The 41562-nt window shown below is 35.3% G+C and carries 41 protein-coding genes and 2 pseudogenes; 5 read left to right on the top strand and 38 right to left on the bottom strand.

The window, feature by feature from the left end:
- Positions 1-106: 106 nt before the first annotated feature.
- The 5 genes from Q1A47_RS08305 to Q1A47_RS08285 form a co-directional block, all read right to left on the bottom strand.
- Positions 107-259 carry a small acid-soluble spore protein P gene (locus Q1A47_RS08305; RefSeq protein WP_026682946.1) on the bottom strand — a complete coding sequence of 51 codons (153 nt, stop codon included), beginning with the start codon at positions 257-259 and terminating at the stop codon, positions 107-109.
- Between the two features lie 126 nt (positions 260-385).
- Positions 386-1318, bottom strand: a complete 933-nt coding sequence (locus tag Q1A47_RS08300; RefSeq protein ID WP_026682945.1) for a manganese-dependent inorganic pyrophosphatase — start codon at positions 1316-1318, stop codon at positions 386-388.
- A 69-nt stretch (positions 1319-1387) separates the two neighbouring features.
- Positions 1388-1825, bottom strand: a complete 438-nt coding sequence (locus tag Q1A47_RS08295) for a hypothetical protein (protein ID WP_166530361.1) — start codon at positions 1823-1825, stop codon at positions 1388-1390.
- Positions 1812-1961 carry a hypothetical protein gene (locus tag Q1A47_RS08290; RefSeq protein WP_166530360.1) on the bottom strand — a complete coding sequence of 50 codons (150 nt, stop codon included), beginning with the start codon at positions 1959-1961 and terminating at the stop codon, positions 1812-1814. The genes Q1A47_RS08295 and Q1A47_RS08290 overlap by 14 nt, the downstream gene beginning before the upstream one ends.
- Before the next feature lie 42 nt (positions 1962-2003).
- Positions 2004-2582, bottom strand: a complete 579-nt coding sequence (locus Q1A47_RS08285; RefSeq protein WP_121604776.1) for a hypothetical protein — start codon at positions 2580-2582, stop codon at positions 2004-2006.
- A 120-nt stretch (positions 2583-2702) separates the two neighbouring features.
- Between Q1A47_RS08285 and Q1A47_RS08280 the strand changes: the two genes are divergently transcribed.
- Complete coding sequence (locus Q1A47_RS08280) at positions 2703-3155, top strand: DinB family protein (RefSeq protein ID WP_246484707.1); 453 nt, start codon at positions 2703-2705, stop codon at positions 3153-3155.
- A complete protein-coding gene (locus Q1A47_RS08275) occupies positions 3156-4280 on the top strand; it encodes an FAD-binding oxidoreductase (protein WP_166530358.1) in 1125 nt (374 codons plus the stop codon).
- A gap of 700 nt (positions 4281-4980) precedes the next feature.
- Here the strand turns inward: Q1A47_RS08275 and Q1A47_RS08270 are convergent.
- On the bottom strand, positions 4981-5397 hold the full coding sequence (locus tag Q1A47_RS08270) for a universal stress protein (RefSeq protein ID WP_026682939.1): 417 nt from the start codon (positions 5395-5397) through the stop codon (positions 4981-4983).
- An 81-nt stretch (positions 5398-5478) separates the two neighbouring features.
- A complete protein-coding gene (locus tag Q1A47_RS08265) occupies positions 5479-6939 on the bottom strand; it encodes a SulP family inorganic anion transporter (RefSeq protein ID WP_121604772.1) in 1461 nt (486 codons plus the stop codon).
- Between the two features lie 279 nt (positions 6940-7218).
- On the opposite strand from Q1A47_RS08265, the gene Q1A47_RS08260 reads away from it, so the two are divergent.
- On the top strand, positions 7219-7368 hold the full coding sequence (locus Q1A47_RS08260) for a hypothetical protein (RefSeq protein WP_161629298.1): 150 nt from the start codon (positions 7219-7221) through the stop codon (positions 7366-7368).
- A gap of 126 nt (positions 7369-7494) precedes the next feature.
- Here Q1A47_RS08260 and Q1A47_RS08255 read toward each other — a convergent pair whose 3' ends face one another.
- From Q1A47_RS08255 to Q1A47_RS08195, 13 genes and pseudogenes are all read right to left on the bottom strand, one after another.
- Positions 7495-8160: a hypothetical protein gene (locus Q1A47_RS08255; protein ID WP_166530357.1), complete on the bottom strand. Its 666-nt coding sequence runs from the start codon at positions 8158-8160 to the stop codon at positions 7495-7497.
- 395 nt (positions 8161-8555) lie between these two features.
- On the bottom strand, positions 8556-9200 hold the full coding sequence (locus Q1A47_RS08250) for a YitT family protein (protein WP_034679802.1): 645 nt from the start codon (positions 9198-9200) through the stop codon (positions 8556-8558).
- A 54-nt stretch (positions 9201-9254) separates the two neighbouring features.
- Complete coding sequence (eutH, locus tag Q1A47_RS08245) at positions 9255-10355, bottom strand: ethanolamine utilization protein EutH (RefSeq protein ID WP_166530356.1); 1101 nt, start codon at positions 10353-10355, stop codon at positions 9255-9257.
- Positions 10356-10605: 250 nt separating this feature from the next.
- Positions 10606-10833, bottom strand: coding sequence for a GrpB family protein (locus tag Q1A47_RS08240; protein ID WP_246484706.1), 228 nt, complete (start codon positions 10831-10833; stop codon positions 10606-10608).
- 100 nt (positions 10834-10933) lie between these two features.
- Positions 10934-11353, bottom strand: coding sequence for a hypothetical protein (locus tag Q1A47_RS08235; protein ID WP_166530355.1), 420 nt, complete (start codon positions 11351-11353; stop codon positions 10934-10936).
- Positions 11354-11549: 196 nt separating this feature from the next.
- Positions 11550-13619, bottom strand: coding sequence for a penicillin-binding protein 2 (locus tag Q1A47_RS08230; RefSeq protein ID WP_166530354.1), 2070 nt, complete (start codon positions 13617-13619; stop codon positions 11550-11552).
- Between the two features lie 527 nt (positions 13620-14146).
- Positions 14147-14611 carry an NUDIX hydrolase gene (locus Q1A47_RS08225; RefSeq protein ID WP_080668773.1) on the bottom strand — a complete coding sequence of 155 codons (465 nt, stop codon included), beginning with the start codon at positions 14609-14611 and terminating at the stop codon, positions 14147-14149.
- A gap of 248 nt (positions 14612-14859) precedes the next feature.
- The gene (locus Q1A47_RS08220) at positions 14860-15453 is read right to left on the bottom strand and encodes a nucleotidyltransferase family protein (protein WP_166530353.1); all 594 of its coding nucleotides are present in this window, start codon (positions 15451-15453) and stop codon (positions 14860-14862) included.
- Positions 15454-15808: 355 nt separating this feature from the next.
- Positions 15809-16660: an AraC family transcriptional regulator gene (locus tag Q1A47_RS08215; RefSeq protein ID WP_026682932.1), complete on the bottom strand. Its 852-nt coding sequence runs from the start codon at positions 16658-16660 to the stop codon at positions 15809-15811.
- A gap of 207 nt (positions 16661-16867) precedes the next feature.
- Positions 16868-17623, bottom strand: coding sequence for a class I SAM-dependent methyltransferase (locus Q1A47_RS08210; protein ID WP_121604767.1), 756 nt, complete (start codon positions 17621-17623; stop codon positions 16868-16870).
- Between the two features lie 237 nt (positions 17624-17860).
- Positions 17861-18433 (bottom strand): GNAT family N-acetyltransferase, encoded by a 573-nt coding sequence (locus tag Q1A47_RS08205; RefSeq protein WP_228089078.1) that lies wholly within the window; start codon positions 18431-18433, stop codon positions 17861-17863.
- A 141-nt stretch (positions 18434-18574) separates the two neighbouring features.
- A pseudogene (locus tag Q1A47_RS08200) lies at positions 18575-19425 on the bottom strand (aminoglycoside 6-adenylyltransferase).
- A gap of 199 nt (positions 19426-19624) precedes the next feature.
- Positions 19625-20473, bottom strand: a complete 849-nt coding sequence (locus Q1A47_RS08195) for a LysR family transcriptional regulator (RefSeq protein WP_026682929.1) — start codon at positions 20471-20473, stop codon at positions 19625-19627.
- Between the two features lie 195 nt (positions 20474-20668).
- On the opposite strand from Q1A47_RS08195, the gene Q1A47_RS08190 reads away from it, so the two are divergent.
- Together Q1A47_RS08190 and Q1A47_RS08185 are read left to right on the top strand one after the other, a co-directional pair.
- Positions 20669-21775: an MFS transporter gene (locus Q1A47_RS08190; RefSeq protein WP_166530352.1), complete on the top strand. Its 1107-nt coding sequence runs from the start codon at positions 20669-20671 to the stop codon at positions 21773-21775.
- A 125-nt stretch (positions 21776-21900) separates the two neighbouring features.
- On the top strand, positions 21901-23325 hold the full coding sequence (locus Q1A47_RS08185; RefSeq protein ID WP_166530351.1) for an IS4 family transposase: 1425 nt from the start codon (positions 21901-21903) through the stop codon (positions 23323-23325).
- Positions 23326-23807: 482 nt separating this feature from the next.
- Here Q1A47_RS08185 and Q1A47_RS08180 read toward each other — a convergent pair.
- The 18 genes and pseudogenes from Q1A47_RS08180 to Q1A47_RS08095 all read right to left on the bottom strand — a co-directional run.
- A pseudogene (locus Q1A47_RS08180) lies at positions 23808-24372 on the bottom strand (transposase); the annotation flags it as partial.
- A gap of 196 nt (positions 24373-24568) precedes the next feature.
- Positions 24569-25009, bottom strand: a complete 441-nt coding sequence (locus Q1A47_RS08175) for a DUF4362 domain-containing protein (protein WP_051388430.1) — start codon at positions 25007-25009, stop codon at positions 24569-24571.
- 22 nt (positions 25010-25031) lie between these two features.
- Positions 25032-25649 carry a hypothetical protein gene (locus Q1A47_RS08170; RefSeq protein WP_051388429.1) on the bottom strand — a complete coding sequence of 206 codons (618 nt, stop codon included), beginning with the start codon at positions 25647-25649 and terminating at the stop codon, positions 25032-25034.
- A gap of 15 nt (positions 25650-25664) precedes the next feature.
- The gene (locus Q1A47_RS08165; RefSeq protein ID WP_051388428.1) at positions 25665-26171 is read right to left on the bottom strand and encodes a matrixin family metalloprotease; all 507 of its coding nucleotides are present in this window, start codon (positions 26169-26171) and stop codon (positions 25665-25667) included.
- 217 nt (positions 26172-26388) lie between these two features.
- Positions 26389-26604, bottom strand: a complete 216-nt coding sequence (locus Q1A47_RS08160) for a hypothetical protein (protein WP_166530350.1) — start codon at positions 26602-26604, stop codon at positions 26389-26391.
- A gap of 248 nt (positions 26605-26852) precedes the next feature.
- Complete coding sequence (locus Q1A47_RS08155; RefSeq protein ID WP_166530349.1) at positions 26853-27611, bottom strand: hypothetical protein; 759 nt, start codon at positions 27609-27611, stop codon at positions 26853-26855.
- 28 nt (positions 27612-27639) lie between these two features.
- Positions 27640-28272: a hypothetical protein gene (locus tag Q1A47_RS08150; RefSeq protein WP_121604763.1), complete on the bottom strand. Its 633-nt coding sequence runs from the start codon at positions 28270-28272 to the stop codon at positions 27640-27642.
- A 269-nt stretch (positions 28273-28541) separates the two neighbouring features.
- Positions 28542-28817, bottom strand: a complete 276-nt coding sequence (locus tag Q1A47_RS08145; protein WP_246484705.1) for a hypothetical protein — start codon at positions 28815-28817, stop codon at positions 28542-28544.
- Positions 28818-29302: 485 nt separating this feature from the next.
- Entirely contained in the window at positions 29303-30076 is a 774-nt protein-coding gene (locus tag Q1A47_RS08140) for an ABC transporter permease (RefSeq protein WP_026682516.1), read from the bottom strand.
- Positions 30054-31037, bottom strand: coding sequence for an ABC transporter ATP-binding protein (locus Q1A47_RS08135; protein ID WP_026682515.1), 984 nt, complete (start codon positions 31035-31037; stop codon positions 30054-30056). Before Q1A47_RS08135 ends, Q1A47_RS08140 begins: the two co-directional genes overlap by 23 nt.
- A gap of 135 nt (positions 31038-31172) precedes the next feature.
- Positions 31173-34178, bottom strand: a complete 3006-nt coding sequence (locus Q1A47_RS08130) for an efflux RND transporter permease subunit (RefSeq protein ID WP_121604761.1) — start codon at positions 34176-34178, stop codon at positions 31173-31175.
- Between the two features lie 52 nt (positions 34179-34230).
- Positions 34231-36156, bottom strand: coding sequence for an ABC transporter permease (locus Q1A47_RS08125; RefSeq protein WP_121604760.1), 1926 nt, complete (start codon positions 36154-36156; stop codon positions 34231-34233).
- A complete protein-coding gene (locus Q1A47_RS08120; RefSeq protein WP_026682512.1) occupies positions 36143-36907 on the bottom strand; it encodes an ABC transporter ATP-binding protein in 765 nt (254 codons plus the stop codon). Before Q1A47_RS08120 ends, Q1A47_RS08125 begins: the two co-directional genes overlap by 14 nt.
- Before the next feature lie 228 nt (positions 36908-37135).
- The gene (locus Q1A47_RS08115; protein ID WP_166530348.1) at positions 37136-37831 is read right to left on the bottom strand and encodes a 4'-phosphopantetheinyl transferase superfamily protein; all 696 of its coding nucleotides are present in this window, start codon (positions 37829-37831) and stop codon (positions 37136-37138) included.
- Positions 37824-38570 carry a thioesterase II family protein gene (locus Q1A47_RS08110; protein WP_026682510.1) on the bottom strand — a complete coding sequence of 249 codons (747 nt, stop codon included), beginning with the start codon at positions 38568-38570 and terminating at the stop codon, positions 37824-37826. Before Q1A47_RS08110 ends, Q1A47_RS08115 begins: the two co-directional genes overlap by 8 nt.
- 28 nt (positions 38571-38598) lie before the next feature.
- The gene (locus Q1A47_RS08105) at positions 38599-39612 is read right to left on the bottom strand and encodes a sensor histidine kinase (protein WP_026682509.1); all 1014 of its coding nucleotides are present in this window, start codon (positions 39610-39612) and stop codon (positions 38599-38601) included.
- A complete protein-coding gene (locus tag Q1A47_RS08100; RefSeq protein ID WP_034679502.1) occupies positions 39609-40295 on the bottom strand; it encodes a response regulator transcription factor in 687 nt (228 codons plus the stop codon). Before Q1A47_RS08100 ends, Q1A47_RS08105 begins: the two co-directional genes overlap by 4 nt.
- 334 nt (positions 40296-40629) lie before the next feature.
- Positions 40630-41562: non-ribosomal peptide synthetase (locus tag Q1A47_RS08095; RefSeq protein ID WP_299631563.1), on the bottom strand; the 933-nt coding region annotated here is incomplete at its 5' end.

Genomic DNA, 41562 nt, shown 5'->3' with positions numbered 1-41562 from the left:
ATACATCAAACATTTCAAAATAACTACTTGGCTTAACGCAGTCATTGCACTGATTTTATACTTTCTTAACTTACAAAAAGGTACCCAGTAAAAGGATACCTTCAAGCTAAAGTCCGTGATGGGGATTATGCTTTTGTCTAGAATGATTGGCGTTTTTAACTTTCTTTGAACCATCTAACGGTTCGCCATAGGGTTGTTTTGGACTTTGCGGCAAATTTGGATGTTCCTGTTGCTTTGGTCCTTTTGGTTTACCCGCCATGTCAGCTTCCTCCTTTCAACTTCCATTTAGTTTTTGAGGGAGCATATCCATTTATACATGGGCATGGTAATTCAAAAAGGACCCGGAAAAGCGCATACTGCTTTTCTGGGTCCTCTGTCATATAGATTATTTCGTAAAAGCGTCTGTAAGTGCTGTGACAATTTGTTTCTTACGTGATACAACACCTTTTAGAAGCGCACGACTATTATCGTCAAGTTTGACATCAAATGCTGCTTCTACTTTTTCTTTTCCACTTCCAAGTGCTAATACCTCGGAATCATTATTTAATATATCTGTTACTACAAACAAGAAAAGATCAAGGTCTTTCTCATTCACTATTTTTGCAATTTCCTGATCGATTTCATGCTGCAATTCGTATATTTTTGCAGTATCCACTGCATTTACCTGTGCGATTTCTACCTTTGCATCAGCCATGGAGAATTCTTTTGCATCCATGGTAAGCAACTCGTAAACAGATTTATCACTTAAATCAGCACCAGCCTGTAACATTTCCATTCCATACGTTTCTAGATTTACTCCAGCAATTTTTGCTAATTCATATGCAGCATCCACGTCTTCTTTTGTACAAGTTGGAGATTTTAATAGCAACGAGTCTGATACGATTGCAGATAGTAATAGACCAGCAATTTCTTTGGAAACAGGGATATTGTTTTCCTTGTACATTTTGTTCAGAATCGTAGCTGTACAACCTACCGGCTCAGCACGAAAATATAAGGGCTCACTTGTTTCGAAATTAGAAATACGATGATGATCAATTACTTCGGCAATACGGACATCTTTTATATTTTCTACACTTTGTTGAAATTCATTATGATCAACAAGAATAACCGATTTCACATCATCTTCCACTTTTTCAATTAGTTTCGGAGCTTCCACATTAAAGTAGTCCAACGCAAATTGTGTTTCTTTACTAACAGACCCTAATCTTGCTGGTTCTGCACGTATACCAAGTTTATTTTTCAAGTCAGCATAGGCTAAAGCTGAACAAATTGTATCTGTGTCTGGATTCTTATGTCCAAAAATTAACGTCTTATCCATGAATCATTCTCCTTCTATTAAGCTTCTACCATTATTAGCTTACCAAAATTAATTAAAATTGAATAGCGTTTATTCTTCCGTTTCCGTTACCCCCCATAATTTTTTTGATCTACTGTAATTATTCCAAACAATATCTAAATCATGAAAATATCGATGTAATTGACGAACCGTATTCATATTTTTTTCTTGTTCTAATTGATTCGTCAGTTTTTTGATCGCATCTAAATCTCTTATTAACGACTCATTAGCAATTTCGCCTAATTGGTTATTTATGGTTTCTCGAATCGTTTGGGCCTGTGTTACCTGTTCATCCCAATCAATATCATTAATAGCACCATATCCAGTCGTATCATTATAAAAATCATGTGCCTGAGCGATAAAATCCCCTATATCCGCTTTATTTTGTGATACTGATTCATTTTCTTGTTCAGCACTCTTTTTGGTTTGCTCTTTCTTTTCATTATTTTTCGCATCAACTATTTCTGTAGAACCACTAGCTCTTTTCATCTTGAAATACGGCTTTTAAATCAATATCAAATAGCGCAAAGAAAAATACCGTAGATCCAATAAATGATACGAATAGTACGATGAAAAATGTCCAGCCAAACCAACCCCATGTACGTTTTGAATTCGTTTTTTTCACTATAAAAACTCCTTCAAGAAAATTTTTCTCCTGTTTTTACTGTTATTGTGCGTTATACCATTCTAAAACCCTTTTCCTAATTTCAGCATTACGAACCTCTTTTGCAACTGTTTCTGTTACCTCAATTACTTTTACATATGGATTTATAGGACTATCTTTATCCTGGAGTTTAACAACGCAATACCCCTTGATGGGAGCTGGCCTCATTTCTAAAATTGCCTCATTATTAAATATGTGATAAATCTTCTCTTCATCTGCTGGCCGTAAGTTCCATTCCTCCTGCATATCAGTTTGTTCTCGTTCAGTAGTTTGACTATAGCCAGACTCATCGTCGGTCATTCGCTTCCCCTTTTCTCTAGTTTGTTTTCGATCATTATAGATATGATTATTAATAGAGACAAGCAAGCGAATCACTTCAGATACGCCAATTAGTAGTACCCCACCTAAAAACCACCGACCAGCAATCGTAAAAAAGGACTGCCACATAAACCTGTTTTCCTGCTCTCCCATTTCATATAGAGAACTTTCATTAAACGTGACATAATAAGCGAACATTGGTCCAATAAGCATTAATCCAATACCTAAAATTAAAATAGCAATTCCTAGAATATTTCGTTGCAACTTGTATCCCCCCCTGTTTATTAATTCTTTATTCGTATGGTAAACCCTTCAAATATTTTACTTTTTCCATGATTATTTTTATCATAATAAATAGAGGAATCAAGAATGGAGGAATCGGAAATGACAAATCAATTTTCATTAACACGTGGGAGTTTATTAACTTTTGTGAAACAGCTAGATAAGGAAATAATGGATATCCAACCGAAGGGATTTAATAATACGATACGTTGGCATATCGGGCATATCCTTGTAACTGCTGAGAGCCTATTATTTGGATATCCTAAACAGTCAACGAATATTCCTGTATCATATCAAGGGTTATTTGCTACGGGAACAAAACCATCTGAATGGTCAGAGAATGCTCCAAAATTAGCTACGCTTATCGTTGATTTAGAGAATCAAGCTCCACGAATTGAAGCACCTACAGATGAGTTCTTTGCTACAGACTTACCGTACACATTACCGTTTGGTAATTTCAAAACATATGGTGACGTTTTTGCAATGATTCTTTCTCATGAAGCAGAGCACTTGGGACAAATAAAAGCAATGAAGAAGATAGTTGAAAATAGATAGATGAGTAATCGAATAATTATTATCGGTGGGGGAATTTTAGGTGCTTCAACCGCATATTACCTCGCAAGAAATAAATACCATGTTACGATCATCGATCGCTTTGATGATGGTCAAGCAACTGATGCTGCAGCTGGTATCGTATGCCCATGGCTCTCCCAACGACGAAATAAAGCTTGGTATCAACTCGTAAAAGCAGGAGCACGAAGCTATCCTAACCTTATTCATTCCTTATATCAAGATGGCGAAGAGGATGTAGGATACGAACAGGTTGGAGCTATTCATTTGCATGATGATGATAAAAAGTTAATTGCTATGAAAGAACGCGCCGAAAAACGGAAGCTTGCTGCTCCAGAAATAGGAGAAATAAAGCTATTAGATCAGCAAGCCACAACAGAATTGTTCCCATTATTAAACGGTAACTATAAATCGGTCTACGTAAGTGGTGCCGCTCGAGTTGATGGAAGAAAACTACGAGATGCACTTTTGCGTGCAGCGGAAAAACACGGAGCAATATTGATAAAGGGAAACGCAGCGTTAACGTACAAAGACAATACAATTAATGGTGTACATGTAAACAGCCAAACAATCCCTGCAGATACCGTTATTGCTGCTACTGGAGCTTGGATGACGGAACTCTTAAGTCCGTTGGGTATTCATTTTCAAGTGGACGAGCAACGTGCACAAATTCTCCATGTTCAGCTACCGACAGGAGATGCATCTAATTGGCCCGTCGTAAAACCACCTAATAACCAATATATGTTGACTTTCCCTGATAATCGAATTGTATTAGGTGCAACCCATGAAGATAATGTAGGGTTTGATCACCGAGTAACAGCAGGTGGAATGCATGAAATCCTTACGAAGGCAATGGAAGTCGCTCCTGGATTAGAAGCAACTACTATTCTTGAAGCTCGCGTTGGTTTCCGACCAGTCACACCAGGATTTCTACCAGTTATTGGACCACTCCCTGGCTTTCATGGATTATTACTTGCGAATGGACTTGGATCAACTGGCTTAACGATGGGACCATTCATCGGTTTACAGCTATCCAAGCTTGTAATGAAAGAAGAAGTTGATATCCATCTATGTGATTATCCTGTAGAAAAAGCGATCACTAAAAACTAAACGTAAGTACCTCTATTCGAACATCCTAGCACTACTCACACATAGTCTGGGACATAACAAAACACTTAACGTTAAAGATAAACACAACCTAACAAACAAAGAAAGAAATTTTTTCAAAGCATGCTCCTATGCTAAATATTAGTGGAAAAAGCTTTTACAGTGCTAGGGGAAAAACGTACTAAATGGAGTTTATTATAATCTATAGAAAAGCTGAGCTGGCTCAAATAGCTCGGCTTTTTCTTGATTCTAAAGTACACTTCTCCAGGTTTACTCTTTTCCAGAACCCCTAAGTAATAATGGATTGCTGCAGGGGCAGATTTTCTGTAGCTTGACTGGAGAATAGCAAAATTACTTCGTTGGGCATCCTTAAATCCTCCTACATTCAGATGAAGATTTAAAATTAAAAATTCGGTAGTTTGTTAGCTATTTTTTTTATTTCTTTACTCACTCATCTTTATCCCCTGTCTCAACTGGTAGAGGAAACACAAAAAGACCAATTAGATATCATAATTCTGTATTTTATTCCTTTTATTACAATGAAAGGGTTATAGAGATAATAAAGTTGTTTAATTTTTATCTTAAATAGTTAGAGCCTTACTACAATTTGTGTGTAGTAAGGCTCTTTAATGAGAAAAATTACTTGACAGTTTAAGAAGATTGTAGAACTATTACAATCTGACAATACATCATGTTCTTCCTACTATTTTACAATCATTACAGGACAATTCACTCGTTTTGCCACCTTGTGACTCACGCTACCTAAGATAAACGTTTGTAAATTATTTAATCCACGGCTTCCGATGACAACACAATCAAATGCATTGTCATTGGCATAAGATACAATCGTTGGACCAGGTTCTCCATGTAAAATCGTTATGTCATATTCTATTTCTGCGGCTATTAATAAATTTTCAACAACCTTCAACTTTTCTTTACGTTTTTTCTCAATTTCTAATTTGTCTGTTGCATGTAATACATCTGCTTTTGCTGTTTGACCATCTATCACATAAACAACTTCTACTAAACTAGAAAATTTTTCTGCAAGTTCAATCGCTTGTTTTGCGGATCGAACAGAATGCTCAGAACCATCAGCAGCTAATAATATTTTTTGGAACAAACGGCTCACCTCTTAGAAATTCATTAAAATACAACCTTGTGCTTTCGATTAAAAACATGGATGCCTTTGGTAAAACAAATATTAATGTCCAGAAGCTTTGGAAAGGCCACTGATCTGCTGTTTAAGCCTCCGACTATCTTCATTTAAACCTGTATAGTGAACGGGAACTTGTTTTTGCTCAAACTTCATTTCGATCTTATCCAATGCTCCTATAGCAGAGTCATCCCATAGATGGGCTTCTGATAAATCAATTTCCACTTCACTCACACGTTCTGTGAAATCAAATTTATTCGGTAACTCACTGACTGATGCAAAGAACAGTTGACCCTCCATTCGGTAAATGCGCTTTTGCCCTTGATGAACAAGCTCACTAGTAACCTTTATCCTAGAAATTTTTGCAGCAAAGAAAATGGCACTTAATAACACACCAGCTAATACACCTTTTGACAAGTCATGCGTATACACCACAACACCTACTGTTGTTAGCATCACAGCTGCATCTGTTCTTGGCAGTTTATTTAAATTTTTAATCGATGACCAATCAAATGTACCAATCGACACCATAATCATAACACCTACAAGAGCTGCCATCGGTATTTGTACAACTAATCCACCTAATACAATAATGAGAAACATAAGGAATATACCTGCTACTAGTGTAGATAATCTTCCTCTGCCTCCTGATTTTACATTAATCACCGATTGGCCAATCATGGCACAACCAGCCATACCTCCAAAAAAGCCAGCTACTATATTTGCAATCCCCTGTCCACGACTTTCTCTATTTTTATTACTCTCCGTGTCTGTCATATCATCTACAATATTAGATGTTAATAGCGATTCTAATAACCCTACGATTGCAAGTGCTAAGGAATAAGGAAATATAATCGTTAACGTCTCCCATGTAAATGGAATAGACGGAATTAAAAACATGGGCAGCTGTTGTGTTAAAGCTCCCATATCACCTACGGTTCCTACGTGAATATCTCCTAAAATGACAATTGCTGTTACGACAATAATTGCTACAAGCGCTGAGGGTACTGCGGTTGTAATACGTGGGAGAATATATATAATTGCTAAGGTCAACCCAACTAAACCGTACATGATCCAACCTTCCCCTTTAAAATGAGGAAGCTGAGCAGTAAAAATTAAAATAGCTAACGCGTTAACAAATCCAACCATCACCGAACGTGGTACAAATTTCATCACTCTTGCTAGCTTAAAGATACCAAAGATTATTTGAATAATACCTGTAAGAATTGTTGCTGCTAATAAATATTGCAACCCGTGGTCCGCAACTAGATTAACCATAAGTAACGCCATTGCTCCAGTTGCCGCAGAAATCATTCCCGGACGACCTCCGACAAAAGCAATTACAACTGCGATGCAAAACGATGCATACAAGCCAATCATCGGATCCACACCAGCAATTATTGAGAAGGCAATCGCCTCAGGGATTAGCGCTAGAGCAACTACAATTCCAGCTAGAATATCACCCTTGACGTTACCAAACCATTCATGTTTCCATTGTGCAGTTTTCAAATGTTCAACCTCTTTCTATTGTTTAGATTATTTAAGCCCTCCAGAGACTTAGCCGTAGATAACCTATGCATCATACCATAAATAAAAAAAGAGGAAAAACCTAAGGAAAGCGTGTACATCACAAGTAAACTTCTATTTACTATTATTTTCTACCATTTTCATAACAAGTTATTAGAATGAGAGCTTTTTACTCAAAAATATTTTCCATTTACCTATGGATTATATTTACATACATTAGCCTGTTTGGTACGCTTAGTTTAGATATAAGGGGGAAGTACAATGAAGGGAAGAATGATTGTCTTTTTATTAATTATTATAACGTTAATTGCACTTGTCTTGTGCTGGTATTGGTTACAGGATGTTATTGTGGATTACGATTTAGAACGAGCCATGCAACTAAAATGGACTAGTGAGACCCTTTCTCTTTAGTCCACTTTTTTGTGACCTTATATTGACTTCTATTTACGCTTACAAAGATAATGCGTATTTTTCTAGCTGATAGCCGCTCTATAATCTTAGTAATCTCTGCTTCTTTTGAAGTCAGTCTGCTCCATTTCATAGATGCTGCTCCACCGTATGTATTGCTATTGCCGACAAAGCCGGATACAAACTTTCAGTAAACCTAGAGGACGCTGCGTGCTTACTAAAATAGGAAAGAACTGCTAAGGAAACTTGATTGGTTAATATATTTGGTATTAAGCATGTTTTACCTATACTAAGATAGTGACCTTGTCTATATGGAAGTAGAAATCCTATAACCATATCCCCTTGATTTATCCTAGTTTTTCGCTGACGCAATATAACTGAATTCACCTTTCCTTCGACTATATCGATAAATGTATAATTTTCACCAATAGAATAGTCACTTCCCACCACGTAAATTCCTGGTTTAAGATGGTTCCATTGATATAATAGCTTCTGAATGGCTATAGACTTATCTATCCATTTTTCCCTATTATACTGAAGAAATTGCTGATAAATAGTCTTGCTAGTATGTTTTTCATGAAAACAAAAAATAGTCCAGCATAACCACGAATCATAAAGTCTATTCATCCATTCATCAGAAACGTTCAGCTCCACCCTCATATTCTCCATGATGTTTGTAAGGACAGAGTGGAACTCTTCGATAGCATAGATCATTATCTCGTCGACCATACTGTGAATCTCTCCCATTATCGGATCATCCATCAGTATGTTTGGAGCAATATCACGTTTATCCATTTTATCTCCCCCATGCTAAGTTTCTTACATTCTAGCATGGTAAAATCAGACGTCTAGTTTTTAAAAGCGTATTTTATAACAGTGGACTTAGATGAGTATCGATTTTTTCTGTCAACAAAATTACAAATTGTACTCAAAATCATTAACAATATAAAACTTTGTTATATGCCTATACCAATGATGTCTTGGAAGACAACCTCTCATTACAATAATCTTACCATCCCTAAAAACGAACATTTTCTAGTCACTCCTATGCGTTAAATCCGGCTTGTTCTGATTTCGTGGAGAGTCTTGTAGTTCTCTAAAATTGACAAAAGACGCCCGATATTTAGCTTCACTTAGGATGATCTAATAACGAGCGTCATTCACAACTATGATTTCAAGCAGCTTGTCAGTTAAGCACGTGTCTTAGGGAGATGCTTGTTCTGATTATTATGTTCTAAACGAGTAATCTCCTCTCTTAGCCTTCCGTAGATATATTGGAATATTGGACTTTGAATAAATGTAAAGATAAAGGTAAATAAAAACACTGGGCCTCCTAATATCAGGCCAATTATGAGAACAAGGCACTCTGTTATGATTCGCACCTTTCCTACAGATGCGTCAAGCTTATCAGATATGGAAAGCATAAATCCATCACGAGGTCCAGAACCAACACCTGCCGCATTGTATACTCCTCCACCGATTCCCATAATAACGATACCTACTATAATAATAAGATAATCGATCCATGTATACGTTGCAACGGGTAAAAAGTCAAGATAGAGATAGATGTCTACAAATACACCTACCAGTACCCCATTTAGAAACGTTCCTAGTTTTATATAGCTTTTATCCAAAAACCAGGATATGATAATTAAGAGCGCAGAAATGATAATCGTCCATGACCCAATCGAAAGACCTACTTTTTCATATAATGCTACGTTTAAGACATCCCATGGATGAATTCCTAAATGCTGAACATTAATCGATATACTTATTCCTAAACTAAAAAGGGCTAACCCTACAAAAAACATACCCCAGCGAATGGCAACTATCATTTTATCCCTTCTCTCTTTCATCATATATATTTATCTCGCCAGGTGACGTAGGTTCTATTTATACGAATGGCGTCCAGTCCCATTTGATTTTTTTAATACAATCATTGCTAAAATAATTGCACTAAAACCAGCGATAAGTTTCCCTACAATCATAGGAAATACAATTTCCTTATTAATTCCTGCTACAAATCCTAAGTGACCACCCAAAACAAACGCACCACTTACGGCAAAGGCAACATTGATGACTTTCCCTCTGGCATCCATATGTTTTAACAGCGCTAACATCGGAATACTATGGGCAAGTGATGCTACTAGACCTGCTGTAGACGTATCACTAATACTAAGCTTCGAACCCAACTTATATAATGGTTTCTTAAATACCTTGGATATAAAATGGACCATGGGGAAAGCCCCTGCTAAAAATATTGCAATCTGGCCAACAATTTGAATCCCCTCTTCTAACGGTGTTAGATAAGGAATGACGATAAAACCAGTTAATGTCTTAATAATAATCGCGGTAAGCCCAATAATAGCTATAATTTCAACACATTTACCGAATATAGAGAAACCAATAATCATCTGTCCCGGTTTCTTCCACAGCCCCATGGAAATGAGAGCAGAAAAAAGCAATGTTGGTATAAGGTTAATAATAATTAGCTGTATGCTAAAGCCAGCAAGTATTCCGCCTACTAAACAGCCGATTGGAATTGTAATCAAACCTAACAGGATACCCTTTGCAAAATATGTATGATCTTCTTTTCTAATAATCCCCAATGCTACGGGAATTGTAAATACAATGGTTGGGCCCATCATCGTCCCTAAAAATACCCAAGCAAATAATCCTGCCTCCTTATTTTGCGCCATTTCCTGTGCTAGCGCATACCCCCCCATATCAATGGCTAATATAGTATTTGCAAACACTGCTGGATCAGCTCCGATAAAGCCATATATCGGAGCAATAATTGGTGTTAATATCCTAGCTAATACTGGAGCTAAGGAAATAATACCGACCATGGCTAGCATAAGCGATCCCATGGTCATAAATCCATCTGTAAAATGTTGACCAAATCCAAGCCTATTACCAAAACATTTATCAATGGCACCCAAACAAAGAAAACAGACAACAATGATTATAATGACATCATTAATTCCCATTATAGTTCTCCATTCTTTCTATATCTGTTCTAACAGGTGAACTTTCATATACTAATAGGAATAAACTACCGCAAACCCTTGTACCAAGTCAATGCTTTTTGTTCTATTTCCTTAACAATTGCGTCTTTATTTTGAATATACATAGCTATATCAATGGAGATCGTTTTGCCAGCCTCTCTTTTACATTCCCATACCGTTTTGCTTCATATGGAAGGATTTGTAATAAATCCTAAAAGCAAGACTGCCTATTTCATACATAGGAACATGCTCTGTACGCTGATCTCCGCCTTTTTGAAAATACCTTTCCTAAAATACCGTTTTCACCACATGATTTATATCCATGCTTACGCATTGCTTGATTAAATAAATCTAACTTCGTGATTGATTTTACTACAGGCATTATATCCATGATAGGTTTTTCGTTTCCCCATTTAACTGCCGTACTTCCGATATGATGAATAGCATTTAACTCCCACATTAAACATTTTCTTTAGTTTCTCAACTTCCTTGATAAACGTATTTCCCCACTGCTCCCCTTAAAATATTACAATTACTTCTCGCATGACGGTTTCCACAGTTTACTTTTTCGCTTTAAATTGCTCTACAATAAAATTTTTACTCGCTTCATCAATGCTATAGTAGATCACTTGACTCGAAGATTCTCCTGCTCGTTCACTAATAATAGCTCCATCTTTTACAAACCACAATTTAGAATCAATCAGACTTGTATGTTCCCTCGGACTTACAACACGAATGGACATATCAGGTTTACCAAGTTCATTAATATTAGCTGTTAGTTGTTTTTTTCCAAGATAAATCATCATTATATTATCGACGAAAGATTGATCTGCTATATTTGTAATTATCACCGTTTCATCATGATCCGTTAACCATATTTCTCTTGAGGTCTGACTATTTGTAAATAACGCAGTTATATACCCAGTTGCAAATAACATAATACTTAAGATCGCCATTACTAAAACGCTACGAAGCTTCACCTCTCATCCTCCATTCATCATAGTACCTATTCTATAACTGAAAGTGGCTGAGACAAAAGTATACGTTAAAGCTAAAAGCCGAACGACCTTTCGAAATGTACGTAGCATTCGAATTCGTTCGACTTTCTGGTTTAAAATAGCTGTTACTGTTTTACTAAAACGCCACTCAGCGATTACGTTTTTTCTTAAGAAAGCTCTATGGTTTATATGTTTCAAAATAAGCGTCTAATATTCCTTGACCAATCCTATGATTAATTGGATACCTCCCCTTTATTTTTCCTGTATGTGGAACAATGATCGCAAAAGCCATTTCCGGATCATCATATGGTGCGTAACCAACTAATGAAAGGTTCTCCGTATCAGCTAGCTTCTTTCCATCTATATAATATGCATTTTCAGCAGTTCCTGTCTTTCCTGCCGCATTATATTTACTATACTCGTCATTACCAAAATAATTTACACCTGTTCCGCCAGTTGCGTGAAAAACTCGATGGAACCCCTCCTGAATCCGAGTAATATACGATTGATCCATATCTACTCGATTTAAAATCTTTGTATCAATATTTCGATAAACGGAACCTAATTCCTTAGACGAGTTACTTGGATTTCTAATTTCCTTTACGAAATGCGGGCGAACACGATAGCCATCATTGGCAATTGTTGACACATATTGAGCCATTTGTAGCGCAGTATATGTATCATACTGACCAATGGCAAGGTTCATAAACAAGCCACCCATCGTTGAATTTTCACCCGTTAATCCTGTCGATTCATATGGATAATCAATGCCTGTACTCGCTCCTAGACCAAATTGCTGAAAATAATTTCTCATTTCTTCCCAAGCATCCGGATTAAACGTAATTTTGGCCTCATCTGGTAATGGATTCCGTTGTTCTCCCCCCATCTTTAAAGCGATATAAAACATATACACATTTGAAGACAGTCTTAATGCATCATAATCGTTCACAGCACCTAAATTCCTATAGGAACCCCTTCTTTTAGGATCGCCTTTAATCTTCAGTTTGCGATCATAAAATGATTGTCCCGGGGAAATAACTCCCGATTCATACCCAGCTAAAACCGTAGCTCCCTTAACTGCAGAACCTGGCAAGTGGGAATCGTACAATGCTCTATACGACTCATTTACATATTCATTTTTTTCCTTATCCCGACTCGCAGCACTAACAGCTAATAACTCACCTGTCTTCGGATTCATCACAACTGCAATTGCATCTGTTAAGTATGGATGCTGATAAGGATTCGCTTGAATAATATTTTTTAATTCATCCTTCACAACTTTATCAACCTTCTTCTGAAACTCCATATCTATGGTTAAGACGAGATCCTTCCCTGCCTCACCTTCAACAACCGTTTCAGAACCTACAATCGTACCGTCCTTTTTAGTTGTGTATTGAATCTGCTCTTTCCTACCTCGTAATACATTTTCATAGTATTCTTCCAAACCACTTATCCCAACACGATCATTCCGACTGTATCCTCTAGTTAGAAAATATTCCTCCTTTTCTGCTGGAATTCCTTTCTTTTGCGTTGTAATATTTCCGATTAAATTTTGAAATGTGTCACCAAATGGGTACTCCCTTTCCCAATCAGCTGTTGCATTAATGCCTGGAAGTTCGCTAAGATGTTCAGAAACCATTGCATATTCCTCTGACGTTACCCCCTCATTTTTAACAATTTGGGGCGTTAAAGCATATGCCTTATCCAACTCCCGCTTAATGGCTATGATCTTCTGCTCATTCTTCGTGAAATCACTTATTTTATCTTTCGGGATTCTCTCTAAAATAAGATTATATTCCTCTGTATCATCTAATTCCTTTTTCTCTTCTGTGCTTAGCAGCTTAACAGCTTCTTTTTTATTTTCTAAATACCAATATTCCTTTTTATTCCGCTCCGAAATTCCTTTGCTATCAAAAGAAATTAATTGCGCTAATTTCTTAGCAACCGTTAATCGATTCTTCGCTTGCACTCTCTTAGCGGGTGTATATGTAATAGCGTACAATGGTTTATTCGTGACTACTAATCGATGATTACTATCATAAACTTCCCCCCGCGGCACTGGTACCTTAGTTGTGTCTCTAATCGTTCGATCGATTTCTTCTTGAAATGACTCTCCTTTCAGAATTTGAACTACACCTAGCTGCAACACCAATGCAGAAAACATAATAAACATGACAAAAAATAAAATGTTTAATCGAAAAGGAAGTCTCTCCCTTTTCAACTTCCTTCGCTTGTTCTTTTTCCCCATCTAATCTTCCCCTTTGTTACAAGTGCTATGTAATCTAACACCTCTTATCCCCTCTAACAATAAGAATATTAAGACTTTTTAGCCAAAAAATATAACTACAGAACTTAAGACCACCATCCAATCCAACTTAATACTCAATTGATGCTTTTTACTTAATAAATAACAATATATTTGAGTTAATCATATCATTTACTTATCCTGCAATTCAACCAATTATTTCCTTTTATAGAAGCAATAATTAAACACTCTATACCTTGAGTAATTAAGGATTTATCAATGTCTATAGTATACTATGTATATGATCAGATTCTTTTTCCAGTATTACTTTAAAGTCCTCTGCCCCTTCCCCATGATAAGGTATTCCTTTTTATTATCTATCATAGCTGCAAACTTTTTAGAAGCTCTCTGTGAATTTACTGTTTGAATGCAACTATCGATCTATCATCACAGGTATAAGAGGGAGTTCTTGAACCTACTACATGCTATGGAAAATGAATTCTCTCAAAGGAAAATACCTAAGTAGAAGCTTACTTTTCATCGATGTCATTATTGAGATGCTCACCTATTAACTCTCTGTCATTTTTAATAGACAAATCATCGTGCTTATAATTTTGTATGTATTCGATTAAAAATGTTTTATCTTCAGGATAGGATAAAGCTAAATTTGTTAGTTCATCTGGTGATTTCCAATCTATACGATAAATTAATTTATCAGGATCATTAATGGTTTCCTCTCCACCAACCACCTTAACTGCAAAATAAATAATTTCCCCATATGGTCTTTCTTTTTTCCATATAGATTGTCTTATCTCTACGTTTAAGCCTGTTTCTTCTTTTATTTCCCTAACACAACATTCCTCAAAGGTTTCACCTGCTTCTAAACCGCCAGAAGGAACAGACCAACGTTTTGGTTCTTCTGGGGTTCCCTGTAATACCATTAGAACCTTTCTGTCATAAACACATACTCCCGCAGCACCAAGCCATTTTTTCATCTATAAGCACCTTTCTATTTTTATTTTAAAAATTCTTAATTTATTAGTTTTTTATCAGACTATAGCACATATATCTATTAATCTCACAAGAAATATATAAAGTGAAGCTTCAATTAGTGGGGGTATAAATTTTTGCTAATAATAACTTATATTCCCAAGACAAATTAGGCTCCTCCTTCACTATTCTTGTTCGACCACATGCTCTTAATGGAAACTGATAGGACAGATCTACCGATTGTATGAAAAAGTTATGTATGATAAATGTTAAGCTTGTTCCAAGTAGATTTCCACTTCTTTTTCCTTATTCTCTCCTCATAAATTGCTTCACGTTCTCTTGTTTCTGTGAAATAAGGCGTTGGCTTCAGCTGTAAATTGATGACATCGGCTATACCACAAGGTGCAGTAACAATTACCTTACCTTCTTTATCTAGCTTTACCCCAAGTGCAGTTGCTGTTTCTGGGAATTTAGATATCGCATCAACTGATGAAGTGTATGGTGGAATATTATTAACAATATGCATTCTTGCTTCATTTTTAACAGACCAGGGAACATTGGGCATTTTATTTTTTAATTTAGCTTCTAAAATTTTTTCCTCCTGTTCATCTATCGTTTCTATATCAAAATAGATTACATCCACATCTGGTATAGTAGTTCGTTTAGTAAAGCCGTGCAATGTATCCCAAATTTTCGCACGAATAAATCCGGCACATATCCACCAATCAGGCAGGTTCAATGTATTGGCAGCTTGCAAAATTTCCATCATCTCATCATCAGCTTGAATTAACTTTCTGACATCTTCTTTATTCTTTAACAAGAATATTCCCCCACCCAGAACATACATTCTTATTATAGCATAATAAAAGCTTTAGTGAATATTTGTTCCGTCTATTGACTTTTAGTGAAAAGGAAACAAATTAATTATTGGTAAAGCATCTAAGTCTAGACACTGACTATCTTCAATAAGTTGGTGTGAACCTAAAATGATGGGGGGTTTGTTTATTCCCACTAATTGTAAGTACCAGAAACGTATGACCTAAAGGCCTTTTGCCAGTTATATGTGGAATCTAAACTAATTATCGTTCGTTTCTTGATTGTTTTTTGACGACTTTTGTCTCAACCTCTTATAAATTAACATGAATTTTAATAAGAAATCCCAATTATTATTAATGAATGAATAACTACCTATTCATCTGTTTCTATTTCACTGGTATCCAAATTTCTGAATACAAATCTGGGCTCGAAGGATCCTCTTCTGAATAAACCTCTAACTCCGGTATACCAGCATGTTTATAACCACTCGAAGGAAACCATTCAGAGAAAATCTGTTTCCATACTTTTGGCATGGCATCGGGCATCGGGCCATGCACCTCAAAAACAGCCCATTTTGATTCAGGAATAGTCAAAGCCACTAGCCCATCAGGTACGTCCCCCTCATAGGTTGTACCTATCCAATAATCAATTACTTCCGAGCTTTTGTCGACACAAACCCCCAACACCCCTTCGATCAAACCATCGTTTAATCGGAATAATAAATCATCCGTTCCATCCCCATTTACTTTATCCCACATTTTTGGAATATCAATTTGATTCTGCTGATTGATACACGAAAATTCTCGTTTAATCCCTACAATCTGAAATGCTTCCCGTTCAACAATTTTGTATTGCATTGGTTCTGCTCCCTTCACACTAACCTGAATCACCAGGCGGTTATAAGATTTAAGCCTTCCTGCATATTTTCGCGCTTCACTCGGTGTTATACCATGCTGTCTGCGAAATGCTTTGGAAAAAGCTTCTGGAGTGTCGTAGCCATACTTGTAGGCAATATCAATAATTTTCGTATTTTCACGATTAAGCTCATGCGCAGCCAATGTTAAGCGTCTACGTCTGAGATATTCACCAACAGATATATCGGTCAATATCGAAAAGGTACGCTGAAAGTGAAATGCTGAAAAATTCGCCTGCTTTGCGATGCTATCTATCGATATTTCATCCAATAAATGCTCCTCCATATAATTGATGGCCTTCTGTAATGATTCGACCCACGTCATATCGCCCACTCCCTAATCAGATCTTAACAAGTATTTCACCATGTATCCTGTCACTTTGTGCTCTAGGCTGACAGTATGTTTGCTTACAATGCTAGGTTAATAATAAGTATTTCATAATATTTATACATATTACTTCATGTAGCACACAAAAAAAGGTGCTTATTGTATGGAGAAATAAGCACCCTGTAACAAATAACACAAGCTCGACTATTTCCTTAATTTAAAAACAATAAAGTCAGGACACCTAAAATCTTCTCCAAATGAAGGGTATTTTTTTAGCATGTCTTTTGATGGCTGTGGTTCGATAATGCTCTCCAAAACAAACCCTGTATGTATTAATGTATTTATATAGGTTGTTAACGTTCGATGGAAAAGCAGCATGTTTTCTTTATCACCTAAGGGCTGTTCATAGACTCCTTCATAAAAATACTTGTCCACATTCCAATGCAGCTTTTCTCCGTTTTCTGTTCTTTCCCAACCACTTTCTGGAGTAACAAAACATGGATGCAATATAGAAAAGATAAAGATACCTTTATCTGCTAACAGCCGATACATCGTTCGAAATGCTTTTTCATGATCCGCAAGATCTTGGATGACCATATTGGACACGATGAAGTCGAAACTTTTATCCTCTAGTTGATGTAAATCCTCACAATTTCCATGACTATAATGAACGTTCAATTCTTTTGGCGTTCTTTCCTTAGCGATTTCTATCATGGTCGGAGAATAATCCACCGCTGTTACAGCGGCACCACGCTTAGATAAAATTCTGCTCAAATATCCTTCTCCACATCCAGCATCAAGCACTTTTTTATTCTTCACATTCCCCATAAGTGAGAATAAAGCTGGGTTTAAAAAGATTTCTTTATGAAGATCACCTTGTTCCGTATGGTTTTCTGAATAATTTTCAGCGAAGTTATCCCATCTTTTGATTGCCTCTTCGGTCCCCATTGATTGGCTCATGTAAGCTCCCCTTTTTTTTAAGATTATCTATTGTTCACGTTTTGAAAATTCAACTACAAACTTATAACAACTTAGGGCGATTCGTGAAGTCGCTACGTTTCTGGGCGTTGGAGCTGAACGTGGCTCAACACGCATCTTTATCATATGGGCAAATTTTATAATTTCCTTTAATTTCCTAGACTATAGGAAAGGTGCAGTCAGTATATGATACATGAGCTGCACCTATTTTGAAATTAGCTATTTTGCGTTTTTATAATAAACGAGATTATCCGTCCACTCTCCAAATTCAAATATAAATCCTTTACGTGTACATTCGAACTCCATTCCTACACTCTCTGCTAAATTAATCGAGGGAATATTATCCACATTTATATGGGCCTCAATCCGATGGAAATGAAGATGACTAAAGGCGATATTCAATCCTTCTTTTACTGCCTCCTTGCCATAGCCATATCTCCAAAATTGATTATGCAAACGATAACCAATCATCCCCCATTGAAATTCCCCCCTCATTATTGTACTAAATTCCACTTTACCAATATGTTGACCATCCATTTTTCGAAAAATCCCAAATACATACGCCCTATCATCAGCTGCTAATTCCCGATGTTTTTTTACAACATTTTGAAATGCATCCTCCGTCCACTCGCTTATATCTAGGTGGTCATCATCATATTTGTACTGGGGAGGATAATTATTATTAAACCCTTCCAGCCACCGTTTATAATCCTGTTCATCTAACAATCTAATTATTAATCTTTCTGTTTCTGAAACAAAATCATGGTTTATGTTCTCCGACTTCAATACAATATCTCCTCTGCATCGTTTTTCTTCTAAATACAAATGCTTCCTTTTTAATACCATTTAGCTTATTGATCATAGTAATCATTCCTTTCTTTACACTTATGCAGTTATACCATTATTCAAATAATTTTCTTATTTATTCGTAATTTAATATATATCTTTTGCATCTGCTGGTAATTCTTTAATATGTTTTAGAAATTTGGTTATGTTGTTATCGTCCGTCTTTGGATAGATGAACCCAAAGTATGTAGCTACATCTAACGATAATGCCCTGAATAATTCACAAGCAGTAAACATGGAATGCCACATCTGTTGATAGTCCGAATTAGAATATGTATCTTCATACATCTTCCAATAGGTTGAAGGGAGATAGTACTTGAAATATTTTCCTAGTTTCCCTGTCGACACTCCAAAATCATGTTCCATACCAATCCACCAATTAATCATTTTATCCAAACAATCTCTTGTGGTATATTCAAACATTAATTTTGCATAAGGCAGTTCATCACGCCATATTCCTTTGGCAACATTTTGCAAGCACCACCAAAAATTATTTGTACAGCTTTCAAACTGGCCATGTGTAGGTTTCTTTACATGATAGTCGATATCAGATGGCGAGGGAATCGATGGCAGAATATTATCCTTATCCAACACTGGATGAGTAAGCTTATCATTCGTATAAGTATGATTCATCACATCAACTGTTTGAAGGCGTAGGTCACATCTGTAAATAGCATTAGATAGGCATAAGTATCGTCAAAATTCTTATCCTGACCAATCCCTTTGTCAAGTTTATCAGGTTCTTGAATCATTAATAGATTACCAAATTTGGAGATCCAATTGTCATCATTGATGAATGAAGATGTTTCTCTCACAACAAAAACGATATCGTAATCTTGGAAAATATCCTTTGGAACATTTGGATTCGTTCTCGAGCCATTCATATAAACAGCCCTAATACGCTCATCATTCTTAGCAATCCTTATAATCAAATTCATTATCTCCTGCTCGCTTCTCATTTCATTCATCCATCTCTAATCTTGAATATATCATTTTACTTATCTAACTTGTATTCAACCATTATATCTTATAATGTGCTGAATTTTTCACCTTTCTAATTAAAACTACTTATCTACTTGTATCCAAACACGTAAGAATCCTGCTACACTCCTAACGGAAACATATAAGAAATCAATGTCAACAAAAATATTGATAAAGTTGTGATCCAAGTTTAGCATTTCGGGTGGCCAATGAAATCGACCGCTCGTTTCCGAAATCTATAATCGGTAAAGCAAAAAGCTGATGACGATCAATATGCTCTGCACTTATTTCGGGAACAATCGTTATCCCCATTCCAGCTATTACAGCTCCGTAAATAAAATCACCAAAAGCCACCTCGCTAATAATAGTAGGTTTTTGCCCGATCAATTCCATGTGCTCCATAATACGACTCCTTGTATCACAAGGAGATTGATGAACAATAAGCTGCTCCTCGCATAACTCAGCAAGTTTGACCGCTTTTCTAGAACGATACGGATGATCTAATGGAAACACCGCATAATAAGGTTCCTTAAATAATTCGCAACTCCACAGGGATTCCCTTGTACTTACTGTATCCATAAAGATTGCATCAAGTCTCCCTTCCTCTAATGATTGTACAAGCTCATTTGAAGTATTTTGAATCATTAGCGTTGCTGGTTGGGCTAAAGACTGAAGCTTCTTAATCATTGGTGGCAAATAATAGGTTGCTAGACTAGGCAGGCTTCCTATCGCTATAGGTGAAGTTCGTGAAAACTGCCGTAAATCTTGACGGATCGCGTTTAGCTCAGTAATAACAGGTAAAATTCGAGAGCGAAAACGTTCTCCAGCTTCTGTAAGCTCAATACCCGTAGAGGTCCTGTAAAACAACGCAACATCTAGTTCATTTTCTAAATTTCGTATATGTTTGCTCAATGCCGGTTGAGATATATTATTTTCCTTAGCTGCTTTAGACAAGCTTTTTTGCTTTGCAGCTTCTATAAAGCTTTGCATCCACACTGTATTCATTTCTTTTACCCCACATCTGTTATAACTATTTGTTATACCCTTCTAAGATATTGATTATTCTATTGAGGCTATCGATATGATATTATTTCAAATGTCAATCGCTCCATCATTATAACATATCGATATAACAAAAAAATTATATCCCACTCTGATTAGCATTGACAAATTATACTGAGACATTTAAGGAGGGGTAAAATGAGAATGGTTTTTCTTCTCACTATAGGAATGTTTACGCTTGGATTTGATGCTTATGTAGTAGCTGGTTTGTTACCTGATATCGGAGCAACCTTTAAGACTAGCGACTCACAGACAGGACAGGCAGTCACTGTCTTTACCCTCTGCTTTGCACTTGCAGCTCCCGTTTTCGCAACATTATTAGCGGGCAAACCAGCTCGAAGAATATTAGTTATCGCACTAGTTATTTTCTCATTAGGTAATGCATTGAGTGCACTTACCTCGAATTTCCCCCTGCTACTATTGGCTCGGGCAATTGCAGGTATTGGAGCTGGTCTCTATTCACCGCTTGCAACAGCCGCAGCAGCCGCACTAGTTCCTCCTCAAAAACGTGGACGTGCCTTAGGTACGGTATTAGGTGGTATGAGTTTGGGCACAGTCATAGGGGTTCCTCTTGGATTAATTATGGCCACAGAGATAGGTTGGCACGGTACGTTGTGGTTAATTACTACACTCGGCATTATTGCTTTGATCGGGATTATACTCTGGTTCCCGGACATTCCTGCTTCACAACCAGCTTCATTGCGCCAACGTTTTGCAATGATGACTAATGGACGTGTCGCAGCAACAGTGGGCATAACGTTTGTTGCTGCCCTCGCTAGTTTAGGTCTTTACACGTATATTGCTCCAATCTTGCAAGATTTACAGGAAATTCATCAAGTTACACCATATTTATGGGCATGGGGAATTGGTGGTGTTATCGGAAACTTATCTATTGGGACGCTTATTGATCGAATAGGACGTCCAAGCTGGATTATAGGTGGAATACTTGCTCTATTAACATTAGCAATGTTTAGTTTACCATTGGTGCTTGGAATTCCTTTTCTAGCATTTCTCCCCTTCATGGTATGGGGAGCAATGGGTTGGGCTTCATTGGCCCCACAGCAGCATGTATTACTTCAGCTACAGCCAGAACACGGATCATCTGTAGTTGTTTTAAACAGCTCAGCTAATTACTTAGGTGGTTCCATGGGATCTGCACTTGGAGGAATCGTGATGGTTGGTGGACTAACACCTTCATATCTTCCAATTGCTTCTGGCTGTATTGTTAGTAGGAGGGTATTATAAATAAAATTGTAGAAAGAATAGTAAGGGGGTACTGCCACATGCCCATCAAGCTAAGACAAGTTACTACCCCCAAAACGGAAAAAGCGCTATCCTTTTAGTAATATATGGAAAAGGATGGTGTTTTTATGTGTTGCGAGACTTCGGATGAATTGACTCTCTTTTCACAGGAACTACAACGATCTTTGTCTCCTCAAGTTCTTCAACAGTTAGCCAAGGAAGTCGGTTTTGTTCAAAGGACGAGCAAGTATCAAGCCAAAGATTTAGTTGCGCTATGCGCGTGGTTAAGCCAAAAAGTAGCGAGTACTTCCCTAACGCAGCTATCTAGTTGTTTAGAATCCTCAACGGGAGTTTTGATGAGTCCTGAAGGGCTCAATCAACGATTTAATTCTTCTGCTGTTCAACTTTTACGTCGCGTATTCACTTCCTTGCTAACTCATAAACTATTTACCTCTCAGACTCTTCCCTATCGTTATGCTTCTCATTTTCATCGTATACGAATCTTGGATTCTACGACCTTTCAACTTCCAGATGTATTTGCCTCAACCTATCAAGGATCTGGAGGCAGTAGCCATACAGCTGGCGTAAAGATTCAATTAGAATATGATCTTCTCAGCGGCCAATTCATGCACGTTCACTCAGGACCAGGTAAAGAAAACGATCGAACCTACGGTTCCACTTGCTTACAAACGGTGCAATCAGGCGATTTATGTATACGCGATTTAGGTTATTTTGACTTGAACGATTTCTATCAAATAGATGAGAAAGGAGCCTACTACATCTCTCGCTTAAAATTAAATAATCGGATATATTTGAAGAATCCTGATCCCGAATACTTCAAAAATGGTTTGATCAAAAAACGAACTGAATATATTCAATTGGATATGGAGGAGACCATGAATCAACTAAAACCAGGACAAACCTATGAAATCTCAGACGTTTATATTGGCATGTATCAAAAGTTGCCAACTCGAGTTATTATTCACCGACTTACAGAGGAACAAACCCGAAAAAGATGGGAAGATCAAGCGTTAAAAGAGAAAAAGAAGGGGATTGTCATGAAAGAACGAAGTAAACGATTGAGTGCCATGAATGTATACATCACCAATACGCCACCCCAGGAAGTCCCGGCGGGACACGTTCACGATCTTTATTCCCTTCGCTGGCAAATTGAGCTACTTTTTAAAACATGGAAATCCTTCTTTGAAGTGGATCAGTGTAAAGAGATCAAACAAGATCGATTAGAATGTCACCTTTATGGCCAACTCATTGCCATCCTTCTCTGTTCTTCTACCATGTTTCAAATGAGGCAGCTACTTCTTATCAAGAAAAAACGGGAACTCAGTGAATATAAAGCCATTTATATCATTAAAGATTACTTCTTACTTTTGTTTCAAGCAATACAAAAAAACACCCAAGAGCTATCAAAGACGCTGCATCGCCTGTTTACCCTCCTACAGAAAAAAGGGCGTAAATCCCATCGATATGAGAAAAAAACGGTCTTTGATATTTTGGGTGTCGTGTATCAGTATACCACGTGCCAAAAGAAATAAGCGTCATTTTTTAAAAATAGCCTGTTTTAGGCTTATTTGGCATGCCTTTTTTTCAGTAGAATAGACATTGCTTTGTAAAAACGATTCTACACTACACATTTATGAATGTTAGCTTGATGGCTATGGGGTACTGCCACCATTTCGGAAATTTTGTACGCTAAGAAAATTTCTATATAGATAAATCCAAATTCTTGTATGTTAAGGAATTTGGATTATGTTATTGGTTTAAGTCTTATTTAATGGTCTAAAGGCTGGTAATGTCTATTAGCATTAAACCTCTGTTCTCCATGTTCTATAACGACTCTGGCCATTTAACCATAAAATATTCTCTATGAACTCCACACCTTCCATAATTTATAAATCCATGATACCTCACCTTTCCTATAGGAATGCAAATTCACAACCTCTATTGCGTGATGATAATGATTATTGAATATCCTTTTTGCAGTAGGGGTAGTGCCAGCGAAGCTGACACCACCCCTATAAACAGCGTATTTCTTTGTTTCATAGTCATTACGTATCGTCGTATAAAGGAAATCTACAAACACAAAAGGATAACAGTTGCTTAAAGGGCGACTTTGCCACTCTTTTAAATCAGGAAGCACTGTATCGGTAATTTCGGATATCATTTCATGAGACACAGAGAAACCATAGGTATCTTCGATAGTGGACGAAATATCTCGCTGGAACATTCCTCTTGCATACATGGAGATGACTTTATCCTCGATGGCAGAAACATTTCTTTTGCGCTTGAGAATAAGTTGTGTTTCAAATGACACGGTCACGAGGTACGGCAATATTCATTTCGCCAGCAGTCGTTTTGACTGTCTTTTTTCCGTACCCATTCCGTTTATTGTTTGTTTCTTTTTCTCCTTTGATCCATAGCCCAAATGATGATTCATTTCACCTTTTAACATCGATTCAAACATCGGCCCAAATATGTCCTTTAATGCATGTTGCATAACCTTCTACAGACTTTGGTTAATACTGTTCAATAATCTTGTTAGCTAATTCTACGGAGTTAGGATCTCTTTTAGGTTTTCCCATTTAAAACACTGCTTTAGCTTTATGTTTTTATTTTACCAAATAAAAAAAACTGTGTGAGTAAGAAACCGTACGCATTTCTTACTTACACAGTTAATATTACACTCCTGCATTTATGCTAGCTTACATCTATGATTAAAAATACATTGAAGATGTGTATATCCTCTGGTAAACAACCTATCATGCTTCAAGTTTATTTTTATTCATCTGTACGAATAAGTAAGTAACTATCATTAGGTTTTTTTGAGCAACCTACGATGAAATATTCTATTTTTCCATCTTTCTTTCTTTCTTTTTTTATGTTTTCACAATCGTCTTTTTTTACTCCTACATCACCCCCTCCATAATCATCATACCTATTATCATAACTATAATTTATTACATTTCCATCAAAATTCAAGTCCTGAAATATAGGGTCTCCTTCGTTTGTATAACTAGTTATTCGAATAGAATCTTTTTTATTGCTATGAATATTATCTAGAAATTTTAAAAAAATATCTAGGTTGTATACGTTATCTCCACTGTATACAACGTCACCCTTTTTTATCGCTTCTTTTGAATCATATTTTGAAGATTGAGAACAACCTATAATGTTTACGCTCACTAAAAGTATAATTACTAACTGTATAGTTTTTCTCACGTTATCTCCCTCATGACTTAAATTATTTGTATTGGTTTCTTGCTTCACTAAATATTTTTTGCAAATTCAAAGATAGAGGTTCTTCTGTGTCTTTTAAAACTTCAATTTTGTTGGTTTCTAAAGGTATTTTACCAAAAGTGACTCCTCTTGTAGCAAATACTCCATCTTGTTCTGGTGTTAAAAATAAAAGATATTCTTCATTCACATTCATTTTTTTATATCCATTAAAACTGTATGTTTTGTTTGTTTTTTTATCAAAAAAATTATTTTCTGCTATATTAACTTCTTCTTTTTCTTTAATCTTCTTATTTTTTGTTTCATTTTTATATACCTTTGATATTTTAAAGTTAGTTACTGTATAGCCACCTGCTACTGAACCGTCTACTTCCGATCTATAAATTACTGGACTTTCTTCTCCTATTTTCTTTCCTCGTAGAATGATTTTTGAATTACTTTCTAATTCATCTAGTGACTCAAATCCATCTGTCTTCGCTTCAAATACTAAAGTCTCAGTTGTGGAAAGATTATCTAAAGACTTACCTTGAATAATATTTTTTTCTTCATTCGATTTACTAATTATAAAAACCATTATTGTTAGACAAGATATTAGGATAAGCGAAACACTAGTAATCTTCTTCATAACTTTTACCCCCTTTTAATATTTAGCTCGAAGTCCAGCTTTATCGTCTGATAAAGGATATGCTTTATTATTAAAACCGTATTGGCGCATTACAGAGATACTATTGTTAGATTTTTGGGTGTGAGCTAAACCTGCTTCATGACCTACCTCATGAACTATGACTTCTTTCCTTTGTGTATATGAACTTATGTTTTTCCATTTTTTATAAACCATAATATGCCCACGTCCTTTACTAACAGCATAAATATCGCCGTTATAATAGTTTACATACTCTACCATTACATCCCCGCCCCCTGGAACCCCGGCTTCTTTTCTGAATTGTATTTGGCTTGTGTCATTCCATGCTAATATGCCATATAAAACTTCTCTTCTATTACTATTGAAATCTCCATCTATCCAATAATAAGCATCTAATCTATTTGATAAAGATTTTCCATTAAGTACGTATGCGCTAGAATAAGTGGGGATTGATAGTAAAATAAAAAGTGCTGCCAGTATCTTTATAACTTTCTTTCTATTCATTTTAATTCCTCCTTTAAAAGTAGAACATTTATTAAGGTTATTGTCGTGGTAATGAAGGGCTATTCCCTCTTTCTTTTTAATTTCGACATTAATAACCTATATAATAACTTCTGCCTAAAATTTTTCAAACCTGCAAGAATAATCAAATAAATTAAATTTTTTAGGGGGGATGCCTAAAGGTCTGCACATAAGTTGTAAGTTATCAAAGAACGCTAACTTACAACTCTATGGCTTCTCGCTTCCCTCTAAAACAGCCGATAACCACAAACTGTAGTTTATGGCCAACTACGAAAAAGCGTGTAGTTAGCCATAAATCAACACTTTGTAGGTTCCTGTCTGTTTCTGAACGATTTTTAATTACAAATGTAAGTAGTATTTCTGCAAGTGCTTCTGACTGACAATTATGATGAAAAAGAAGTAGAAGATCTTGCAAAAGTATTAGAAACCTTGTTTGATAAAAGTATAGTTTATGATAATAATGGAACTCCAATTGGGTTCAAAAAAATAACGATTAATTGGCCTTTGCCCTGTTTGTCATAGGGCTTAGACCGTTAATCGTTCTGGTTATTTTTATAATTCATCCTAACAAGGTGCAACAAATATTTATATATAATCTTACGTATTACGTAGCATACTTACATCTAAAAAGTAATGTAGGGATCACTAATAGTACAATTAATTTTAGTTTGACGATTTATAGTGGAGCGTAATTGGCTGATTTTCTTCTAAGATTGCTTTATATAAACGAATATTGCCAACATTTGATTGGGAGGCAGCAGAATCAACTTCAAAATTCTCGTTCAAAGAAATGGTCCAAGCTGCTTCGTTATTTTTCTTCAAAACAACTGCAAGTGTACCAAACTGTTCAATAGTATCCCATGTAAACAATTCTGTTTGATTAGCTTGTGTAACAGAGATCCCTTCTTGGTTACTAACTACTTTAATGTTATCACCTTGCCAATTCCCGTGAATTTGTGCACCAACATAATAATAGCTTGTACCATCACCTCGATCCCCATATGTGGCTATAAATTGCTGTATCGAGTTGTCTGCCGTTTTATAAGTAACGGCTGCGATATCTTTAGCTAACCAATCTACCTTAAAATCGCCAACTATCTCGGCTGGTAAGCTATCTTTTGGACGAGCTAAAATACCAAAATACGACCTATAGTAAACGGCTGATCCACTCTCAACATTTTTTTTAATAGATAGTACATGTTTAAAGTCAGGTGAAACACTTGTTATATTGTTAACTTGTTTATTACTGTCTACTAGAAGTACTACATGAACAGCGATAAATAGGAATATGATACTAGAACCTATTATTTTGAATCGTTTAGTGATTCGCAGCAATAGAATATTTGCAAGAAATAAACAGGCCACACAGACAATATTAATCATATAAACTGATTGTCCAGTTCCAATACATGTACAAACCATACATATTTCTTACATATCCCACTAGTATTCACCTTAATGGATAATTAATTTTTACATTTTTAAGCTTTGATAATTGTTCAAAAAAGAAATAGTTATGTTCAAATCCAATTGTACAAAGTATTCTTTTTTGTGGATTAATATTGATGACTTGTTTAATGTTAATTATCATCATTTGATTTCTTGCTATCCAAGTTAGATTTTGATATTCAGGATTTATTTCATGAAGCCAATTATGTTTTTCTTTAACAAGTGCATCTATTTGGTGACCATTAAATGGTATTTTACATTCTTTACTTTTCTTAAGTATCTTGTCATACATTATAAAGAGTTGTTCTTCTAAATCTTTTTGTTCACCTTTTGTATAATTATCAAAATGATCAAGTCTTGCAATTGAGCTATCAAACCAATCAATTGGATGAAAGAGAATATTTCTTTCTTTGCATAAAGGTAAAATTGACTTTTTATACTCATCTGGCCCAAGATAACCAGTGTACTGCTTCTCATTTTTAGTATAGTTCTTCCAATCTTCACTCTTTACTTCACCACAAATAATGTCGGGTCGGAATTCTAAAATTAATTCCTCTAATAACTCAAATGAAAACTTAAACTTTTCTCTAAGCTCTTGAGTATGAACTGTTCCTAACAACCCTATTAATGTCATATTCTTTTATACTCCCTATTGTCATTAAGATAAAACAATTCTTTAAAGCCCCTGACTATCTTCTTTTTACAAAATCTTTGCTTTGAACACTTGTAAGATATTGATCACATTTAGAAATAAACATTATCCTTGACCCCGCAATCACATATTTTCGTTGTCAATTATTTTCTCCTTCTCTAAAAATAAGTAGCTTACGATGACAAGAATAACTACTATGTTAAGAGTTAAATCCATAAATAAATATTCCGTCCAATCCAATGCATCCAACTTTACATACGAAACATTAATACACTATCGCTTAAACTTATAACACGGGAGAAATAGTGTAAAATAGCTGGATGATGTGTAACCACGATAATTGTCTTTCCCTTCTGATTTAATTGCTTTAAATACTGTAATATGATTTTTTCATTATCGCTGTCAAGGCTTGCTGTTGGTCCATCGGCAAGTCCCGAATCACTGCCTTGTAAAATTAATCTGATAATAGCGATCCGTTGTTCTCCCTCAATTAATTGATAGACGTTATGATTTTCTAGGTGTTGCAAACCAAATTCATGAAGATCATCTCTTATTCTGGTTATTTTTTCCTTTTTTCATTGTCCTATATTCTAGAGCTAAATTCAAATTCCATTTGCCAGTCTCCTCTTCTACTAATCCAGAGTTTTGAACAAATACCCTATTTTAGAGCGTCTTCATTGCATCGCTTCCTTAGAGTGAATAGATGGATTCGTTGATCAAATAAAACAAGGTCGCCTTTATCCTCTTGATAATCCCCCCTAATTATTCCGTTTCTGGGCGTTGGAGCTGGACACGGCTCGATATTTATACATGGACTAATTTTATAATTTCCTGGATTAATAAAAAAGAGCCTCTACTCTCCCTTTTAGATGACAGTATAGAGTTATTCTCAATTCTCTAATTTTTTATTATTCAATAAAAAACTCCTTTCTAAAAGACACAAGAAAAACTAAAATACATTTGTCTGCATTCTAATTTTTCTTCTATCTTATTTACTTACTGATTTTAGCTGTTAGTATTGTGCCAGCAATCCTTTTTTCATTGCTATCCGTTCACAGCAAAGAAAGGTTGCTAAGCCTAAAGTAAAGTAAATAATCGCATTAATAAGCAATATTGCTATATCCCCCAAATTTATAGAGGATAAAGTTAAGCCTTCTATCATCACACTTCGCATTAAATCCACACCTTTTACAAATGGAAAGAAAGATAAGATAGGTGCAACAGATAATGGAATAAACGTTAACCCCATTAAAATAAACTGTAAAATTTGGAGAAAAGCTTGTACTTGTTTCAACACTATTGAAATACCTGCAATAATTAAGCCTAGCCCATACATACTAAAAAGTGTCAATACTAGAATTGGGATTATAGTCACCACATCAATATTTAGCCATTGTCCGGTAGTTAGCATAGACATGAGTAATAATATAACGACAATTATAAAATTCAGTATTGTTGTGGCAACAAGTCTAGCAGTCATGATTCTCCATATCCCCATAGGTGACATAGCAAGTTGCTCTAGTGTACCTCGCATGGATTCATTGATGATATCAAAGCCAATTTGATTTATAACCATTACCGTCAAAAACCAAAAAACATAATTGACAATAATATATTGCGTGTTTACATCCTGAGTACCAGGATCCCCAATTACTTGAATACCTAAAAACATTGCTAAAAAGATGAAATAAAAAGTAAGTAGCATAGCTATGGTATTAGGTAGATAGCGTTTTAGCTCTATGTACTCTTTACGAACATTTGTCTTAAGAAGGATATACCATCGCATATTCTTTCTCTCCCTTTACAATTTTCATAAAGATTTCTTCAAAATTAACTGTTTGTCTATCAATTGTCTCAACCGGGATATGCTCAAGCTTCAATACATCAAACAAATCATAAATTTCTTTACTATGATTTAGATCAACCTCGATTGTAGATTGTATGGAATCTGGTATGTATTCTAGCCCTGGAAACTTTTCTACCAACATCTTATACTGCCGATCAGTCAAATGATCACCTAGTTGAATCTTGTAGGAGCGAACTTCAAACAAACGTAGTAGGTTTTCCACATTATCATTTGCAACTACTTTTCCGTAGTTAATAACAATAGTCCGGTTACAAATAGCTTGAATGACATCCATATCATGAGAGCTGATAATAATAGTTCGGTTATACCCTTTGGCAATTGACTTCAATAGTTCGCGAACCTCATAGCTTGTTTCAATATCAAGTCCTAAAGTTGGTTCGTCCAGTAAAATAATCTCGCTATCTGCAAGCATTGCAACTGCAATGGCAAGTTTTTGCTGCATTCCGCGCGAAAGTCGATTCACTAATTCATTTTCTTTGTCTTTTAGATTAAACTTGGTCAAAAGGCCTTCAATTTGTTCAGCAATATCTTTACTAGAAAGTCCTCTATTTCCAGCAAAATACTCTAAATTTTCCTTTACTGATAGACGCCAATACAGGTTACGATTCCCTTCAAGTACTGCGCTTATATGGCGTAGCGCATCCAATCGCTTCTTTTGGGTGTTAATGCCATTTACTATAATAGAGCCATCATCTGGAATAAGAAGTCCACAGATCATCTTAATCATAGTAGACTTTCCTGCACCATTTGGACCTAACAGACCCAAAATCTCTCCCCGATTAACCGAAAATGAAATATCATCTACAGCTATTAGAGATTCTTTCGTTTTTCTTTTTTTATAGACCTTTTTAAGGTTTTTTACTTCAATTATGGCTTCCATCTTCACCATCCCTTCTGCTTTTTATTATACGACCTTGTCTCTTCATCATTATATCGAATGTTCTGAAAAAGAGAAAATGATACTCTTTCATAAATCGTCATATCATTTTCTCCATTAGCTAACAAAAAGCTATATTTAATTCTTTTCTATAACTGATCTTTTTCTCTTCTTGGTATGCAATAATTCGTAAACACATGGAATCACTACTAACGTTAATAAGGTAGATATAGTTAATCCTCCAATAACAACAACTGCTAAGCTTTTTGATACAAGGCTTCCTGTTTCTGCTGTTCCAAATAACAGTGGAATCATGGCACTGATTGTGGAGATAGCTGTCATGATAATCGGACGTAATCTCCGTTGTGAGGCTTCTAATAAGGATTCTCTTATACTCATCGCTTTCTCATTTTGTTTTACGCGATCTAATAAGACAATTGCGTTTGTCACTACGATACCAATGAGCATTAATGCCCCTAATAATACGGTCGTATCTACTGAAATTCCTGTAATTAATAAGCCAACAATGGAACCAATTAATGCTAGCGGCAATGTGATGAGTATCGCAATTGGTGTTTTAATCCCTTTATAAGTTACAACAAGGATTAAAAATACTAAGCCAATGGAAATGCCCATCGTCATGAATAGATCATTGAAGTCTTCTGATTGTTGGACATTAGCTCCACCAATAAATACTTCAACATCTTCGGGAATTTTAATCCCATTTTTCTCGCCATCTCCGAATATAGTAGTACGAATATCTGCATTAATTTCGGATAGTTTTGTTGGATCTATTTTTGCCGTTACTTGTAAGAATGGTTCGCCATCTTTATGATACTGATTGGTAGCTGTACGCTCACTCTTTAACGATGCTACTTCGGTAATAGGTGTAGGGCCGTCTTCACTTAATATCGAGATATCCTCTAAATCCTCTTCTGTTTCAGTGCTCAGCAATGGTTCTAATACAATATTAGTCTTTTCACCTTGAAGATCAATCGTCCCAATTGGTGTTTTATTTAATAATATGCCTAGTTGAGATGCCACTTGCTCAGTATTGATTTTAGCAGAATTCACTTCAAACGAATAAACGCTTTTCTTCTCTTGTTGGTTTGTTGTGACTTCCTCAATTCCCTCTACATCTTCAATCTGTTCGACTATTTCATTTGTAACATCTTCAATATTCTCTAAATTATCACCTGTTACATCAATATTAATATCTGTTGCTGTTGATCCAAGGAAAGAAGCTGCTACTACACTGTAATCAGCGCCCGAAAATAAATCCTGTTGCTGCTCTATCTCCTCCATTATACGATCAACCTCTTCTTCATCTGAAAGTAACACTCTCACCTGTGCCTCTGTAGGCGACTTAACGACTCCCGATTGAACGGCAGAGCTCGAGTTACCCAAATAGGTGATAACATGTTTAACTCCTTCTATTTTCTGAACTTTCGACTCCAGCTTCAATGTGCTTTCTGTTACCTTTTTAAGCGGAGTATCAGAGGGATATTTTAATGTTGCTTGTATATAATCTGTACTCGAATCATCCACTACTCCTTTTGGCATTACGAAATATGCACCGATTGAACCAAAGAATAATAATAAAGCAATCGTTAACGTGATGAACTTATGGCTCAATGACCAGTTAACAACCTTTCTAAATCGGACAGGTGGTTTATACTCTGTTAATTTTGAACCTTTTAATAGTCCTGCACTCATAAGCGGAACGACTGTTAATGCAACTAGTAATGAAGCAAGTAACGAATACGTAATTGTTAAGGCAAATGGTAAAATAAATTCTTGTAAACTCCCATTCACTAGCCCTATCGGTAAAAAAACAGCGACAGTTGTCAAAGTTGCAACAGTAATTGCTCCGCCTACTTCCCTTGTTGCATCAATTATCATCCCTACCGAGAACTTTTCTTGTTGCATTTTCTTAAATATGTTTTCAATCACAACGATACTATCATCTACTAAACGCCCAACTGCTACAGCTACACCACCGAGTGTTAAAATATTTAACGTAATTCCTGATTGGGATAATAAAATTAATGTAATACATAGTGATAATGGTATTGAAACAATCGTAATAAAGGTAGAACGAATTTTCCGAAGGAATAGCATAATTACAATTGTTGCAAATAGAGCGCCAATAAGAACTTCTTTGATCATCGATTGTACCGATGATTTGACCATATCCGCTGTAGTCAGGTACACAGTAGCTTCTAAATTATCATATTTATCACTTATTTCTTTTGTTATGCTATCGACCTCTTCACTAAGTGTCACTGCATTGGATGTACTATCTTTAACAATGGTAAATTCAATACTATCCTCCCCATTAAAGCGATTAATAACATCTCCTGGTCTAGTTTTTTGAATAATAGCAATATCTTCGAGCTGAACATTTTTTGATACAGTAATATTCTCAAGGTCTTCTAGACTATCTATATTACCAACTACTGTAATATTACTAGCATTACCTTCAATGATATTTTCTCCTACTGCAAATGACCCATCCTGCCCTTGTAGAGCCTCAATAACAGTTTGAACTGGTATTTGTAATTCATCTAATTCTTCACGATCTAATTGGATTGAAACAAAGGAATCTTCAACTCCCTGTATTTGTACTTCTGCTACTCCTTCTGTATCTCTGTATATTGGCTCCAGTTTTTCTTTTACAAAGTCTAGATTTTCTGCTGTGATACCATCTTTAAAAGTTATTGCTACAAAGGAAATTGGAATAGAGGACGTATCCAGCTTTGTTACAGAAGGTTTTGATACGTAATTAGGTAAAGATACCGAATCTACTAGTTCTTGTACATCTTGTCTTGCTTGATCCATATCTGTTCCATATTCAAAAAACACATCAATCTTACTGTAACCATCACCAGTTGTTGAAAGAACTCCACTCTTTCCAGTTACCGCTGCAATTGATTGTTCAATCGGACTTGTGACATCAGTTTCCATCGACTTAGAATTAACACCCTGCCCCATTGCGATAATTCTAATCTGTGGTGTTTCCGCTTTTGGCAAGAATTCCATAGGCATCCTAAAGTAACTAAGGACTCCCAATATCAGAACAATTAAGGTTACTAGAGTTACAGCCGCTTTGTTGGCAAAAGACCATTTGGTAAACCAAGACATCTTTAAAACTCCCCTTTGCAATGTTGTTTTGTGAAATTAGGCCATAAAAAGCTTAATCTTTATAGACCATATTGGTATAGCTTCTGATAATACCTTTATAAAAGAAGGTCATGACAAAAACAAACCAACCTACCCCTAGTAAAAGCGGGAAGGTAAATTTCACACTCATGATTTGCTCCAATACCTTCATCGCTACCACACTGTGGACAATACCAATTATGATAGGGATTAAGAATGCAATTCCAACCGTTAAATTAACCGAACGCTGGACTTCTTTTCTACTCATGCCAACCTTTTTAAGCATCGCATATTGTTCTTTATCAGAAAAAGCATCACTTAAAAACTTAAAGTAAATCGTACTAAATGTCGCAAGCATGAATACAATCGAAATAATTAAACCTAAGAAAAACAATGTTCCTAAAGCATAGTACTCCCAAATATATTGTTTCGGATTCTCATAAAGCATTTGCTCCCCATTAGGAATTATTTGTTTGATATTACTAATTAACTCACTACTGTTCTCCTGATTGGTGATGTCTACTCCAGTAAGCGTTAGTTCTTCAAAATCTTGAACATGTCTTTCATAATCTTGATCTTGGAGAACATACACGTTCATTCGTCCATACTTACTATTGTTACCTATAAATGGAACTTGGGTAAATTCTGCAATCTGGAAATCAGTTTTATTTATCTTCATCTTATCTCCGAGAATATTCATAGGAGAAGCAATCGTATTAGGATTTAGAATAAATGTCGCTTCATTTTGAGATGGCTTAATCTGATCTAACAGATTGTCTCTACCTTTATACTGTAAATACTCCAGTGTTTTCTCCATCTGTGAATAGCTCGTAATTATAGCTTCATTATTTTTATCCACTTCATTACGGGAATCATCATAATGGACCTTTCCAATAAAAAAATGCAGATCATGAACTCCCTTTAAGCTATGTTCAGAAGACTCAACAGCTTCTCTAACCAATTCATTAGTATCTGGGGATTCACTCTCAACGCTAAAACTATAAGGTGTTTCAATCACTTCGTGACTATTTGCAAATTGATTAAATGAAATACTAACGCTAAATGCTGTAACGGTCGCCGCTGCCAAAATTGCTGTCATTGCTAAACTTCGATAGTTCTCCTTTAACCGAAAAAAAATACTGCTTATACTGATTAGTCTTACATCCTTATAAATAAAACGCTTTGTCTTAATTAAGTTACTTAAAATGACTGTTAATGAACTTCCAAAAAATAAGTATGTTCCTAGACTAACTAAAAACACGATCGCTACCGCAGCAAGCAATAAGTCTAATTGCCAAGGCTTAATATTAAGTGCAATGAAATAGCCTGCTACAATTAAAAAAATGCTTAGAATACCTTTAGGTAGACTATATTTTGGCTTAGCAGGTTTTTCTTTCGTAGCATGTAACATATCGATTAACTGTTTCTTCTTGATAGCACTATAATTCTTAATTCCCAGTAAGATAAAGATAACTCCAAACACCAATATTAACTGTATAATTGCTTCTATTGAAATATTGAATGGTAATACAACATCTAAAAACATTGCCTTACTTAATAACATAAAGAAAAGCTTGGAAAATAAGATACCAATGATCAAGCCAACAGTAAAAGCTAATCCACCAATAAACAAACCTTCTAGCGCTAATACTCTGCCAATTCTAGCATTGCTAATTCCCATCAACATATAAAGCCCAATTTCTTTTTGACGCTGTTTTATAAAAAAACTGTTCGCATGCCACATAAAAAATACAACTGTACATATCAAGACAAATCCAGAGGCGAAACTAGCTACTACAGCAGACTGGACTCTTTCGGTTAATTCCACAAATTTATCATTATACTGAATGGCCGCGAAATTATAGTAAGTAGCAACTGTTACTACTAACACTAAAAAATACAGACCATAGATATTAGAATTGTTTCGCATTAGCTTAAAAGCAATTCTAAAGGAGTTCATTATCCGAACCTCCCAGGATAGCAAGCATATCTAATACTTTTGTAAACATTTCCTGTTTGTTACCATTACTATCTAATCTACCGTGCATCTTTCCGTCCTTTAAGAACATTACACGATCACAGTAACTGGCTGCATTGGAATCATGTGTTACCATAATAATGGTGATCCCTAACCTACTATTAACATTTTTAAAGCACTCTAACACATCAGATGAATACTTAGAATCCAATGCTCCAGTTGGTTCATCTGCAAAAATAACCTTTGGATCCGTAATTAGAGCTCTACAGATAGCTACTCTTTGTTTTTGACCTCCAGATAATTCAACAGGATATTTATCCATTTGGTCGGAGATCCCTAATAGCTTCGTGAACGTATCAATTTTTTGTAAAATAATTTCATGTCTTACATTATTTAAAGTAAGTGGTAAGGCGATATTATCTCTTACCGTCATATTGTCTAATAAATTAAAGGATTGAAAAACAAAACCAATATTATCTCTTCGGAACCCAGCTAAATTCTCTCCTTTAAATTCATTTAAATCCTTACCATCTAGTAAGACTTTTCCATACGTAGGTTTATCAATTGTAGACATAATATTAAGCAATGTAGTTTTACCTGAACCAGATGGCCCCATAATGCCAACAAATTCTCCTTCGTTAATGTCGAAGCTTACTTCTTTTAATGCCCGAAAAGAATTACTTGATTTACCGTATTCTTTAATTACATTGGATAGTTCTACTATTTTTTTCAAAGATTTCAACCTCCAACCCAACTTAATTACGTTTTAATTTTATTATAATTCGCAATAAAATCACTCTCTATCGATTTAGGTTACATTTTAAATAGTTATGTGACATTTATGTTAGTTTTCTAGAATTTTAAATTAAAGTAAGGAGGATAATGACTACAAAGGAGGGACATCTATATGCATAACCAGAAATTTGAGGTTGAAACTAAAATAAGGGAGATCATTTCTCCCTTAAGATAACCTATCTTGCAAATGATTGGTAATTAAGTTGTCCAGGGGTATAACGGTAACAGGTGCAGGAGTATTATTACTCATCGAACATAGTGCAAGCTTATATTTTGGATCGACTGTCATTAGTTTTACATTATACTTACTTATCGTATTATGGACCTCAATCTTAAATTTATTATTTAATGCGGTTATGGAAAATGAATCCAATGGAATGGATAACCCATGTCCCCTTGCTTTTATATAGCTTTCTTTCATCGTCCATATTTCATAAAATCTATCCAGCTGAGCAGAAGAATTAGAAAATATATAATGGCATTCTACATCCGTAAAAAATTGATTTGCTAATTGTAAATCAATAGACTGTACATGTTCAACATCAATACCGACAGGGGTCTTATCCAGTGCACAGACGACCCAGTTTTCAGAATGACTTAAATTAAATGCAATATTTGGTACATTTTGCAAAAATGGTTTCCCAGATGGGTTAAGTTGAAAGTGAATTTCACCGTTGGTAAATCCCTTTATGTTTAAGAGGTAACGAATTAATAACTCTGCTACTAGACTTCTTTCCGCATCTTTAACAAATTTAAATCGATTAATTCTCTTCTGTTTTTCATACGGTAATATGCTTAATAATTGCTGAAACGGTTGGTCACCAATTCCTTGTGCAATGTTTACACCATAAACTTCACACATTGAATGTTGGCCCCATTCCTTTAGTTAAGCTGTTTATTTCATTTCCTAGAACATTACAAACGATATCTGTTACTTGCCTTGTATTCTCATTAATAAAAAAATGTCCCCCAGGGATTCGATGATATTTACTGTTCCCACTTATTATTTCATCCCATTGTATTATGTCATTCCATTGAACCGTGTGATCGTTATTGCCATGAAATATAGAAAAATCATAGTCTAAACGATGATTTGATTGGCTATATTCATACGTTTCAATCAACTTAAAATCTGCTCGTAGGATAGGTACAAAAATCTCAGCCAACTCCTTATTTTCAAAAATCTCTCGTTCCATTCCACCATAATTTACAATTTTCTTTACAAATTCATCAAATGGTAAATCGTGATAATCATAAAATGGATTCTTTATATGTGGTGCTTTTCTTCCGGAAATAAAAATATGTACGGGGTCTTGATGGCTTTCCTTTTTTAATCTTTGACAAAGTTCGTATGTAATAAGTCCACCCATGCTATGACCAAATATTGCATAAGGTTCCTGTAATTGATCTTTAATGCTCGTATAAATATCCTCTATCATATCATCCATATTATCTATTAAAGCCTCATTTATCCTACGTCCTCTACCTGTTAATTCTACTTCTACGATTTCGATATTAGCACTTACTAATCTTTTCCACTTCGAATAAACAGTAGCAGACCCGCCAGCATATGGGATACAGAAAAGTTTTATCTTTTTCATTATGAAACTCCCACCTTTTCTTAAACTTTTAACCATTAGATGCTATGTTGAAGTAATCTGATAGTTTATAAAATATAATTGTAAACGCTGTATATTCTCCTTCTTCACTCTTAACATCTATACCGATTTGAAGCATTTCTGATATTTTCTTTGTATAGTAAAGTCCCATACCAGTAGATTTGGTAACGTTTTTTCCATTTTTACCAGTAAAGCCTTTGTCAAAAATCCTCCCCAAATCCTCTTTAGGAATACCAATGCCATCATCTTTAATGTAAATATAATATGCATGATCATCCTCTTCACTATTAATCTGTACTGTTCCCCCTTTTTGGGTATACTTACTACTATTATTTAATATTTGGGTAAAAATGTAATAAACCCACCTTTTATCATTAATAACCGTAATATGGTGTAAATCCGTATTAATCGTAATGTCTTTATTAATCAAGAAAAGCGCATTCTCTTTTATTGCCATTCTTAGAACTTGACCAACGTCTATTCTTTCAGCAACTGTATCCTGACTATAATGATTTGCTCGAGTGATATATAGCGTTTGATTTACTCTAAATTTAATTTGCTCTATTTGATTTCGTAAATCTCTTACCTTTATATCTTCTGTTTCATCAAGTAGCAGGTCACATACTGCTATATTAACTTTAATGTCATGAACCCATTGTGTAATATAATCTTGTATTTCATTGATTTTCTTTTTAAACGCTTCTTCATTGTTTTGGTGTTGAAATCGTTGTTGCTGTAATAAAGTATAGAGCATATTTATAATGTAATCATCATCATGAATGGCCATTTTTTCTAGTTCTTCCATCGAGCTTTTCATAGCTTTGTTATATTTATTTTTTTGTTGCCAAAATCCAATTAATAGAAAAGATAGTTGTATAATGATTAGTAGGCCGTTCATATACAATAAATCAGAAGATCTATATTCTACTACAGTACTAATGTAAATACTATTAACAATAAAAAGTACAATTACGTTACTTACCACCCATAGCTTGTGAGCTTTTAAATAATCTTGTATCTTCATTGAATTATATAACCCATTCCTCTTTTCGTTACTATATAATTCACGACACCGATATCTTCTAATCTACTTCGTAAACGATTAATATTAACAGTTAAGGTATTTTCGTTTACATAAATATCATCATCCCAGAGCTTCTTCATTAATCGATCTCGTGTGACCACTTTTCCTTTATTCTCCATCAATGTTTTTAAAATTTCAAACTCATTTTTTGTAAGCTCTACCCTCTGATCTTGGTGGTAAACCGCTGTATCGCTTAAATTTAGTATGACCTGCTTACATTCAATGATTTGATTGGAATCTGATTTATACTCATACGTACGTCTAATAATTGCTTGCAGTTTGGCAACTAGTACATAACTATCAAAAGGCTTTTGTATATAATCGTCTCCACCATTATTGATAGCCATTACAATATCCATATTACTGTTTCTTGAGGAACAAAAGATTATAGGAACACTTGAAATCTCTCTAATCTTTTTACACCAGTAAAATCCATCAAAAGACGGGATATTAATGTCCATTAAAATAATATGAGGCTCTTCTTTTTCAAACACTTTTAAAATATTTTCAAAGTCATTACAAACCATTGTATGAAAATTCCATTTTTCAAGGAGAGTCTTCAATACGTTTGCCATGTTTTCATCATCTTCAATGATTAATAATTTATAAACACCTTTCAACATGTTCACCTTCCCTAAGTAGAATCTCAACTAGGTGATTAAACGATTACACTTTTATATGTATTGTAAAGCATAATCAAAAAAGATGAAAATATGGATTAAAATAGTGTAGAAAAATTGAAATATATATTTATCTCGATATAACCGGCAGTAAGACCTCCATTTCAAAAGTGAAACCAATATGGATATGTGGCGATCGACTGCCGGTAAATGGCCGATTGGTTCAACAAAGTCCTTTAGGTCATACCCTTGTGGTACTACAATCGTAGGGGATACCCCCCAACTGATTGTAGTTTCCCTTTATTCCTGTTTTTTCGCCCTTTACTAGTTCCTAATATCATTTAGTATTTAAAGCTTTCATTTGCAAAGAGGTGAATATCTGGTTAATTACTTCCATATTTCTTTCTAAATATGGTTCCGATAACATATCACCATGATTACCATAGCCTTGATAGTTTAATACGTCTTTCTTTGTAAACTCGTCCCATTTTGGCAAAGACAGTTCATCTTTAACGTAATGCTCATCATTTTGAGCCTGAATGAAGTGAATAGTCGTATCAATGATATGATGGTTTACTAGATTATTAACATAGTCCGAATAAAGTTTAATCTTCTTGATAATCTCTTCCTTAAAATAATCTCTTTCTAGATACTTTTGATAGGCAGGATTTGTTTTCGCTTCTTTTATAATATTGTCATATAAGTTAGTAGTATCCGCTTTATTTAGTGTTGCTCCCTCGATTGGATAACTGTCTAGAAGGATGATATAGGATACTTCTAATCCTTGTCGCTCCATTTCTGCAGTAATTTCAAATGCTAAGTTCCCACCTGCTGAATAACCTAATAGTTGATACGGTGGTTCTGGCTGCACCATTCGAATTAATTCAATATACTGATCAATTCTATTATCAGAATTTATGAAATCGAATGCATATAGGGAATGTGTATCCATTAAATTTGCCATTCCATTATATACCATTCCGAAGCCGCCAATAGGCGGAAAGGCAAAAATGTTATGATCCTTTTTACCATTTAATAAGTGAAGATCCTCTTCCCCAACGATAAAGGAAGATTCTTCATTTCTTATTAATTTTGCCATTGATTTTATCGTTGCATTTGTATACAAACTATCCAAACCAATGCCTGCTTTAAAATATTCTCTTATTTTAGATAAAAGTTGAACGAAGCTTATCGAATTCCCACCAAGTTCAAAGAAATTATCCTCCGTTCCTATTTCATTTATGCCTAAGACTTCTTGCCAAATCTTGAC

The organism is uncultured Virgibacillus sp., from assembly GCF_947495635.1.
Classification (GTDB): Bacteria; Bacillota; Bacilli; order Bacillales; family Amphibacillaceae; genus Virgibacillus; species Virgibacillus salarius.
The sequence above is the reverse complement of the archived record's forward strand: the minus strand, read 5'-3'. Positions and strand labels throughout refer to the sequence as shown.

Bases quoted from the DNA above. Each gene is read 5' to 3' on its own strand.
- Q1A47_RS08110 (WP_026682510.1), bottom strand. From the start codon at position 38,570: ATGAAAAAGATAAAACTTTTCTGTATCCCATATGCTGGCGGGTCTGCT.
- Q1A47_RS08190 (WP_166530352.1), top strand. From the start codon at position 20,669: ATGAGAATGGTTTTTCTTCTCACTATAGGAATGTTTACGCTTGGATTT.
- Q1A47_RS08280 (WP_246484707.1), top strand. From the start codon at position 2,703: ATGACAAATCAATTTTCATTAACACGTGGGAGTTTATTAACTTTTGTG.
- Q1A47_RS08215 (WP_026682932.1), bottom strand. From the start codon at position 16,660: ATGACGTGGGTCGAATCATTACAGAAGGCCATCAATTATATGGAGGAG.
- Q1A47_RS08155 (WP_166530349.1), bottom strand. From the start codon at position 27,611: ATGGTTTGTACATGTATTGGAACTGGACAATCAGTTTATATGATTAAT.
- Q1A47_RS08130 (WP_121604761.1), bottom strand. From the start codon at position 34,178: ATGTCTTGGTTTACCAAATGGTCTTTTGCCAACAAAGCGGCTGTAACT.
- Q1A47_RS08255 (WP_166530357.1), bottom strand. From the start codon at position 8,160: ATGGATAAACGTGATATTGCTCCAAACATACTGATGGATGATCCGATA.
- Q1A47_RS08185 (WP_166530351.1), top strand. From the start codon at position 21,901: ATGTGTTGCGAGACTTCGGATGAATTGACTCTCTTTTCACAGGAACTA.
- Q1A47_RS08240 (WP_246484706.1), bottom strand. From the start codon at position 10,833: ATGTGGGAGTTAAATGCTATTCATCATATCGGAAGTACGGCAGTTAAA.
- Q1A47_RS08170 (WP_051388429.1), bottom strand. From the start codon at position 25,649: ATGAAGAAGATTACTAGTGTTTCGCTTATCCTAATATCTTGTCTAACA.
- Q1A47_RS08135 (WP_026682515.1), bottom strand. From the start codon at position 31,037: ATGGAAGCCATAATTGAAGTAAAAAACCTTAAAAAGGTCTATAAAAAA.
- Q1A47_RS08295 (WP_166530361.1), bottom strand. From the start codon at position 1,825: ATGAAAAGAGCTAGTGGTTCTACAGAAATAGTTGATGCGAAAAATAAT.
- Q1A47_RS08225 (WP_080668773.1), bottom strand. From the start codon at position 14,611: ATGAAAAAATGGCTTGGTGCTGCGGGAGTATGTGTTTATGACAGAAAG.
- Q1A47_RS08150 (WP_121604763.1), bottom strand. From the start codon at position 28,272: ATGACATTAATAGGGTTGTTAGGAACAGTTCATACTCAAGAGCTTAGA.
- Q1A47_RS08100 (WP_034679502.1), bottom strand. From the start codon at position 40,295: ATGTTGAAAGGTGTTTATAAATTATTAATCATTGAAGATGATGAAAAC.
- Q1A47_RS08260 (WP_161629298.1), top strand. From the start codon at position 7,219: ATGAAGGGAAGAATGATTGTCTTTTTATTAATTATTATAACGTTAATT.
- Q1A47_RS08250 (WP_034679802.1), bottom strand. From the start codon at position 9,200: ATGATAGTTGCCATTCGCTGGGGTATGTTTTTTGTAGGGTTAGCCCTT.
- Q1A47_RS08230 (WP_166530354.1), bottom strand. From the start codon at position 13,619: ATGGGGAAAAAGAACAAGCGAAGGAAGTTGAAAAGGGAGAGACTTCCT.
- Q1A47_RS08300 (WP_026682945.1), bottom strand. From the start codon at position 1,318: ATGGATAAGACGTTAATTTTTGGACATAAGAATCCAGACACAGATACA.
- eutH (WP_166530356.1), bottom strand. From the start codon at position 10,355: ATGGGAATTAATGATGTCATTATAATCATTGTTGTCTGTTTTCTTTGT.
- Q1A47_RS08115 (WP_166530348.1), bottom strand. From the start codon at position 37,831: ATGTGTGAAGTTTATGGTGTAAACATTGCACAAGGAATTGGTGACCAA.
- Q1A47_RS08165 (WP_051388428.1), bottom strand. From the start codon at position 26,171: ATGAATAGAAAGAAAGTTATAAAGATACTGGCAGCACTTTTTATTTTA.
- Q1A47_RS08305 (WP_026682946.1), bottom strand. From the start codon at position 259: ATGGCGGGTAAACCAAAAGGACCAAAGCAACAGGAACATCCAAATTTG.
- Q1A47_RS08195 (WP_026682929.1), bottom strand. From the start codon at position 20,473: ATGAATACAGTGTGGATGCAAAGCTTTATAGAAGCTGCAAAGCAAAAA.
- Q1A47_RS08125 (WP_121604760.1), bottom strand. From the start codon at position 36,156: ATGAACTCCTTTAGAATTGCTTTTAAGCTAATGCGAAACAATTCTAAT.
- Q1A47_RS08275 (WP_166530358.1), top strand. From the start codon at position 3,156: ATGAGTAATCGAATAATTATTATCGGTGGGGGAATTTTAGGTGCTTCA.
- Q1A47_RS08210 (WP_121604767.1), bottom strand. From the start codon at position 17,623: ATGAGCCAATCAATGGGGACCGAAGAGGCAATCAAAAGATGGGATAAC.
- Q1A47_RS08220 (WP_166530353.1), bottom strand. From the start codon at position 15,453: ATGTATGTTCTGGGTGGGGGAATATTCTTGTTAAAGAATAAAGAAGAT.
- Q1A47_RS08105 (WP_026682509.1), bottom strand. From the start codon at position 39,612: ATGAAGATACAAGATTATTTAAAAGCTCACAAGCTATGGGTGGTAAGT.
- Q1A47_RS08140 (WP_026682516.1), bottom strand. From the start codon at position 30,076: ATGCGATGGTATATCCTTCTTAAGACAAATGTTCGTAAAGAGTACATA.